The 57,671-nt window shown below is 46.6% G+C and carries 48 protein-coding genes, 2 tRNA genes and 1 riboswitch (1 of these 51 only partly in view); of the genes, 6 read left to right on the top strand and 44 right to left on the bottom strand.

Going from position 1 to position 57,671, the window contains the following annotated elements; translation table 11 throughout:
* Positions 1 to 33: 33 nt before the first annotated feature.
* From PWYN_RS15840 to PWYN_RS15795, 10 genes are all read right to left on the bottom strand, one after another.
* Entirely contained in the window at positions 34 to 768 is a 735-nt protein-coding gene (locus tag PWYN_RS15840; RefSeq protein WP_338049238.1) for a helix-turn-helix domain-containing protein, read from the bottom strand.
* 261 nt (positions 769 to 1,029) lie between these two features.
* Positions 1,030 to 2,319: an FRG domain-containing protein gene (locus tag PWYN_RS28185; RefSeq protein WP_052088027.1), complete on the bottom strand. Its 1,290-nt coding sequence runs from the start codon at positions 2,317 to 2,319 to the stop codon at positions 1,030 to 1,032.
* A gap of 143 nt (positions 2,320 to 2,462) precedes the next feature.
* Positions 2,463 to 5,213, bottom strand: a complete 2,751-nt coding sequence (locus PWYN_RS15830; RefSeq protein WP_036654034.1) for an alpha-mannosidase — start codon at positions 5,211 to 5,213, stop codon at positions 2,463 to 2,465.
* Positions 5,214 to 5,232: 19 nt separating this feature from the next.
* The gene (locus tag PWYN_RS15825) at positions 5,233 to 6,228 is read right to left on the bottom strand and encodes a glycoside hydrolase family 130 protein (protein ID WP_036654031.1); all 996 of its coding nucleotides are present in this window, start codon (positions 6,226 to 6,228) and stop codon (positions 5,233 to 5,235) included.
* A gap of 69 nt (positions 6,229 to 6,297) precedes the next feature.
* On the bottom strand, positions 6,298 to 7,617 hold the full coding sequence (locus tag PWYN_RS15820) for a glycoside hydrolase family 125 protein (protein WP_036654030.1): 1,320 nt from the start codon (positions 7,615 to 7,617) through the stop codon (positions 6,298 to 6,300).
* Positions 7,618 to 7,715: 98 nt separating this feature from the next.
* Entirely contained in the window at positions 7,716 to 9,248 is a 1,533-nt protein-coding gene (locus tag PWYN_RS15815) for an ABC transporter substrate-binding protein (protein WP_036654028.1), read from the bottom strand.
* Between the two features lie 66 nt (positions 9,249 to 9,314).
* Positions 9,315 to 10,265: a carbohydrate ABC transporter permease gene (locus tag PWYN_RS15810; RefSeq protein ID WP_052088026.1), complete on the bottom strand. Its 951-nt coding sequence runs from the start codon at positions 10,263 to 10,265 to the stop codon at positions 9,315 to 9,317.
* A 23-nt stretch (positions 10,266 to 10,288) separates the two neighbouring features.
* Complete coding sequence (locus PWYN_RS15805; RefSeq protein WP_420805812.1) at positions 10,289 to 11,194, bottom strand: ABC transporter permease; 906 nt, start codon at positions 11,192 to 11,194, stop codon at positions 10,289 to 10,291.
* A gap of 276 nt (positions 11,195 to 11,470) precedes the next feature.
* Entirely contained in the window at positions 11,471 to 13,036 is a 1,566-nt protein-coding gene (locus PWYN_RS15800; protein ID WP_036654024.1) for a response regulator transcription factor, read from the bottom strand.
* 4 nt (positions 13,037 to 13,040) lie between these two features.
* Positions 13,041 to 14,867, bottom strand: coding sequence for a cache domain-containing sensor histidine kinase (locus tag PWYN_RS15795; protein WP_036654022.1), 1,827 nt, complete (start codon positions 14,865 to 14,867; stop codon positions 13,041 to 13,043).
* A 221-nt stretch (positions 14,868 to 15,088) separates the two neighbouring features.
* Here PWYN_RS15795 and PWYN_RS15790 point away from each other — a divergent pair, with 221 nt between their 5' ends.
* Positions 15,089 to 18,232 (top strand): alpha-mannosidase, encoded by a 3,144-nt coding sequence (locus PWYN_RS15790; protein WP_036654020.1) that lies wholly within the window; start codon positions 15,089 to 15,091, stop codon positions 18,230 to 18,232.
* A gap of 84 nt (positions 18,233 to 18,316) precedes the next feature.
* Here the strand turns inward: PWYN_RS15790 and PWYN_RS15785 are convergent, their stop codons facing one another.
* The 4 genes from PWYN_RS15785 to nrdR all read right to left on the bottom strand — a co-directional run bounded on the left by PWYN_RS15785 (position 18,317) and on the right by nrdR (position 21,912).
* Positions 18,317 to 20,968 carry an endo-beta-N-acetylglucosaminidase gene (locus PWYN_RS15785; RefSeq protein ID WP_036654018.1) on the bottom strand — a complete coding sequence of 884 codons (2,652 nt, stop codon included), beginning with the start codon at positions 20,966 to 20,968 and terminating at the stop codon, positions 18,317 to 18,319.
* A 164-nt stretch (positions 20,969 to 21,132) separates the two neighbouring features.
* A tRNA-Lys gene (locus PWYN_RS15780) sits at positions 21,133 to 21,205 on the bottom strand.
* 13 nt (positions 21,206 to 21,218) lie between these two features.
* Positions 21,219 to 21,294 (bottom strand) — tRNA-Ala (locus tag PWYN_RS15775).
* A gap of 141 nt (positions 21,295 to 21,435) precedes the next feature.
* A complete protein-coding gene (nrdR, locus tag PWYN_RS15770) occupies positions 21,436 to 21,912 on the bottom strand; it encodes a transcriptional regulator NrdR (RefSeq protein ID WP_036654016.1) in 477 nt (158 codons plus the stop codon).
* A 166-nt stretch (positions 21,913 to 22,078) separates the two neighbouring features.
* Here nrdR and PWYN_RS15765 point away from each other — a divergent pair, with 166 nt between their 5' ends.
* Positions 22,079 to 22,297, top strand: coding sequence for an alpha/beta-type small acid-soluble spore protein (locus PWYN_RS15765; protein ID WP_036654012.1), 219 nt, complete (start codon positions 22,079 to 22,081; stop codon positions 22,295 to 22,297).
* Positions 22,298 to 22,376: 79 nt separating this feature from the next.
* Here the strand turns inward: PWYN_RS15765 and PWYN_RS15760 are convergent, their stop codons facing one another.
* From PWYN_RS15760 to PWYN_RS15710, 11 genes are all read right to left on the bottom strand, one after another.
* Positions 22,377 to 22,940, bottom strand: a complete 564-nt coding sequence (locus PWYN_RS15760) for a lytic transglycosylase domain-containing protein (RefSeq protein WP_036654010.1) — start codon at positions 22,938 to 22,940, stop codon at positions 22,377 to 22,379.
* The gene (gene coaE, locus PWYN_RS15755; RefSeq protein WP_036654008.1) at positions 22,937 to 23,533 is read right to left on the bottom strand and encodes a dephospho-CoA kinase; all 597 of its coding nucleotides are present in this window, start codon (positions 23,531 to 23,533) and stop codon (positions 22,937 to 22,939) included. Before coaE ends, PWYN_RS15760 begins: the two co-directional genes overlap by 4 nt.
* Positions 23,534 to 23,542: 9 nt before the next feature.
* Complete coding sequence (gene ytaF, locus PWYN_RS15750) at positions 23,543 to 24,217, bottom strand: sporulation membrane protein YtaF (protein WP_036654007.1); 675 nt, start codon at positions 24,215 to 24,217, stop codon at positions 23,543 to 23,545.
* Between the two features lie 165 nt (positions 24,218 to 24,382).
* On the bottom strand, positions 24,383 to 25,219 hold the full coding sequence (mutM, locus tag PWYN_RS15745; protein ID WP_036654006.1) for a DNA-formamidopyrimidine glycosylase: 837 nt from the start codon (positions 25,217 to 25,219) through the stop codon (positions 24,383 to 24,385).
* Positions 25,220 to 25,270: 51 nt separating this feature from the next.
* Positions 25,271 to 27,937 carry a DNA polymerase I gene (gene polA, locus PWYN_RS15740; RefSeq protein WP_036654004.1) on the bottom strand — a complete coding sequence of 889 codons (2,667 nt, stop codon included), beginning with the start codon at positions 27,935 to 27,937 and terminating at the stop codon, positions 25,271 to 25,273.
* A 170-nt stretch (positions 27,938 to 28,107) separates the two neighbouring features.
* Positions 28,108 to 28,767 carry a phosphate signaling complex protein PhoU gene (gene phoU / locus PWYN_RS15735; protein WP_036654002.1) on the bottom strand — a complete coding sequence of 220 codons (660 nt, stop codon included), beginning with the start codon at positions 28,765 to 28,767 and terminating at the stop codon, positions 28,108 to 28,110.
* A gap of 42 nt (positions 28,768 to 28,809) precedes the next feature.
* On the bottom strand, positions 28,810 to 29,565 hold the full coding sequence (gene pstB / locus PWYN_RS15730) for a phosphate ABC transporter ATP-binding protein PstB (RefSeq protein ID WP_036654001.1): 756 nt from the start codon (positions 29,563 to 29,565) through the stop codon (positions 28,810 to 28,812).
* Positions 29,566 to 30,010: 445 nt separating this feature from the next.
* Positions 30,011 to 30,739 (bottom strand): response regulator transcription factor, encoded by a 729-nt coding sequence (locus tag PWYN_RS15725; protein ID WP_036654000.1) that lies wholly within the window; start codon positions 30,737 to 30,739, stop codon positions 30,011 to 30,013.
* A 108-nt stretch (positions 30,740 to 30,847) separates the two neighbouring features.
* Positions 30,848 to 32,644, bottom strand: coding sequence for a two-component system histidine kinase PnpS (pnpS, locus tag PWYN_RS15720; protein ID WP_036653998.1), 1,797 nt, complete (start codon positions 32,642 to 32,644; stop codon positions 30,848 to 30,850).
* 154 nt (positions 32,645 to 32,798) lie between these two features.
* Positions 32,799 to 33,188 (bottom strand): VOC family protein, encoded by a 390-nt coding sequence (locus tag PWYN_RS15715; protein ID WP_036653996.1) that lies wholly within the window; start codon positions 33,186 to 33,188, stop codon positions 32,799 to 32,801.
* Between the two features lie 32 nt (positions 33,189 to 33,220).
* Entirely contained in the window at positions 33,221 to 34,765 is a 1,545-nt protein-coding gene (locus PWYN_RS15710) for a fumarate hydratase (RefSeq protein ID WP_036653994.1), read from the bottom strand.
* Between the two features lie 99 nt (positions 34,766 to 34,864).
* Here PWYN_RS15710 and yfbR point away from each other — a divergent pair, with 99 nt between their 5' ends.
* Positions 34,865 to 35,470: a 5'-deoxynucleotidase gene (yfbR, locus tag PWYN_RS15705; RefSeq protein WP_036653991.1), complete on the top strand. Its 606-nt coding sequence runs from the start codon at positions 34,865 to 34,867 to the stop codon at positions 35,468 to 35,470.
* Here the strand turns inward: yfbR and PWYN_RS15700 are convergent.
* On the bottom strand, positions 35,467 to 36,759 hold the full coding sequence (locus PWYN_RS15700) for an amidohydrolase (RefSeq protein WP_036653990.1): 1,293 nt from the start codon (positions 36,757 to 36,759) through the stop codon (positions 35,467 to 35,469). The two genes, yfbR and PWYN_RS15700, sit on opposite strands and share 4 nt — an antisense overlap.
* Positions 36,760 to 36,861: 102 nt before the next feature.
* Between PWYN_RS15700 and PWYN_RS15695 the strand changes: the two genes are divergently transcribed.
* Positions 36,862 to 37,839, top strand: a complete 978-nt coding sequence (locus PWYN_RS15695) for a MerR family transcriptional regulator (protein ID WP_036653986.1) — start codon at positions 36,862 to 36,864, stop codon at positions 37,837 to 37,839.
* Positions 37,840 to 37,930: 91 nt separating this feature from the next.
* Here PWYN_RS15695 and thiH read toward each other — a convergent pair whose 3' ends face one another.
* From thiH to PWYN_RS15670, 5 genes are all read right to left on the bottom strand, one after another.
* Positions 37,931 to 39,055: a 2-iminoacetate synthase ThiH gene (gene thiH, locus PWYN_RS15690; RefSeq protein ID WP_036653985.1), complete on the bottom strand. Its 1,125-nt coding sequence runs from the start codon at positions 39,053 to 39,055 to the stop codon at positions 37,931 to 37,933.
* 31 nt (positions 39,056 to 39,086) lie between these two features.
* Complete coding sequence (locus PWYN_RS15685; RefSeq protein WP_036653983.1) at positions 39,087 to 39,854, bottom strand: thiazole synthase; 768 nt, start codon at positions 39,852 to 39,854, stop codon at positions 39,087 to 39,089.
* A gap of 45 nt (positions 39,855 to 39,899) precedes the next feature.
* Positions 39,900 to 40,103: a sulfur carrier protein ThiS gene (gene thiS / locus PWYN_RS15680; protein ID WP_036653982.1), complete on the bottom strand. Its 204-nt coding sequence runs from the start codon at positions 40,101 to 40,103 to the stop codon at positions 39,900 to 39,902.
* A complete protein-coding gene (locus PWYN_RS15675) occupies positions 40,087 to 40,743 on the bottom strand; it encodes a thiamine phosphate synthase (RefSeq protein WP_036653978.1) in 657 nt (218 codons plus the stop codon). Before PWYN_RS15675 ends, thiS begins: the two co-directional genes overlap by 17 nt.
* Before the next feature lie 123 nt (positions 40,744 to 40,866).
* Positions 40,867 to 40,972, bottom strand: a riboswitch (TPP riboswitch).
* Between the two features lie 158 nt (positions 40,973 to 41,130).
* Positions 41,131 to 42,000 (bottom strand): SDR family oxidoreductase, encoded by an 870-nt coding sequence (locus PWYN_RS15670; RefSeq protein ID WP_420805767.1) that lies wholly within the window; start codon positions 41,998 to 42,000, stop codon positions 41,131 to 41,133.
* Positions 42,001 to 42,214: 214 nt separating this feature from the next.
* On the opposite strand from PWYN_RS15670, the gene PWYN_RS15665 reads away from it, so the two are divergent.
* Positions 42,215 to 42,640, top strand: a complete 426-nt coding sequence (locus PWYN_RS15665; protein WP_036653972.1) for an NUDIX hydrolase — start codon at positions 42,215 to 42,217, stop codon at positions 42,638 to 42,640.
* A gap of 89 nt (positions 42,641 to 42,729) precedes the next feature.
* On the opposite strand, the gene PWYN_RS15660 is transcribed toward PWYN_RS15665, so the two are convergent.
* From PWYN_RS15660 to PWYN_RS15645, 4 genes are all read right to left on the bottom strand, one after another.
* Positions 42,730 to 43,155 carry a hypothetical protein gene (locus PWYN_RS15660; RefSeq protein ID WP_036653969.1) on the bottom strand — a complete coding sequence of 142 codons (426 nt, stop codon included), beginning with the start codon at positions 43,153 to 43,155 and terminating at the stop codon, positions 42,730 to 42,732.
* Positions 43,156 to 43,302: 147 nt separating this feature from the next.
* Positions 43,303 to 44,244, bottom strand: a complete 942-nt coding sequence (mdh, locus tag PWYN_RS15655; protein WP_036653967.1) for a malate dehydrogenase — start codon at positions 44,242 to 44,244, stop codon at positions 43,303 to 43,305.
* Between the two features lie 191 nt (positions 44,245 to 44,435).
* Positions 44,436 to 45,731, bottom strand: coding sequence for an NADP-dependent isocitrate dehydrogenase (icd, locus tag PWYN_RS15650; protein ID WP_036653965.1), 1,296 nt, complete (start codon positions 45,729 to 45,731; stop codon positions 44,436 to 44,438).
* Positions 45,732 to 45,780: 49 nt separating this feature from the next.
* Positions 45,781 to 46,893: a citrate/2-methylcitrate synthase gene (locus tag PWYN_RS15645; RefSeq protein ID WP_036653964.1), complete on the bottom strand. Its 1,113-nt coding sequence runs from the start codon at positions 46,891 to 46,893 to the stop codon at positions 45,781 to 45,783.
* A gap of 414 nt (positions 46,894 to 47,307) precedes the next feature.
* On the opposite strand from PWYN_RS15645, the gene ytvI reads away from it, so the two are divergent.
* Entirely contained in the window at positions 47,308 to 48,423 is a 1,116-nt protein-coding gene (gene ytvI / locus PWYN_RS15640; protein WP_036653960.1) for a sporulation integral membrane protein YtvI, read from the top strand.
* Between the two features lie 310 nt (positions 48,424 to 48,733).
* Here ytvI and PWYN_RS15635 read toward each other — a convergent pair whose 3' ends face one another.
* The 9 genes from PWYN_RS15635 to PWYN_RS15595 form a co-directional block, all read right to left on the bottom strand.
* The gene (locus tag PWYN_RS15635; RefSeq protein ID WP_036653959.1) at positions 48,734 to 49,132 is read right to left on the bottom strand and encodes an FxsA family protein; all 399 of its coding nucleotides are present in this window, start codon (positions 49,130 to 49,132) and stop codon (positions 48,734 to 48,736) included.
* Positions 49,129 to 49,665, bottom strand: a complete 537-nt coding sequence (locus tag PWYN_RS15630; protein WP_036653958.1) for an acyl-CoA thioesterase — start codon at positions 49,663 to 49,665, stop codon at positions 49,129 to 49,131. The genes PWYN_RS15635 and PWYN_RS15630 overlap by 4 nt, the downstream gene beginning before the upstream one ends.
* 46 nt (positions 49,666 to 49,711) lie before the next feature.
* Positions 49,712 to 50,887, bottom strand: a complete 1,176-nt coding sequence (locus tag PWYN_RS15625; RefSeq protein ID WP_036653957.1) for an MFS transporter — start codon at positions 50,885 to 50,887, stop codon at positions 49,712 to 49,714.
* A gap of 173 nt (positions 50,888 to 51,060) precedes the next feature.
* Positions 51,061 to 52,485, bottom strand: a complete 1,425-nt coding sequence (gene pyk, locus PWYN_RS15620) for a pyruvate kinase (protein WP_036653956.1) — start codon at positions 52,483 to 52,485, stop codon at positions 51,061 to 51,063.
* A gap of 332 nt (positions 52,486 to 52,817) precedes the next feature.
* Complete coding sequence (locus PWYN_RS15615; protein WP_036653955.1) at positions 52,818 to 53,819, bottom strand: acetyl-CoA carboxylase carboxyltransferase subunit alpha; 1,002 nt, start codon at positions 53,817 to 53,819, stop codon at positions 52,818 to 52,820.
* A gap of 1 nt (position 53,820) precedes the next feature.
* The gene (accD, locus tag PWYN_RS15610) at positions 53,821 to 54,714 is read right to left on the bottom strand and encodes an acetyl-CoA carboxylase, carboxyltransferase subunit beta (RefSeq protein ID WP_036653953.1); all 894 of its coding nucleotides are present in this window, start codon (positions 54,712 to 54,714) and stop codon (positions 53,821 to 53,823) included.
* A 76-nt stretch (positions 54,715 to 54,790) separates the two neighbouring features.
* The gene (locus PWYN_RS15605; protein WP_036653950.1) at positions 54,791 to 54,979 is read right to left on the bottom strand and encodes a hypothetical protein; all 189 of its coding nucleotides are present in this window, start codon (positions 54,977 to 54,979) and stop codon (positions 54,791 to 54,793) included.
* A 162-nt stretch (positions 54,980 to 55,141) separates the two neighbouring features.
* Positions 55,142 to 55,630 (bottom strand): phosphatidylglycerophosphatase A family protein, encoded by a 489-nt coding sequence (locus PWYN_RS15600; protein WP_036653947.1) that lies wholly within the window; start codon positions 55,628 to 55,630, stop codon positions 55,142 to 55,144.
* 68 nt (positions 55,631 to 55,698) lie between these two features.
* Positions 55,699 to 57,671, bottom strand: partial view of a DNA polymerase III subunit alpha gene (locus tag PWYN_RS15595; RefSeq protein WP_036653945.1) — the 3' portion only. Its footprint extends 1,702 nt past the window's final position; the window shows 1,973 of its 3,675 coding nt (coding positions 1,703-3,675); the start codon falls outside the window, past its right edge; it ends in the stop codon at positions 55,699 to 55,701.

Here is a 57,671-nt window from a genome sequence, read left to right as displayed (position 1 = left end):
AGAAAAACACCAAAGGGAGTATTGGCTTCCTTTCTACAAGTATGAGGACCCAGCTAGATCAGAATGAAATTCTCTAACCCTCATCGCAATATGTTTCGGGCTTACCCAGGAAAACGACTTCATTTCGCGTATAAAATGAGATTGATCGTAATAGTTCAGTGCGTAGGCGACATCAGACAATCGTTCATACTGTCCTGAATGCATCAGCTTCAATGCTTCATTTACTCTCCTCACTCTTATGAATAAATTGGGTGTCATGCCTACAACTCGGACGAAGCGCTTCTGAAATTGTCGCTCAGAAATATGAAAAGCAGCAACCAGCTCCCTTACTGATATACAAGAGATATGATCGCGAATGTAAAGCTGTTCCTCCATTAAGTTCACCGACTGGAGCTGTTTCTCTAGATCCACCGCGCCAAACTGATCAGGAAAAAGGAGACCTTGTTTAAATTCAGACGTATCCCAGCCAAACAAGCTATACCATGCATGAGGCTTAAACACCACCTGAATCGTCGTATAGGGAATGTCTCTAAACCGCATGATACTTGGTTCTGATCCCTGTCCATGAAGAAAGAGAATTGGTATAGCAGCTGTTTTCCCGGAGCGGATTGCTATACTTTCTATGGCAGCGGTTTTATCAGTAGCATACTGAAAAACGATACCAGGGTAACCGCTCGGACATACCTTAACCTCCAGCGGTTTATTTCCTGTATGTGTAGCGATTCGCAAACATTCGATATCCCGACTTAAACCTTCAGGTGGGGGCATTACAGTAAAGTTTATTGTAGTCATTATTCTATATTACATTAGTCAATTACAATACAAAAACACGACCAACATTCACCAAATCAAAAAAACTACCTAAGGTAGCGTTGATTAGCCTACTTATAGTTATTCATAACTTATGAATATAAATAATCACGTAACACGTAAATCAAAATGCAAAAAAACGGCATTTCTGCCGTTTCTTTTAGCAATATCAATAGCCCTAGTGAAAACTCAATCTGCCAGTTACAGCTGTATATAGAGCTAATATTTATTTTTAATATAATCTGCGACATCATCTATTTCTGGAAATAACGATGCTTTATTGATAGAGAACGTATCCAACTGTTTCAAGATTTCTTTCTTTTTGGTTACTATATATATTTGAGTTTTGCCGGACTTCTCTTCATACCTCAGCTTGTTGATAGTAGTAGAATTGTTGTCAGATAATCCGCATAATATAAACGCGCCATCTTGCTTCAGGATTCGGCTATTGTTCTTAGTAGGCAGTACAACGAAACAATTCAACAGATCAGCCTTGTCAATTTCATCCCTGAAGGCGGGTTTTTCAAGTTTAACCTCATGGAGCAGTCGGTCAATCTTTTTGTTAAAATCTGCTTTGTTTAATTCAGGGTTGGAGGCGTGTTTATAGAATCCCTGCTGATCCTGATAGCTAAAAAGCGGCAGACTGGCTAGTATAGACACGGTATCACTTTGCGGGTACTTAATGCTGGTGCTGTTCTCTTCAAAAACAATGATTTCTCCAAAAGTATTGTCATCCCGTTCACAGGCAAAATACAACGCAACCAACGGATTATGGGTAATATCAAGCAATCGGGTCGGCAGACCGTAATGTTGCATTTGTACCAGACAATCTAAATGAGATTTGACCTTTTCAAAATTCTGGGGACACTGAATCAGCAATTCATTATACATATCTCGTTCATGCTCTCTCCAGTGCTTTCCCCTCATAATGGAAGGAACAAGTACATGATTAACATTCGTATGCCCGCGATAAAACAGTTCTTTTCCCGCAGATTTTATATGGCTGACAGCCTTATAAAAATCATCAACTGAGGATATCAATTGTAGATCAATTTCTGAACTCACATATATAATCCCCTGTGAAAATGTTAACCTGCCTTTGATATCAAAGGCTTTTTCTAATTTCATCGTTAATTCTTTGGCAGCATCCAGTCTGTCGTTGATATTACTATAAGATCGAAACATCCAATTAATTACCGCCTGTGCTTCTATATACTGCATATTTTCAGAAGATGATTTTAGCAGGTACTGCTGATGATAACTTGACCATGTGTTTCCGATGGCATTCTCTTTAGGGTACGGCCTAGTATATAAATCTGTAAATGGTGAGTCTATCATTTTTAATCCGCTATTTATATCATCTTTTTTGATCCGCCCGTAGATATATTCCCCAATATCGCAATATCCATCCAACATAAGCTTTTTTCCGAAAATCATCTGAAAAGCTCTTTGTACAAATGGATCCGTATACATTTCATCAAAGAAAGAGAAGAAAAAGAAGGTAATCATCCCCTTTTATCGCTGTAATTGTTCTACTATATCATAGAAAAAAATACAGGGACATCGATTGCTCAAGTAGAAAGTATTTTTGTAAGAATGGATATACGATCAGAATTGAAAAGAATTACCATCTGCCTAGGCATCTTTTTTTTTCACAACTTAATACCAAACGTAGCAATCTCGCATGGGCCAATCTGCAGATTGTGTATACTAACCTCCCGCTCAACAATAGAGGGCTTACTCTCTTCGAGAATGGTGGTTTTATACAGATGAACATGCGGAATGTGCAAATTCAGAGTAAGGGTAGACGCTTCAAGGCTCATGTTATACCAACGCAAAAGAAGGTCACCTGTTTCAGCATTCATTTTCATGGAGGAAAATGCCACATTCTGGCTCTCCCATTCCAGTGGTGCATAGCTTGTTGCAAGAGTTCCCTTATGGACACCCGTCTGGCATACGGTCCACGGAATCTGGAATTGATAAGCTTCTACGTAAGCACCAGAGGTGACTCCATCTCCATTATGGGGTATAAGCATTAAACGAAGGGTATGCTCCCCAAGACATTGGGCCTCCGCAGTTGGGAACCAGCCCCAATCGCCAAGTTCACCTACACTGCGCAGTAGTGTGACTGCTATGGTATTGCGTCCATCACGCAGCATCTCGTACTCATTCAGTCCAAGATTGGCAACGGTAAGACCTTGATAGTCATTGTTGACATCGACGAACGATTGCTGATGCTGCGTATTGCTTGGATTTAGCCACTCGGGTGATGGTTCATTATCTCTTTTGGCTATTTCGAACATCGAATCCACTTGATGTACAGCCGTTTGCACGTCGGTCGGGAACAATATCCGAACTCGGTGATCCTTAGCCTGATTGTCTATGGTCGAAGCAATTTGCAGCCCCTTGCCTTCGCGCTCCAACGTAATCACAGTACGGAGCTTAAGGATCACAGTATCTCGGCTCCGCTGAGCCTTGCGTTCCGGATAATAAACCAAAGCACGCTGCTCCGCATCTAATCTCTCATCAGCTGAAGCAGGAATTTCCCAATTATGTTTGATCTCTATAGCAGTACGGTAAGCTGTATCTTCCAGTATACGGATATCTGCAGCGTGACCTTTAGTGGTCAAGGCACTCTCACCTTCAGGCTGTTTATACATGTATTCATTACCGATGTCTCCGGTGTTTTCATAAACCCCAAGATCACGGTATGCAATCCCCCTCAGCTTATCCATCAGGGTAAAGGAACCGTCCTCCGCGATTTCTACCCGAAGGCTGTCATTCTCCATCACTCGGTTACCGGATAGCAGAGTAACTTGTTCAAGGATGGGCAGCGATGATTGTACCCAAGCATAACTGCGAAGTCCCAGCGCTGGAACTTGTACAGCTTCGAACGTCACTCTTACCCTGCGGCACATATAGGACTGCCTGAACTTATCATCTGGCAGATCATAGCCAAATTGCAGCCCCAGATCTTCCACGGTACAGGGCACAGCTTCTCCGTGTTGATCCACTAGCATACGTCCACTGAGATTAATCTCCTGCATTCTACGGGAGGTCTCTTCTAATGTAAAACCTTCACGGAGATATAGGCGAGCTGCATCCAAGTCAATACTTACTGTTCCTGTACGTCTCCAACCCGAAGTATTCATCACTACAAAAGGCAATGCATCGGCTCCATATTCCGCAAAAATAGATGTAGCTACAGCATCAGCGATATACTTCGCAGAATCTTCAACGATGCTTTCAGCAACGTGGCGGCTTTTATCAAATCGAGTGACCATCTCACGGTGCACTTCATCTACACTGCACCCGCAGATACTGTCATGCGGATGATTCTGCATTAAGGTCTTCCAAGCATAGGTGAATAGATGGTGAGGATAGGCTTTACCTGCAAGATTCGCGATGGAAGCTAGCGGCTCAGCTACCTTTTCCAGAATGGACTGTCCCATCTGGTTCATCTGTTTCAAATAAATGCGGGCTGAGGCCGTGTTCACAAGTGTACCCCATCCGTCCGTACGCTGACTGCGAAGTTCACCCATTACCGTAGATAGTCCGCGATTTACAGACGACTGCTGATTGTAAAGCTTCGTATCCAATGAACTTAAGTAATCAGGGAAGTTCGAATGAACGAAATCCACATTCGGGTATAAAGCCTGGGCTGTACGGATCGCCTCTGGCAAATCCAACTGCAAGGGCTGATGGTCACAGCCATTCATGAACAGCAACTCACCCGTTGAGGCATATTTCTCCGCATCTGTCAGCTTCTTATCCCAGAATTCTTTTGCAGCGCTTTCGTCTACTGGAATCTCATTGCCATTGGAATACCAGTTGGCAAATAGAATACCGAGTATCTTGGAGCCGTCAGGCCCTTCCCAAATCAGCTCTGAGAATGAAGATTCGTAGCCGCCGTCAGAGACAGTGTTATTAAAGCCTGTTGGCTTCACTCCCCGGCCGAAGAACGCATTAGTGATACCCGACTGAACCATAAGCTGCGGCGTCTGTCCAACTAGTCCGAAGGTGTCAGGAAAATAACCGATTTTGGACGGCTCACCATATTTTAAAGCATCCTGATGGCCGATCTGCATATTGCGCACATTGGCTTCTCCACTTGTAAGAAAGGCATCCTGCAAAATATACCAAGGACCTATTAGAATCCGCCCTTCACGGATATACTGCTCAATCTCCTCTTTTTTCTCGGGCCGAACCTGAAGATAATCCTCCAGAATGATCGTCTGTCCATCCAGATAAAAGCTCTTGAAGGCCGTATCGCTTTCCAATTTGTCCAGCAGTGCATCTACAAGCTGAACTAGACGGACATGATGCTTCTCGTATGGCAGATACCATTCCCGGTCCCAATGGGTGTGGGAAACGATATGCGCGGTGGTCTTTTTCTTAGTCATATTCCATCCCCCTCTTTTCTTAAACTTCTTCTAACGGATACAACTCCATGTAATTGAGGAGCTCATCCACTGTAGTAAAGGCCAGGCCTGTTACCGTATCGGCGCAGCCATAATAGATAGCAATCCGTCCTGTGGCTGAATCCGTCAATGCGGCACAAGGGAAAGTCACATTAGGGACATCTCCCACACATTCGTACAAGGTTTCAGGGCCGAGAATATAGTTGCGCGCGCGTGCCTTAACCTTCCATGGCTCATCAATATCGAGCAGGGCGCAGCCCATACGGTAAACAAAGCCGTTGCAGGTATTAATTACGCCATGATAAATCAGCAGCCAGCCCTTGTCCGTTTCGATTGGCGTAGGACCTGGTCCGATTTTCTTGGACTGCCAGGCAGAGGCATCTCCATTGATCGTACCCATCAAATAGCGGTGTTGTCCCCAGAAGGTGAGATCGGGACTCGCGCTGTAAAAAATATCGCCGAAAGGCGTATGTCCCGTATCGCTGGGACGGCTGAGCATGGCATAATAGTCGCCAATCTTTCTCGGAAATAGTACACCGTTGCGGTTATAAGGCAAAAAGGCATTTTCCAGTTGATGAAAGGTTTGAAAATCGAATGTATATGCAATGCCGATGGTAGGTCCATGATAGCCGTTGCACCAGGTGATATAATAGCGGTCATCCATCTTGCAGACCCGCGGATCATAACGGTATTCCCGCTTAATGACTTCCTCGTTCCCCTGAAACACGATCGGTTCATGATTGATCTTCCAGTTCACTCCATCCTTACTAAATCCCGCAAAGATATCCATGCTGACCGATTTGGAATCACAGCGGAATACGCCGGCGAACCCACCTTCAAAGGCAACGACCGCTGAGTTGAATACACTGTTCGAATTGGGAATGGCATCCCGGTTAATAATCGGGTTGGCGTTATACCGCCAGACCGGTGCATGGATGCCCGCAGGCTTCTCCTGCCAAGGGATATTTTCCAGGGTTTCTCCAATAATTTTGCTCATTTCCATTCTCCTTTTTCATAAAAACATTATATTTTAAGATCAAATTCGTCCGATTTTCCATTCATCTGATCACAGAATTCCATCCTTCATCGCCCGATAGACGAGCTGTGAGAATAAACTGTTCGACCAGGCAAACCAGCTGCGGGTAAAGATATTTGGATTATCCGCATGGAAACCCTCGTGCATATACCCCGTGCCGGCATCTGTATTCTCCAGCAGAGCAATTAGCTCCAGCTTCTCTTCCGGGGTCTGAGCCGTAATTCCCTGCATGGACAACGCCATGTGCCAGATGTAGTTCGCGGGTGTATGCGGACTGCCAATGCCTTTGGCAGCTTTCCCTTCATAATAGAACGGATTCTCCTTGCTGAGCGCAAAACGTCTTGTGTTCTGATAGATAGGGTCATCCGCTGTCGCATAGCCCAGATACGGGATGGAGATAAGTCCAGGTGTACCTGCATCATCCATCAAGCAGTGATTGCCGAATCCGTCCGTCTCGTAGGCATAGATAGGACCGAACTCAGGATGACGGTAAATACCGTAAAGCTTGATCCCGTGATTCACCTCAAATTCCAGTTCTTTAAGCTCGGTTAGAAAATCCAGATCACGGAATACCCACTCGGCGAATTCCTGCATCTGACGCAGGGCTACGACAGCGAACATATTGCCGGGGATATTATAGTGGAAATCGCAGGCATCATCGCTTGAGCGAAAGCCTGACCAGATCATGCCGGTATAGTTCACAGGCATGCCATAGCCGCTATTACGCAGCGAATCCTCGGGAATACCATTGTTCCGGCTGAAGCGGTAAGGAGATTGCTCGAAGTGGCGCTGCTCTCTTTTGAATAAATCAATGATTACACGCAGTGCAGATTTGAAGCCGGCATCAAAAAAGTCGGTTAGCCCCGTTTCCTTCCAATAGGTATAAGCTAATCGCACAACAAAGCACAGAGAATCAATCTCAAACTTCCGCTCCCACACCCAAGGCGACATTTCAGTTACATCTGTTGTGTTCCAGTGCCAATCATTGGCCGATTCGTTAAAAGCATTCGCATAAGGATCAGTATGGATATATTGGATGTGGCGTTTGATTAATCCTCCGATGATCCGCTGCAAATCAGGGTCGTTTTTAGCCAGTGGTACATACTGAATCACCTGCTCTACAGAATCACGGAGCCAGGAAGCTGGAATATCCCCCGTAATCACAAAGGTTGTTCCGTCAGGAAGTAGCTTTGTAGTCGTCTCAAGCGTGTTTGGAAAACAGTTCTTGAAAAGCTGCAGCAACTTCGGACGATGAGCCAACCTCTCCTCGGCTTCTATCAGAACTTCTTGTATGGCTTGTGGGAGTTCAAGCTTCGGTATAACTATTTTAGGTAATTTGAATTGTTCCAAGAGAGTATCACTCCTTTATTCATATTCGTCTAAAGAGAAACAGCGGCAGCCCAAAGCGGCTACCGCTACTCCTGCATAAACTTTATTTAGTTTCTTACTTATTGATTGGTAGCTTTCCACTCGTCGAATTGCTTCTGTGCTTCGGCAATGACTTTATCCAGACCAGCAGACTTCATTTTAGCTATTGCCTTCGGCAGATGTTCATCCGGATCAACCGCACCCGTCATAATTGGTGGGTAGAATTCCTTCACGATCGCCGAGATGGACGCCACTTCCGTCTTCACCGGACCCGGGTTGAAGTTAAAGCCAAAACTTGGAGCAACCTTAGCGGAATCGTTAAATTTCTTGAAAGCTTCCCATTTATCTGTCGGGTCATCCTTGTGACTATAGGTCAGGAAAAGATTGCCAAGTGCGAATCCTGGCATCTGATACCCGTCTTTCATAGCCGGAAGATCTTCAATAACATCCTCAGATATCTTCTTGTAATGCGTGCCTTCGATACCATAGTTGATCAGGTTGCGCAAATATTTGTCCGTGTTGAGCAGGTTCAAGAACATCATAGCGCGCTCCGGATTTTTGGAATTTGCTGAAATTGCGTGCATCGAACCGGTAGCAGAGCCTGTGAATATAACCGGATCCTGCATCGGTGAAGACACGATGTCGTAGCCCGCACTTCTGGACCAGCCCAATTCTGCATAAGGCTGCGTTTGCTCACGGTCAGCGAACCATTTACCTGTCTTGATGTTATCAATACCTTCCAGAGTTGCAACATCTTTGCGCAGATAGCCAGCTTGATAGTAATTGCGAATGGTTTTAAGCGAGCTTTTTAGTTCTTCTGATTCAAGGATATTGACGTATTTGCCATCTGATGAATTCATGTTGATGCCAACAGGGAACTCGTCGCCAAGAAGGAAGTCGAATGGCATATAAGGCTTAAAGCCTTTAGGTACAGCAAGTGGAGTAATATCAGCCGGTTCGCCTTCTTTGATTTGCTTCAGATAAGGTTCGAGATCCTCAAGCGTGCGGATTTTTGTAATATCCATTTTATACTTGTCAACATACTGCTTGTTGAAACGCCATACCCACTGCGAAGCTAATTCCTTATTCACCGGCACAGCGTAATTCTTGCCGTTTACCTGCGATCCTATTAGGAAGCGCGGGTCAAGCTCTTTTTTGATATCCTGGCCGTATTTTTCAAGCAAATCATTGATCGGTAAAAACGCTCCTCTATTTGCGTTTGGCAGGTAGTCAAAAGCCCAGGATGAAGTGAAAGCGATATCGTAATTCTCCCCGGAGGCAGTGATAACCGGTAACCGCTTAGAATAGTCACCCCAGTCGATCATCGTAATATCAACAGTTGCGTTGATTTTTTCCGTCAAATATTTATTCATTTCTTCCTGAACGGAGGGCAGGTCACGTTGCGGACCACCGATCAGGTATACCTTGAGCTTCACCGGGTCCAGCTTATCCCCTGTTTTGTCACCGGTTTCGTTTGGACTGGACGATTGGGTCCCGGATGGCTTATTTCCGTTACTGTTCTCCTTCGAGTTATTGTCGCCACAGCCAGCCATAATAGTAGCAAATGCAAGAAGCAACACAACCATCAGTAAAGCAATTTTCTTGATCTTCATATGTCTCCCCCTAAATAAATTAAATATCTATTGTTACTGCCCTTTATCGGACAGACACAACCCACTTTATTCTTTAACCGAACCAATCGTAAGTCCTTGAATAAAATACTTCTGAAAAAAAGGATACGCAAGCGCGATCGGCAGCGTGGCCAGCACAACCATTGCCATACGAACTGTCTCCGTCGGCAATGTTGCAGCAATATCGTAAGATACTACCTTGCTGCTATTTTGCACGATGAAATCCATATTGTTCTGAATCCGGATGAGCAGCGTTTGCAGCGGAATCAAATTCGGATTGTCAATATAAAGAAGTGCATTGAACCAGTCATTCCAAAAGCCGAGTGTACTGAAAAGCCCAATAGTAGCGATGCCCGGCAACGAGATTGGTAACACAATACGTGTGTAGATGCCAAATTCGGTAGCTCCGTCAATCTTGGCCGATTCGATGATGGCATCCGGCACAGTTGTCGTAAAGAAGGTGCGCATGACGATAATATAGAAAGCATTCAGAATTGAAGGTAATATGAGCGCCCATAACGTATCCCGTAAATGCAGCACTTGCGTTACGACGATATAACTTGGGACCAGACCGCCTGAGAACAGCATGGTGAAAAAGGCAAGAAAGCTAAAGAATCCGCGCTGATCAAAATTTTTACGTGAAATTGCATACGCATACGTAGAGACGAGATATAACGTTAGAACTGTTCCAATGACCGTTACGAGCAAGGTCACGCCCAAGGATTGGGCCATCTGCTCACCGGACCGCATTAGGAACCGATAGGCATCTAGGCTGAGCACTTTGGGCAGGATGCTGAAACCGTTGATAGCCAAGGATTTCTCGTCCGTAAAGGAAATTATAATGATAAATATAAACGGGAAGATACAGGACAGGGCAAACAAGCATATACCCACATTAAATATAAAATTCCATAATGGAGAAATCGCATTAATGTCCCTTGATTTCTTCCCGGGAGAATGAATCAATGTTCTTTCCATCGATTCGCTTAAGTTATTCATTGCTGGCACCCCCTTGCCGATTCCTAGAATACGGCATAATCCTTTTCAATTTTACGTACAGCGTAATTCGCGAGCAGCACGAGAATCAAACCCACAACGGATTGATAAAGGCCCGTAGCCGTACTCATACCCGTGTCGCCCATGATCGTCAAGCCCCTATACACGAATGTGTCGATGACGTTGGTGACCGGATACAGTGCACCGGAATCTCGCGGGACCTGGTAGAATAACCCGAAATCCGAGCGGAAGATGCCGCCGAGCGCCAGAACCGTCAAGATGATCATAAGCGGCTTGAGCATCGGTAATGTAATGTACTTGATCTGGTTCCACTTAGTAGCCCCGTCGATCATAGCAGCCTCATAATAAGAGCGGTCGATACCTGCGATGGCTGCAAGATAGACAACACTGCCATATCCGGCATTTTTCCAAAGACCCAGAAAGATAAGAAAATACGGCCAAAATTTCGTCTCACTATACCAGCTGACCGGATCTTCGCCAAAGAGGACGAGGATCTGATTAAACACGCCCTTCTCTACATTCAGGAATGAGAATACAAAATAGCTAATAATAACCCATGAGAGGAAATAGGGCATAAACATAGCGGTCTGGTAGAATTTCGCCAGACGTTTATTTAACAACTCATTCATAATGATGGCAAGCGTAACCGCGAGAATCAGTCCTAGAAAAATTAATCCGACATTATAAAGAATGGTGTTGCGCGTTATGATGTAAGCGTCATCGGTCGAGAACAGAAACTCAAAGTTTTTGAAACCGACCCATTCGCTTTTAAAAACGCTTTCAAAAAATCCTCCCGGATGAATCCGGAAATCCTTAAAGGCAATTATCGTCCCAAACATCGGTAAATAAGCAAAAATAATAAACCACGCTGCTCCCGGCAGTACCAGCAGAAGAAACGCCCTATTCTTCATTAAACTCTTAAAGATGCCCAACACGGCTGTCCCTCCCTTGAATACATGTAGCTGAGTCCATCCATTGTTCATCCCCTATAATCAACACTGGTAGACTTCAGCTCATTTGGTGCTTTGGATTTTCCCCTTTCACCCCTGTCTTTATTATGCAATCCGGATAGCCGCTGTGATAGTTGAAAAATACTATAACTTGATGGATTAATTAAAGATAGCGCATTCATTTCACTAAAAAACACACCTTAAAAAGGTGTGTTCTTAGAAACAATATGTCTCATCTTACTTTTTCATATACATCGCTCGAAGCTCTGTTGGGGAAACGCCAGCATATTTCTTGAACTGCCTATAAAAGTAAGATGTATCCCAATAGCCTACCTCCGCTCCCACCTCCGCCGTCTTTTTGTCCGAGTACAGCAGAAGATGGGTGGCACGTTCAATTCGGTATTGATTCACATAATCGGAAAAGCTGGTGCCTTCCTCCTGTTGAAACAATTGTCCTAGATAGTTGGGGTGAAGGTCCAGTTTCTGGCTGAGCGTCTTCAGTGAAAGCTCTTCTTTGTAGTGGTTCTTAACGAAATCCAGCATAACCATCACATGCGGACTATATTCTTTTTCGATCGCATGGTACGTATCATGTGTTTGATGGATCACCCTTTTCACCAGCTGTTTTAGCCCGCTTAGCGTATGGATTCTGGATAAGGGACCGAATACTCCTCCGTAATCCGGATTCTTTTCCAAATCCTTGGCTGCCAACATAAGCTGGATGGCGGAGTTGAAGAACGGCGTTCTGGCCAAGCAGCTATCCTCTGTTTGAACATTAAAGGAGACGTCGATAAAGTGGTCGATCTGAAGGCTCTCTCCGTCCCGAAGCAGCTTATGAAATTGATCCAACGCGAGTTCACGCTGCTGCTCATGGAACGTGCCCGACTCTGCATCGCTGTTTGTATTCACAATAAAAGTCTCCGAATCGACAAACAAATGGTTCTGGAGCCACAGTTTCACTTCGTTACAGCTTTGCGGAAACCCAAGATAGGTCTGCACGGGCCGCCCTATCACGCCCCATACACAAGCGCCTGTATCCGTGGCAATCCACTGCTTCATACTGCGAAGCGCATTATATTGCCATTCCTCTCCTCCCATGCCGGATGATGTGAACAGCACCATGATATCCCCTTCCTGATCAGGAAAGCAGAGGATCTCGCAGCCGTCCGGTATTTGGTTGCTCCCTATAATTTCACACTGCTCAGCAATTTTGGGTTCGTAGAACTCCAGATCATTCACATCGTGATCAAGATCAGATACAATCCGAAGCGCGGCAGCACAGTAACTGGACTTGGTCATGGGTATTTCCAGTAACTGCGCCCGCTCACGGAACTCCTTGGCATCGATTGTTTCGTTTGCCCACCGTTGCAAAACATTATTTCTCAATATTCTCCAACTCTGATCCATTTGAATTTGCCTGACTTCCTCACGCTCCCAATCAAGCTGCATATGCTTTATAGTCGCTTCCAATTCGTCGATATTGACCGGTTTAAGCAAATAGTTCTCGACACCAAGCGTGATGCCTTCCCGGACGTAATTGAATTCTTCGTAGCCGCTCAGAATAATGAACTTGGTAAAGGGATTACGTGCTTTAACCTCCCTAATCAGCTCAAGCCCCGTCATGTGGGGCATCATAATGTCCGTAATGACAAGATCGACGGGTGAACCATCCAGCTTTGCTAGTGCGTCCACACCATTGTGCGCTGTGTCTGCAATGTACATATTATTCGCGTTCCAATCGATGATGGACTTCATTCCTTCGACAATGAGTGGCTCATCATCCACCAGTAAAATACTCCTCATTCGGTTAGTCCTCCCTCGTGTACGGAATTTTCATGATTACCTCACAGCCTTTGCCCTGCTCACTTACCACACTTATTCCATACTCGCTGCCATAATTCAAACGGATGCGTTCATGAACATTCTTCAGGCCTAAAGAATCACTTGAAAGCGAATCGGACCCCACATCCGTTTGCAACGCCTTGCGAAGCTCAATCAATTTCTCTAGCTCAATCCCTTGGCCGTTATCCTTAACACGAATAATGATGTATCCCTCCTGTTCTGCAGCCGTTATGGAAATCCGGTTATCCTCCTCATCCGTCCGAAAGCCATGGACGATGTAATTTTCAATTATCGGCTGGATCAGCAGTTTAACGACGATGCTTCCGGCGATCGACATGTCGATGTTCGTCTCCACCTGCAGCTTGTTCTCGTACCTGTATTGGGTCAAGGCCAGATACATTCCACATAGCTCTATTTCTTCGGCCAAAGTGACATGCGTCTGCTTTTTTATCAAATTCCTGAACATTGTCGCGAGAATATAGATCATTTGACCGACGTCCCTAGCCCCTGAACTGATTGCTTTCATGCGTATGCTCTCGAGTGTATTGTAAAGGAAATGCGGATTGATTTGCGCTTGCAGTGCCACGAGTTGCGCGTTCTTCTGCTTGATCTCCGATACGTAGACGGTCTGGATATAAGACTCCAGCCGGTCACACATATAGTTAAAGCTTTGCGAGATTTGCTGGAGTTCGTCCTCACCCTCCATTTTGATTCGCTTGCTTAAATCGCCTTCCTGCCAGCGCCGCATATAGACGACGATCCTGTGGATTTTTTTGGAGTAGCGGCGAATAATAGTGAACGTCACAGTAATACTTATGATGATGCATACGTTCACGATCCCTATGAGACTATATCGTAACGTTCGCAGGCTTAGATCAATTTGAGATTCCGGAATGATGGCGGCTGCGACCATTCCTGTATTCCCGATATTCAGCAATTGTACTTTGGACTTTTCCTCCAGATCAACCCAATCTCCCTGATTTGACATCTGTTTCCAATACGGATAAATCGTATTCTCATAACGCCCCAGCGAGTCAAAAATCACTTGACCCTGCGAAGTTATCAGCATGATCCTGCTCATCGAATTGTTCAATTTATCCCGCATTAGCTCTTTGATGCGATCCGTATTGAGCTCGAATAAGATGGCGCCATATTTTTTCAGCGTCAAAGGGTCCTTGAGTACATTCGCATAGCTGTAAGGCGTAGATCCATCAGCAGCTTTTCCCACAAACAGAGGCTCATTGCCCATATACTGCCATGGCTCATTCAGGGAGTGTTCGAACCATTCCCGATGTGCAGGCGATAACTTGGGTTGATCGTAAAAATGCTGTGTTTCCCTGTTCAAAACATAATAAAAACGTTGTTCCGAGCTGTACAGTACGATGTTAGAGATAGATGCCTCGTCCTTTAGAAGCAGACGCAAATGATAGTCAAAACTGTTGCGCTCCGTCCGGTTGCTGTATGCGTATTGATTCAATCGCCAGTTGAGAAAATCCTCATATTCAAGAGTCAGAAAGTACTTCAGATCGTCTCTGATCATCGCATCCGTATAAATCTGCTGCACTGCATTATACATTCGTTCGTTCTGTTGATTTAAACTAATGCTGAGAATATCCAGCTCTTGAAGACTCGCATCCATCTGCTCCCGCACAACCCGCTGTTCATAGTAGCGATAGGCCAAAATTGAGATACTTATAAACAAAAGAACCATAACCATGGAGTAGAACAGGAGGATCTTGTTAAACATTTTTTTCTTGAGATGATTTTGATAAAAGGTTTTAATCTTGGACATTCGCGCATGACCTCCCCCTTCGGTGCAATTTTCAACTCAGTGTATCACCATTCGTTAAACTTACACAATGAATAGAACATATCGAACCTCTCATCAATTTACCAATTGTCAAAATGAAAAGAACCCGCTATAATGAGCGCATTCCCCTATTTATATCACCCACTTTGGATCTTCCCTATAAATCAATCACCCCCCAATAAAATGTACTGGGGGTCCACAAGATGTTTCTTATCGAAAACAAGCTACAGGCACGTATTCACGAATTATCCACACTTCGTTACCGGGATCGGCAGTCTCTGAGCGTATTTTCCGCCTGCGAAGATCGCCGTGAAGACATTAATCCGACTTTGCCAGGTGCCGACGCTAATTGGCAGCCTATGCATGTACACGAGTCCTGGACAGGCCGGGATCTCTATTTATGGCTGCGCACAGAAGCCGAAATCCCTCTAGAATGGGACAACAAGCGAATCGTCGGCTTGTTTGATTTCGGTGATACCGGGGGAGGCAACAATTCCGGTTTTGAATCCCTTTTCTATTGGGAAGGCAAACCCTTTCAAGGCGTTGATTCCAATCATAAGGAGGTATTCCTTCCGGCATCGGCGGCAGGCAGCCGTAGTGAGCTAGTCTTCCGTCTATGGTCCGGCCTCGAAGGCGGCGGGCAGCCCCGCAACCAGACCCATACCTTTAAGCAGGCAGAACTCTGCTGGCTGGATGAGAAAATAGACGATCTTGTATTTACCGGATCGGCAATTCTTGAAACCTTAAAAGTCCTAGACCAAAATGCACCGGAGCGGACGAAGCTGCTTCATGCACTACAGCAATCCTTGCGGCTGATCGACTGGGCGGATCCGCAATCAGAAGACTTCTTCGTCTCCGTCTACGAAGCCAGGGACGATCTTAGTGCTCGCCTGGAAACCATGGATAAACTATCTGATGTTACCGTCACCTGTATCGGCCATACCCACATTGACGTTGCCTGGCTTTGGCGGCTTAAGCATACACGCGAGAAATGCGCGCGTTCTTTCTCCACCGTGATGCGTTTGATGGAGATGTTCCCTGAGTACGTTTTCCTTCAGACGCAACCCCAGCTTTATGAATATGTGAAAGAAGACTATCCAGAGCTCTATGAATCCATCAAGGAACGCATAGCAGAAGGCCGCTGGGAAGCCGGCGGCGGCATGTGGCTTGAAGCGGACTGTAACCTGACCTCGGGCGAATCGCTAGTTCGTCAATTGTTGATCGGCACACGTTTCCTGAAGGAAGAGTTCGGGACGGAATGCCGGTATTTGTGGCTGCCGGATGTGTTCGGTTACAGTTGGTCCCTGCCGCAAATTTTGAAGAAATCCGGAATCCACACTTTTATGACCACCAAAATCAGTTGGAATCAATATAATCGGATGCCATTCGACACGTTCCAATGGCGCGGCATTGACGGCTCAGAGGTGCTGACCCATTTCATTACAACACCTGAGCCTTGGTCCGAGCCAGGTTCATGGTTCTACACTTATAACGGCAAGATCATCCCCAAGACGGTCAAAGGAATATGGGATGCCTACCGAGACAAAGAAATGAATCAGGATCTGCTTCTGTCGTACGGCTATGGTGACGGCGGTGGTGGCGTAAACCGCGAAATGCTCGAGATGCGGCGGCGGCTGGATTTGTTGCCCGGGCTTCCGAAGGTGACTACCGGACGCGCAGATGATTATTTTGAGAAGTTGCAGCAGACAGTGTCGAACACTGATTCGTACATCCATACTTGGGACGGCGAACTTTATCTCGAATATCACCGTGGGACTTATACCAGCCAAGCGTACAACAAACGGATGAACCGGAAGCTCGAACTGGCCTACCGCGAAGCAGAGTGGCTGAATGCGCTGCAAAGCATTTTGCAGGAAGACTGGAGTTTATATCAAGCTAAACCGCTGACGGCTGGATGGAAAATCATTCTGCGCAACCAGTTCCATGACATCATTCCAGGCTCCTCTATTCGCGAGGTGTACGAAGACAGTGCAGTTGAGTATGAGGAAGCAGAGCAGATAGGCAACCAAGTTGACACACAAGCACGGGCAGCAATCGCAGCAGAAGAATCGGCAGGTAGCTTTTCGATTTGGAATTCCTCACCCTGGACAATCACGGAGCTTGTCGCCATTCCAGCTTCTAGCGGGATGGCGCAGGGATGCTGGTTGAACGATTCAGGCGTACGCTTAAATGCACAGCTAGAAGCAGGGATTTGGTCCATTGAAGTAAGAGATATTCCTTCGCTCGGTTATACTACCATTCACTTCCAAGGTAATGAGGAATATATCAGCTCTGGGAAGTCTCCATTCAGCCACTCGGAGAGTGGGATCGAAACGCCGTATTATCAGCTGAAATGGAACGAAGCCGGGCAGTTAACCCGCATTTACGATAAAGAAGCACAGCGTGAAGTATTGGCCAAGGGTGCACGCGGCAATATATTACAGGTGTTTGAGGATAAGCCGCTGGCGCATGAAGCTTGGGATATTGACATCTTTTATCAGGAAAACATGCGTGAGATACACCATTGTTCAGCGATTGAAGTAGTTGAATTCGGATCGATTCGGGCCGTGATCCGGTTCAATTGGCAGTACCGCAATTCTACAATTTCGCAGAACCTGATTGTCTATTCCGCGAATCGGCGCATCGATTATGTGACCGAAGTGGACTGGCACGAGAAGCAGCAACTGCTGAAGGTTGCTTTCCCGGTTGGTATTCGAACTACAGAGGCAACCTATGACATTCAATTCGGCAACGTGAAACGGCCGACGCATTGGAATACGAGTTGGGATTGGGCGCGCTTCGAATCTGTCGGGCATCAATGGGCAGATCTGTCCGATAAGGGCTACGGCGTCAGTCTGTTGAACGACTCCAAATACGGCTATGACATTAAAAGCAATGTCCTGCGACTGACGCTGATCAAAAGCGCAACGCATCCTGATCCACATGCCGATCAAGGACTTCACCGCTTTACGTATGCCCTACTGCCGCATCAAGGCGATTGGCTGGCCGGGCAGACCGTTAAGCAAGCCTGGATGCTGAACGCCCCGATTCGCTATACGAAGGGGCGAGCAGACCAGACAAGCCGGTCCATGTTCGCCTTATCATCCGATACAGCCATGATCTCGGCCGTCAAAAAAGCGGAGGATTCAGACTGCGTTATTGTGCGTATTCACGATTACTCCGGCAGCGTCAATACACTGGAACTGACGAGTGGCCTGCAGATTCATGGATGGAGAGAAACAAATCTGATGGAGAAACCGCAAGGTGAGCTGATTAAAGACACCCCGATCTCCTTCGTCCTTGAGCCCTATGAGATCAAAACTTTTGAAATCGACCTGCGACTCTAATCTATAAAGAAGCAAATAAACCGAACTCCTTAATAAGGGGCTACGGTTTATTTGCTTTATTACTGAAGTAATATTTGTGTTATATTACAACCCTTTAACTTCAAACTCATAGATTCGCGCTGCAGTATCAGCTCCCTGAGTGGGTTTAGTAATCATTAATTTTACATAACGGGCTTTAATCAGCGCGATCGCGTCTGTCGTCTCGGCTGCCGAGTTTCCTTGGACATTGGCAACATCGGTCCAAGTTGTACCGTCGCTGCTCACCTGAATGATATAATCGCTGGTATTAAACCCAGACCATTCTCCTCCGCTCTCAGCATGCTTGATGACAAAAGCGCTGATTTGATGCTCGGCGCCCAGATCGACCTGGAGCCAATGCGGCAGATTGCCAAGCGCGCACCATTTGCTGTTGTCCGTCACTTTGCCGTCTACGGCATAAGGCGCACCTTCCGCTGCCCCGCATGCATGGTCGGCTGTTGCGGTTTTGCCAAGCGCCAGATTCTTTACCTCTCCAGCTTGCTTGCTCACAGTGATGAGCGCCTTCTTCATAATCGTGTCTTGACCAGAGCTGTTAGTTGCAGTCAGTGTCACACTATACGTGCCTTCCTGATTGAATGTCACGACCGGGTACTTCGATGTGCTGACAGCCGGGCTGCCGCTTTCGAAGGTCCATGACCATCCTTCCGTCACTTCGGTCGACAGATCGGTGAAGGTTACGCTCTCACCTGGAGCCACCAGCGTCCGATCGGCCTTGAACTCCGCAATTGGCTTCGGATAAGCCGGCCACTTGATCGTCACGCTGGAGGCCTGGCCTTGCTCATATCTTCCATTGACCGGAACGACCTTCAATACGGTGGCTGCTTCCTTGTCTATTCTTCTCATCTCAGGGACGTAGAAAACATGATTTGGCGTTGCGCCAACCAGCACATCACTGCCATCCGGCAGCACACGGTAAATCTCGTAATGCTTAGTCTGCTGATCAAGCTGTATCCACTGCAATCTGGCATTTCCATAGATTCCGTCGCGGAAATCGGATTGAGTGGCTTTAAGCTCGCGAACCGCCGGCAGCGGTTTAGTTGGTTCATTCGAATTCTGAATGGAGAGCTGGCCAATTTGAATGGCATAATCATTAATCGTATCTTTGGTGTCAAAATAAAGTGACAACGCCACGATCCGCTTGCCTTTGTAAGGGGTCAAATTCAATGTTTCCGTAGTCCAGCCTTCCGATTTCTTATCCTTGATGTCAAGGAAGACAAATTGGTCCGGACGGTCTGCGAAAGCAAGGCCAACCTTCAGGCTAGGTTTGTTCTGCGTTTTAAACGTAACCGACAGCTTCGTACTTGCTTCGATCTTAAGGTCTGTCTTGTAGAGCTTCAGATGTGTAGCATTGTCATGGCTCAGTATGCCTGATACCTTCAACGAGCTGCCGCCGTAGTACGCATCGGACCAATCGAGCACCGGCGTAAGTGGTGTTCCTTTGCTGTCTGCGATCCAGCGCCATGTCGGCAGGATATCCTGCAGGCTCCGGTTGTTCCATCCCTTATCCCGCACTTGCTTCCCTTGAACATAATATTTCTGTCCGCTTCCTGTGTTGAAGTTGGTGATGAAAGGCAGGTCATTTATCGGGGACGATTCGACCACGTTGTTCGCGATTCCTTTCCAAGCCTGATCCGTTGCAGTGTTGCCCGGATTTCCGTTTGGTCCCACCCAGAATTTGTTCTCGCGGATGAAGAAATCCTCCATGCTCTCCGCGCTGTTGAACGCCCAATCCGGGCGGTAAATACCCAGGGAAGTGACTGCCGGTTCTCCATCCGGGAACAGCAGATTCCACTTCACCTTCGTATCATAACCCTTGGCTTCGACATCAATGCCCGCGTACAGGTCAAACGGACTTCTGCCCAAGCTTTTGGCCTTCTCAGCCGAGCTTTTCAGCTCCTTCCACCAGAAATTCAGAAACATGCTACCTGTTATTTGCTTTCCATTATCCTGGAGGAACATCGCATTCTTGTCATTTAGTGCATTCTGCCAACTGATACTGCCTTCCTTAGTCATGGAATCATACCATACGATGTGCATGGAGGAAGACTTATGCGATTCTAGATAACTTAGGAAGGCTTTCATTTGCTGCGCGTCAGCCACCGTTCCTCCCTCAGTCTCCTGATTAATGAACCACCCGTCAAATCCATAATAGTTCGCAACTTGGATCAGCTTATCAGCGGCGGGAAAAGAGCCATCGCTGTTTTGCTGAAGCATCTGCTTCACCCATTCATATTTCCCACCATAAACAGTTGGTGGAAAGAACACCGTTCCGATGATCGGCACGCCGTTCTTGTGTGCCGCATCGATGGTATCGGCGCTTGGAGGTACGATGATGCCTTCGCCGGCCGAGCCGGCCCAATATACCAGCTTGTCAACATACTGCCAATAGGTGAACGTGTTTGCTCCGAATTTGCCCGATCCCTGCGATGGAACTCCACTTGTTCCCGGATTCAGCGCGGATAAAGCCATAACCTTCGGTCCCTTAGTCGCATGCGGATTAACACCTTCTCCCACAATGCGGTCCTGTAGCGGGACTGTACTCCGGTTGAATACCGCATCCGGGTCGGATGCTGGATTCCATTGAATCAATTGCTCTGGAAACCAAAAGGATGAATAAGGCTGCTTTGCGAACGCAGATGTGGATAATACTACGCACACTACAAATAAAAATATAAAACTTGTACCCATCTTTTTCATTCCATATTCCTCCCATCGAATGTATGATTGCGCTTACATAATAACAAGTTGCGCAACACTATTGATAGTGGATTAATGGCAAGTCCAGGTGCAATAATTACAGATCGTATTCGTTTCCAGTATAAAACAGCAAAAAAACGGCATTTCTGCCGTTTCTTCTAGGATGGACTCTCAGGGATTCGAACCCTGGACCAATTGATTAAGAGTCAACTGCTCTACCAGCTGAGCTAAGAGTCCATAATATGAAATTTGGTGGAGCCTAGGGGGATCGAACCCCTGACCTCATCGCTGCCAGCGATGCGCTCTCCCAGCTGAGCTAAGGCCCCTAATGCGGGTTAAAAACGTTCCGTTTGAGCGGTAAGCCCAGCCACTCTGCTAAGACCAAGCTCCGTAGGCGACTTCTATATAATATAAAAAATCCGCGTCGGTGTCAACACTTTTTTTTATAAATTAGAAATCGCCGCGTTTTATAACCCGTCCATTTCAGAGGTACTCTTAGATAGCAGTCCCTTCAATTCCTTCATAAACATGTTGATGTCTTTGAACTGACGGTATACGGATGCGAAGCGGACGTAAGCAACTTCATCCACCGGGTAGAGCTGTTCCATCACTAATTCACCAATCTGTTGGCTGTCCACTTCTGCTACAGCGATACCGCGAAGGGACTTCTCAACCTCAGATACGATCATCTCCAGCTGTTCTACCGATACAGGACGCTTCTCACAAGCGCGAATGAGACCTCGCAGTATTTTATCGCGGCTAAATTCCTCACGGCTACCGTCCTTCTTAATGACGATCAGCGGGGTCTCCTCAATCATCTCGAACGTTGTAAAGCGCTTGCTGCACCCTTCACATTCACGCCTACGGCGGATGGACTTATTCTCGTTAGCTGGTCTAGAGTCCAATACTTTTGTATTTGTATGATCACAGTATGGGCATTTCATAAGTTAACTCACTTCCTTTTTGCAAAATGATTAGCTGTCCGCTCCGCTGATAACCGGCTTTTAGACATGCATATTCTTTTTTCCATAAATCACCGTTTCATTATAGTTATGAATATAACAAGTCCAGCACATAATACAGTTACCAACCGATAGGAGGTGAACAGCAATGAGCCAAAACAGAAGCTCCAACAACCTGGTAGCGCCAAGAGCAAGCGCAGCTTTGGAACAACTTAAATTTGAAGTTGCCCAAGAACTAGGTATCACACTTTCCCCTGATGGTTACCAAGGCAATAAAACATCTTATGAAAACGGTTCGATCGGTGGTTACATCACTAAACGTCTTGTAACCCTGGCTGAACAACAACTGGCAGGTCAATTCCAATAAACCTGTCTCCATAGCTTGCCTAAAGAAGTATTGAACAGCTTCCGGGCTGTTTAATGCTTCTTTTCACTAATGCTTAAGCTTAAAAATGACTGTAAATCTCCGTGTATTGCTCATAATAATAGATAACCCGCTGTACATAATGACGCGTCTCACCGATAGGTATGCTCTTAACAGCTTCCTCAGTTCCGTCCCAGGCTCCCTGCTTCAGCCAACGCTGTACATTGCCAGGGCCGGCATTATAGGCGGCTATAACAGCTATACGGTTACCGTCAAACTGTCGGGATAGAGATCGGAGATACCATGTCCCTAGCTCAATATTGGCAGAAGGCTCCTGCTTCAGGCGCTCTAGTGACACATCAGGTAGCTTGGCCTTTTCAAGTGCCCAGTTAGCGGTATCCGGCATGAGCTGCATTAGACCCAAGGCTCCTTTTTTGGATTCCCGTCCGGTCTTATAATTAGTCTCAACACGAATAATGGCAGCAACTAGAAAGGGATCTATGTTATAGGTTTGACTGTGTTTGCGAATTTCATCCTTATAATAAATCGGATAAAACCAAGACATCCAGTTCGTGCTTAGGAATAGAATTGCCGTAAAGCCAATGAACAAGAGCAGCAGTACTCTCTTTTTACGTAGATATTTCATAATAAGCCCAGCCTGTCCCAAAGTTTGGCAACCTGCATTTCAGTATGGACCAGATCCCCGCTGTTGTCGATGACATAACTTGCTTTACTTCGTTTTAGCTCAATGTCCATTTGGGCATTTAAGCGATCCTCTGCCTGCTCTTTTGACCAATTATTACGCTCCATTAAACGGGCTAACTGTACCTCACGCGGTACATACACAACCACAATCTCCTCAAACATCCCCTGCAGATTTGACTCAAACAGCAAAGGAATATCCACAATAATTAATCGTTCCGGCTCCAGTGTATCCATTTCCTGCATACGACTGCGGATTTCCTGCCGAATAGCCGGGTGCGTCAGATCGTTAAGGGTTTGTATAGCCTCCGGGTCACGAAAGACTATTTCACCCAGTTTCGCTCGATTCAGCGTTCCATCTGGAAAAAGGATATCTTGTCCAAAATGACGCACAGTGGCCGCCAACACTTGATGCCCGGGGAGCATAACCTCTCTGGCAATGACATCTGCGTCAACCAGCTTTGCCCCCTTGTTCACAAATAGCGCGGATACTGTGCTTTTTCCGGAGGCAATGCCTCCAGTTAAGCCCATAATCATGTTTTCACCTCATAACAGCTTCATTATTCCCATTAAAATTAACATTAAAGCAGGTAATACCGCCGCACGTTTCATCCAATAGCTTCCTGAGAATCGAAACCCCGTCTTCATTCCCATGACCAGAAAGATTCCGCTGAACATGGCGATGACCAGTGATGTCCATACCGGCTGAAAACCGAGCAATGCTGCCCCAAGACCCGCACCAAAGGCATCCAGAGAGAGTGCAATACCGAGTATCATTGCTTCTACGGATGAAATACTACCGGAATCGTCCATATCCGCTGAGGATGGGGTACGTAAGATTTGGATCACGATCCCTAAATGGCGAAGCTCGAGTGAAAAAACTTCAGGCTTATCTATCTTCTCTATAAGATCCAGTGGTTTAGTGCGGATAACTCCTTGATCTTCTTCCTTCTGCATCAGCATTTGCACCAGCGACCAACAACCCATGAGGACAAGAATAACAGCTCCGATCACCGAAGCTGCATTTGGAGAAACTACCCGTGCCAAGAGGACGCCGACCTGCATGGAGACACAAATAACCACGCCCGAACAAAGCGAGATGATGAGAATTGAGAGCAGCGGGATTTTCATTTTGCGCAAACCATATGTAATCCCGACACCAAAACCATCTAAACTCAAAGCAAAAGCCAGCAGCAGTAGTGAAAAAAGTGGGCTGAGCACCCGCAATCCCTCCCGTGAAGAAACGGAAACTGGCGGAAGATCCGTTAGCAACCGTTCGCTTATTCAGCATTCTTCACCCAGTATATGGGCGGGACAGGCAGAGGGTGCCACCCTTTTGCAGCTGCATGGACACTTACTTGTAAGGACACTTGTATGGAATTAAATCTAAGTTACACTAGGACGCTGACAGTTCGGGCAATAATGCGTGCCGCGCCCTCCCACTACGGTCTTCTCGATCATGGTACCACAAGAGGAACAGGGCTCGTTCTTGCGCCCATAGATTATCAGCTGCTGCTGATACGTTCCGCTCTCTCCTTGACCGTTCACATACGACTTGATGGAGGAACCTCCGGCATTAACGGCTTCTGTTAAAGTAGCAACAATCGCTTGATACAGCTTATCCAATTGCTTGTCGTTTAGAGATTTGGCACTATCCTCCGGATGGATACCTGCCCGGTGTAGCGACTCATCTACATAGATATTACCAATGCCAACCACATATTCCTGATTGAGCAGCAGCGATTTTATTTTTGTACTTTTATCCGCAACAATCTCCTTGAATCTTTCCAATGTAAAAGAGGGTTCCAACGGTTCTTGACCGAGCTTGTTCAGTGGCGCAAGCAAAAGATCTTCATCCTGCTGGAACAAGTGCATCGTACCAAACTGGCGCACATCATTGTAACGCAGTTCACTGCCGTCCGTAAAATGAAAGATCACATGCGTATGCTTATCCAAAGGATCATTACTGCTATATAAGCCGTAGCGCCCCTCCATCCGTAGATGGGATACAAGCACCAGCCCGTCCAACACAATGCGTAAGAACTTACCTCTCCGCTGTACATCTATAATGCTATGACCTGCCAATAGGTGGGCAAAGGCCTGAATATCATCCGGTCGCTGAATAATCCGCGCCAACCTGACGGTTACATGTTCGATCTGCTTGCCTTTAATGAGTGCATTTAAGGTTCTTCTTACAGTCTCTACTTCCGGTAATTCCGGCATGATGTCATCACCTCTATTCCATTATAACGGATATAGATAATACGCGGGAGTCTATTTCGCTTCATACCAGTTGCTGCCATAACTTACCTCTGCCTTAAGGGGAACTGAAAGTTTTAGGGCACCCTCCATAACCTCCGGCAATAGAGTCTTCATAAGTTCCAGTTCATCCGCAGGGACTTCGAAGACCAATTCATCGTGAACCTGCAGCAGCATCCGCGACTTAAGCTGTCGATCGAAAAGTGCTTTATCCATATGCACCATGGCCAGCTTGATAATATCCGCGGCCGTACCTTGGATCGGCGTGTTCATCGCTGTGCGTTCAGCAAAGGAGCGCAGATTGAAGTTACTAGCGTTAATCTCAGGGAGATAACGGCGGCGTTCCAGCAATGTAGTTACATAGCCCTTCTTCTTCGCCTCAACAACAATATCATCCATATACCGGCGCACACCCTGGAACACTTCAAAATACTGTTCTATAAAATGGGAAGCTTCCTTCCGTGTAATATTCAAATTCTGCGACAATCCATAATCACTAATTCCATAGACAATTCCGAAGTTAACCGCCTTGGCAGAACGGCGCATGTTACTGTCTACTTGATCTGCTGTCACACCAAAAACATCCATAGCTGTCTTTGTGTGAATATCCATATCCTGCAGAAAGGCTTCTTTCAGACGTTCATCATCCGAAATATGAGCCAGCACACGCAGTTCAATTTGTGAATAATCGGCGGCCAGAATCGACCAGCCGGGTTCGGAAGGAACAAATACCTTACGGATTTTGCGACCTTCCTCCAGCCGAATCGGAATATTCTGCAGGTTGGGGAATTGACTGCTAAGCCGTCCCGTAGCTGCAATGGTCTGCCGATAGAAAGTATGCACTTTTCCGGTCACCGGAGAAATTTCTTTAAGCAATCCTTCCACATACGTGGATTGAAGCTTGGCAATCGTACGGTATTGCAATATCAGGCGTACGACATCATGGTAAGGCGCTAGTTTTTCAAGCACCTCAGCATCTGTGGAATAACCTGTTTTTGTTTTCTTAACAACAGGCAAGCCCAGCTTCACAAACAAAATTTCTCCAAGCTGCTTCGGAGAGTTCAAATTAAACTCGGTTCCGCAAATCTCATAAATTTCAGTGACTAGCTTGGAGATTTGCCATTCGAACTCTTTGCCGAGCTCCATCAGATCTTCTTTATGGGCAGCGATTCCTTGCTTCTCCATATCTGCAAGTATACGCGATAACGGCATTTCTAAATCCTCGAACAGGCCCTTCATAGCGGTATCTATGAGTTCCTGCTGCTGTTTTTGAACAATTCCGAGTACGGTCGCACTCTTGCGGGCTACGTGAGTCCCAAGCACCTCTAATTCAGGTATCTTGTACTTGGCCCCCTTGCCAAAGACATCCTCATCAGCCGATAGATGGGGTAACCCGTATTTTGCCGTAAGGTCATTCAGATTCTGATTAGCCTCCGTAGGATCCAGCAGATAAGCAGCTAGCTGAACATCATGGGCCGCTCCGGCAAAAGGAATTCCCTGCCAATGAAGAGCCAGGTCGGCACGATGCAGATCATAACCGCTCTTCGGTGTAGTCTCGTCACTGAGCCAAGCCCGCAGTTGATCTGCAGCCGGACTTTTCAGCAATGAAATCGGCACAAAGTAATGCCTCTCCTCAGAAGACAAGGCCAGTCCAATGACTTCAGACCGGTGCGGATTGTCTCCGTTCGTCTCTACATGCAGCGCAGAGATCCCCGGCAGCTTCGTTAGGAGCTCGTCCAGGTTTGCTTCATCTATTATTGTAATGTCCAGTTCCGCTTCTGGCGTAGAGTCGCCTTCTGCACCTGTCCCAGCCGGTCCATTAGCACTTAAGGAAAGGCGTTCCAACAGAGATTTGAATTCAAGCTTTGCCAGCGCAGGGCCAGCTGTATCCTTGTTCAATCCTGTAAAGACCATGTCCTCCCAAGTGTGCTCCAGTGGAACTTCACGGTGAATCGTTGCCAGCTTCTTGCTCATTACGGCGTCTTCCGCATGGGCTTCCAGCTTCTCTTTCATCTTCCCCTTAAGTTCGCTAGTTCCGGCAAGAACACCCTCAACAGATCCGAATTGGTGAAGCAGCTTCAATGCCGTCTTTTCCCCAACACCGGGAACACCCGGTATATTATCACTCGCATCCCCCATAAGGCCCTTGAGATCAATAATTTGTTCAGGTGTCAGGTTATACTTCTCGCGAATTTGCTCAGGACCGTAGATCTCCACTTCAGTTACACCTTTGCGGATTAAAGCAATGGTTGTATGCTCGGAGGCCAGCTGCAGCATATCCTTGTCCCCTGAGACGATCAAGACTTGGCGACCTTGCTCATCCGCTTCCCGAGAAATCGTACCGATAATATCGTCCGCTTCATAGCTGCCGATCTCAAACTGAGGCACACCCAGATCACGCAGCAGCTCCTTCAGCATCGGGAATTGCTCCGACAATTCCGGCGGAGTTTTTTCCCTTCCCCCTTTATATTCCTGGTAGCCTTCATGACGGAAAGTTACCTTGCCCGCATCAAAAGCAACGATCATATGCGTAGGCTTCTGCTCCTCAATCAAACGAAGCAGCATCGTAGTAAATCCATATACCGCATTGGTCGGTTTCCCTGCAGTATTGGTTAACGGCGGCATCGCGAAGAAAGCCCTGTAAATAATATTATTGCCATCTATGAGTATCAACTTGTCCATGTTAGCACCTCGCCTTTATCTTGCTTACTCCTTACATCTTAACATATGCTCCCGTTAAAATAGAACCTGACGGTTTAGCCTTCCCCTTATATCAGGTGTATGCAGCCCAGTACACAAAAAAACGCCGGCATCGCGTCGGCGTTTGGTATCTTTCTTCTATTATATCCCTGTTACTGATTCAAATCCGGACGTTTCCCTGTTACGAGGTAAACTACACTCTCTCCAATGTTGGTCGCATGATCGGCAATACGCTCAATATATCGACCAACGAGTGTAAGCAGCATCGCCTGAGATACGGATTCCGGCTTCGCCACCATGTAAGTATACAGTTCATTGATCATCGCACTGTACAAATGGTCCACCTGATCATCATCCTGCGCCATTTTGTAAGCCAGATCGGTATTCTCATCCAAATAGGATTGAATAGCTTCTGTAGTCATCCCTTTAACGATTTCAGCCATCCGCGGAATATCAACAAGCGGTTTAATCAATTCCTGACCTTGGATGCGCATCGTTACTTTTGCTACATCAAGTGCCAGATCCCCCATACGTTCCAGATCGCTCGATATTTTGAAAGCTACTAGAATCCGGCGCAAATCCTTCGCAACCGGCTGCTGAGTTACGATTAATCGCGAACCAATTTCCATAATTCTCTCTTCCATCGCATTTAGATGGATGTCTGCTTTTACAATTTCCTGTGCACGTGTAGTATCAAGACTTTGCAGGGACAGCACAGCGCCTTCCAAGGCATCTGTTACATGTTCACCCATCTGCTGCAAAAGAGAGCGCAGCTCTTCGAGATCTTTATCGAATTCTTTTCTGCGAATCATAAATAGAGCGATCCTCCTCAAATCATTTGGTTGGTTCTCACTTTACCCGAAACGTCCTGAAATATAATCCTCGGTACGTGAATCCTTGGGGTTGGAGAACAACACTTCTGTATCTGCCGCTTCCACAATTACACCATTTAGGAAAAATACCGTACGGCCCGATACTCGTGCAGCCTGGTGCATGTTATGCGTGACCATAACAATAGTATATTTACTTTTCAATTCTTGAACCAATTCTTCAATTTTAAGTGTGGATACCGGGTCAAGCGCAGAGGTAGCCTCATCCATAAGCAAAATGTCAGGCTGAACAGCGAGTGCTCTGGCGATACAAAGGCGCTGCTGCTGTCCACCGGATAAGCTAAGTGCAGACTTTTTCAAGAAGTCCTTAACTTCCTCCCACAGCGCGGATTGCCGTAAGCTTTGCTCGACCAGTTCGTCAAGCTCGCTTTTGGAACGAACCCCGTGCAGGCGTGGACCATAGGCTACATTGTCATAGATGGATTTTGGAAAAGGATTGGGCTGTTGAAATACCATGCCCACTTGCTTACGCAGGCTTTCTACCTCAACCTCATCCCCGTAAATATTTTTACCGCTAATGTTGACTGTTCCTTCGATACGCGTTCCCGGAATCATATCATTCATCCGATTTAGTGTGCGCAGCAAGGTGGATTTCCCACATCCGGAAGGTCCGATAAAAGCGGTAACCGCCTTCTCCGGAATTTGCAGATCAACACCCTTCAATGCGTGGAACGACTCATAGTAGAGATCAAGTTTCTCTATGTCAATGATGGGTTTCATTTATGATTCGCGTCTCCTTCTCATCATCTTCGTTCCCAATGATAAGCTTTTAGTGTAAATACAGTTGGCGAGAAATGTAAACGCATTGTAAAATCATTCACACACTCCAAAAGAAGAACATTCTCACCGTGACCACAAATACATCAATTCCTGCACAACGTACAACAATTCAGCTACTGTGGCACCATTTAAGCGCCAATTCCTGTAAAACGTACAACAATTCAGCTACCGTGGCACCATTTACCCATCAATTCCTGCACAACGTACATCAATTCAGCTACTGTGGCACCATTTAAGCGCCAATTCCTGTAAAACGTACAACAATTCAGCTACATTGGCACCATTTACCCACCAATTCCTGCACAACGTACATCAATCCAGCTGCCGAGGGGCCTTTAACGCACCAATCCTCGTAATTAGAGTATAGACAAAAACTCCAGTCAGATTAAATGACCGGAGCTCTTTTCTTGTTAACAACCAACTTATAACCCACACCGCGTATCGAATCAATGTGAACGTATTCGGGATCAAGCTCCAGCTTCTTGCGGAGTGAGCTGACATGCACATCCACGGTTCGCTGACCTCCGATATAATCAAAACCCCATACAGCATTCATGAGATCGTCACGTGTTAATACGACACCTGGCTTACGGGCCAAATAGAGTAAAACTTCAAATTCCTTAGGGCGAAGGTTAATGCTTTGTCCTCCCAAAGAAACCTCATAACGCTCAGGGTAAATTTCCAACTGCCCTAAAATAATCGTGGATGCTGACACTGCCTGATCTGCAGGGGCCTCTTCAGCCAGACCCGAGATACGCCGAAGCACAGCACTCACACGGGCGAGCAGCTCTGAAACACCAAAAGGTTTGGTTATGTAATCATCAGCGCCGGACTTCAGCCCTCGGACTACATCCTCCTCCGCGTTTTTGGCGGTAAGCACAATTACTGGCGTTCGAATACCTTGTCCACGCAGTTTATCAAGAATATCAATACCATTCATGCCTGGAAGCATCAGATCCAGCACAATTAAATCAAAGGGTTCTCTGGTAGCGCGGTCATATCCTGCCGTACCATGATCTTCTACCGTGACCTCATAACCTTCCTGCGTTAAATTATAAGACAGCAGTCGGGCCAGCGTCGGTTCGTCTTCAATGACAAGCAATCGTTGTGCCATAGGTTCCCCCGTCATCTAATGTTTTAATAGTATCATCATTTAAAAATAACAATAAGCCAATCATATCATCGGATTGTTAACGCGGTGTAAAATTCAAAAGATTTAGTTTCAATACTCTTCATCTTCCTGCAGCAGCGGCAATTCCAATAGGAAGGAGGTTCCAATACCTAGATTGCTTTCTACCGAAATAACCCCCCGATGGAGTTCTACCAAGTGTTTCACAATGGATAGACCGAGCCCTGTCCCTCCGGAGCTTCTGGATCGTGCCTTATCCACCCGATAAAAGCGTTCAAAAATTCGCGGCAGATCCTTGCGCGGAATCCCCATTCCAGTGTCCCGGACTGTAAAAACGACGCTTTCTGATCCATCTTCCTTTTGTTTGTTAACAGCTATGACTCTAACATTTCCCCCATCATGCGTATAATTGATCGCATTCGATAATAAGTTCATAAAGATCTGCCGCAGCTTGTCCTCATCACCCTCAATAAACAGTTCCTCAGGAACCTCTGCACTGAGACTGATCTTCTTTTTCTCAGCCACCTTGCTCATCGTCTCCAATACGGAGTCAAAGAAAGTGGATAGATGAATCGGTGAACAAACCAAATGTGCACGTTTGGATTCAATCTTTGATAATTCCAGGATATCGCCAATCAGACGGTTCAAACGTTCATTCTCATCGTAAATAATCTGCAAAAAGGAGCGTGCCGTTTTCTCATCGGTAACTCCTCCGCCCAGCAGTGTTTCGGCAAATCCTTTAACAGCAGCTACCGGGGTCTTCAATTCATGGGAGACGTTAGCGACGAACTCACTGCGCATTTTTTCAAGACGGCGAATATCCGTTACCTCCTGCAGTAGAAACAACATCCCGCGATAAGAACCATCCTGTGTCATCGGCACACCATCGAGTCTTATTATGCGTTCACCTGGATTATAGATACTTCTCTCCTCATGGATAGGCTCCTTGCGGGAAATTCCGTCCTCAACCAGCCGGGTAAGCTCGTAGTGACGCTTAAGCTCAAGGAAGGAACGGCCGGACATCTCGTTGTTGTCCACATCCAGCATTCTTTCTGCCGCGCGGTTCAACAGAGCCACCTGCCCCGTTTCGTTAACCATTAGAATCCCGCCGGTCATATTATCAAGCACACTCTGCAAAAGATCCTCATTATCCCGAATCGTCTTTAACTGGGTCTGCAAACTGTCTGCCATCGCATTAATAGCCGTCGCCAGTTGCCCGATTTCATCCTTACGCTTCATTGTCACACGCGCATCATAGTCAAGATCTGTAATCCGGCGGGCTACCCGGGTAATCTGCTCCAATGGAGAAGTCATACTGGACGCCACTTTGTAGCTCACAAGGGTAGCCGCAATGAATAGCAGTATTAAACCACCAGCCATAATCATCCATGCCCGGTTGATACCTTCATCCACGTCATCCAGCCCCATGGAGAGCCTAATATACCCATCATAGGTCTGTTCGGAGGTAACTTTCCCGGCTACATACAGCATTTCACGTTCCAAAGTGTCACTATATCGAATGGCTCTACCGATTCCTTCTTTGGCTGCAATAATTTCCTCCTCCCGATTGGAGTGATTATCCATAAGCAGCGGGTCCTTTTCAGAATCCCCTATTACACGGCCGTCTTTAGTAATAAATGTCACGCGTGAATCCGTCAGCTTTGCTATTTTTCTGGATTGGTTAGTATAGTAGGAATAGGCATCAGGAGCATTCATATCCTGAAACTTAAACGTGCCCTCGAGGATATTTATTTCCCGGGACATGTTCTCTTCCAATGCAGATATATGGGAATCCTTGAATAAATGGGCCATTGTAAACCCGGCGCCGATCATAGAAATGCCTATCAAAGACATCAATATGAAGGTAAGACGAACACGAAACGGTCTCATTTGACTTCTGCCTCTTTCTGTTTTCGATAGTTGCACAATTTTCTTATCACTATCCTATTTTCTTGTCACTATCCTAACTCCATCCTGTCCAAAATACCAGTGCAAAAAAAGAGAAGCCCTAACGGACCTCCCTCTATGTTCACACTGAAGTTATTTAATTACTTGTACGGGTGGCAATAAACCACTGATTCCCGTGGCTATCCTTTATCCCTGCGCCCCGTTCCCCGTAGGCATGATCCTGCGGTTCCTCCATACTCTCCGCTCCAGCGTTAAGACACTTTTCATAAACCTCATCCACGTTATTGATATATAGATGTATAGCGAATTGTACTGGCGGATATTTTTCATTGGCTTCAGATATTTCAATAATTGAATCCCCGATCCGTATCTCGGCATGTTTGACCACACCGTCCTCTTTTCGGGCAATATCTATGATTCTGGCATCAAAGCAGCTCACTACAAAGTCAATGAGCCGGTCTGCATGGCTGACAATAAAATACGGTGTGACACTATGATAGCCGTTCCGAATATGATGTGGTGCCACTACTGTTCCCTCCTAGGGCATGACTTACCAGCTTATTTAAAAACAGGCTCCTTGAACTGGGTCAACTTAGCAGCAGAGTCTTTTTCTACGTCGGCATGCAGGCTGTTCCCATGAGCATCCATGGTAACAATAGCGGCGAACCCGTCAACCTCCAGATGCCACATGGCCTCAGGTATGCCAAATTCCATGAAATCAACCGCATTCACCTTTTTAATACATTCGGCATAATATTGCGCTGCACCGCCTATGGCGTTGAGATATACTCCTCCGTGCTCCTGGAGAGCTTGAAGTGTCTTAGGTCCCATTCCACCTTTGCCGATCACGGCTCGAATGCCGAATTTCTTGAGTATATCTCCTTGATAAGGCTCTTCCCGAATACTTGTTGTAGGTCCAGCTGCCTTCACATGCCAGCCCTCTTCGTCCTTCAGCATAACAGGACCGCAATGGTAGATTACCGCACCATTCAGATCAACCGGGGAATCATGGTCCATTAAATATTTATGCAAGGCATCTCGTCCCGTATGCATCTCACCGGACAAAATAACAACATCCCCAACCCGCAGTGAACGAATGTCCTCCTCGCTGATCGGCGTGGTGAGCCTAACCTCACGTGATTCGCTCTTTGATTCAGGGGAATCACCTACTTCCGGTACCTTAGAACCTTCAACAGAAATACCCGTTCCGCTCTCATACAGCCAATCCTGTATAGTACCTGTAGAAGGATCGATCAATACCCCCTGACGGCGGAAGGCCCAGCAATTATAAGCAACCGAGACGAAAAAACTTGCCGGAAGACGGTTCATAACACCAACCTTGCAGCCCAGCAGCGTAACTTCACCTCCGAAGCCCATCGTGCCGATTCCCAGCTTGTTGGCATTCTCCATTACGTAATCTTCCAGTTTGTTCAAATCTTCAATTGGATTCACATCGTCCACTTTGCGGAACAACTGCTTCTTGGCTAACTCATAGCCGGTCGTGCGATCTCCGCCGATCCCGACACCAATAAAGCCTGCACTACAACCTTGACCCTGTGCCTGATATACAGAATGAAGGATACATTTACGTATGCCGTCCAAATCGCGGCCCGCTTTTCCCAAGCCTTCCAGCTCTGCCGGAAGACTGTACTGAATATTTTTATTTTCACAGCCGCCGCCTTTAAGAATAAGCCGAACGTCTATCCCCTGTTCTTCCCACTGTTCAAAGTGAATCACCGGCGTACCTTCACCCAGATTATTGCCGCTGTTCTCACCCGTTAGCGAATCCACAGAATTGGGACGCAGCTTGCCGTCTTTAGTCGCACGAGTTATCGCATTATAGATATCTTTTTTCATCTCAATCTGATTGACTCCAACAGGAGTATGAATGATAAATGTCAGCATACCGGTATCCTGACATATCGGCGATACCTGAAGCTCTGCCATACCGATATTCTGTGCAATCGTAGTTAGAGCCAGTCCAGAACGGGTTGCTATATCTTCCAGTGCGCGCCCTTTAGCCACTGCTCGGCGTACATCGCCAGGTAAATTAGTAGAGGTCTCCACGATCAGATTATAAATACTGTCTTCAAAATGCTGCATCTTCCATTCAGCTCCTCTTCGTCCCAGGTTGTATCCATGCCCTGCATATAGTTATTATAATAGCATACTGAGCCATTCCTGAAAGGGGTTACTTTAAAAATGAATTACCACTTTTCTGCATATCTATACCGGCTTCAATATATTCAACGCTGGAGCCTGATGCGCAGTACGGCACCCGATAATGTAGCCCAGCACTCTTTTCACGTTGCCTTACTAGCTCACATGCTCTGTAGTATTGGAAATGTTCACTTCGGGCGTGAGCTGAATGCAGACAGAGCTTCTGCTATGGCCCTATTTCATGATGCGGCTGAAGTATTCACCGGGGATATTCCTACGCCGGTCAAGCACAACAATCAACGTCTGCTGTCCAACTTCCGGGAGATGGAAGCCATTGCCGCAGAACGGCTGACCGCTATGATTCCTGCTGAACTGCAATCCATCTACACCCCCCTAATGGGCACGGATAATAGCCATGCAGAACCGACAGATATCCTGCTGCACACCTATGTGAAGGCAGCGGATAGTCTGGATGCCTATTTGAAATGTGTCTGGGAGGTGGCTGCAGGTAACCGCGAATTTGCCATCGCCAAAGCTCAGACGGAGGCCAAGCTGCAGGGATTGCTGCTTCCGGAGGTGGATTATTTTCTAACCCATATGGCACCGAGCTTTGAAATGTCCCTGGATGAGCTTTCAGCCGGGAACTAAATACCGTGGACGATCCGTTTGGAGCGCTCGGTGACCTCACGGAACAGTTCTTCCTCATCTATAGTTAAAAGCTGGCGGTTCCTCATGAGAATTTTACCATTCACGATGGTTGTATCTACATCGCCTCCATTTGCACTAAAAGCCAACAGAGATATTAAGTTATGAATGGGCTGCAGATGGGGTTTGTTCAAGTCTATCAGGATAACATCCGCCTTTTTCCCGACCTCTAAAGTTCCTGTTTCATGGCTGATATTCAGCAGCTTTGCGCTCTCCACAGTTGCCATGCGGAGGGCCTGGTGAGCAGGAAGCCGAGCAGGGTCGCCGTAATCTACCTTTTGCAACCAAGCAGCGGCTTTGATCTCTTCGTACATATCAACAGTCGCAGCACTCCCTGCACCATCTGTTCCTAGCCCTACGGTAATTCCCAGCTCCAGCATCTCGGTCACCGGTGCAATACCACAACCTAACTTCAGATTGCTTACGGGATTATGGGAGACTCCTCCGCGCATACCTTGCAGCAACATCACATCCCGACGATTCAAGTGTACAGCGTGCGCGAGCAGTACATGATTCCTTTCGAACATTCCGTTGTGAACCAAATATTCTGTTGGCGTCATATTATAGTTATTCCTAATTTGCACAACCTCTTCTACAGTCTCCGCCAGGTGCATATGAACGGAGATGGCTCTCTTTTCGGCAAGCTCGATGACCTCTCTTAAGGGCTCTGGAGGACACAGGTAAGGAGAGTGGGGTCCCAACATGGTTGTAATCCTGCTTTCCGCACCTCCGCTCCACCGATCAATCAGATCCAGAGCCTCGGATATCCGCCGCCCCCCGTCTGCTTCCATGAAGACAAGTCCCCTCGTCAGAGAGGCTCTAAGTCCTGTCTCTTGTACAGCGTTAGCGATCTCATTCATATGAATATACATGTCGGCAAAAGCGGTTGTACCCGACCGGATCATCTCAGCCATCGACAGCTTAGCACCCCAATAAATATCCTCAGGAGTCATCCTTTCCTCTGCAGGCAGCATTTTTGTCTCCAGCCAGTTCATGAGTTTCAAATCGTCCGAGAAACCGCGCAGCAAGCTCATGGGCGTATGTTGATGGGCATTGATTAACCCCGGCATCGCAGCCATTCCCTTTCCCTCAATAATCTCATCCGCCGGACTAATAATTCCCTCAGCAATTTCCTTAATTTGATCTCCGTCAATCAGAATATCTCCAACAAAAGGTATTTGGTCTTGCTCTTTCATGGTCAGAATCCACACGTTTTTAATCAGAATTTTCATTGTAGGGCCTCCTAGGTATATGATATACACTAGGGTAAACCTTCCCGTTAGGAGAAGGTCAAGGGGTTGCTTTTACATTAATTTAATGGATAGGATGATGGCATGAAGATCAAAGAAGTAGCAGATAGGCTCAAAATTTCGGCAAGAGCGATACGTTTTTATGAAGAAAAGGGCTTGATTTCCCCTACCAAGGGAGAGAATTCATACCGGTACTTTAGCGAAAAAGAAATTTGGAGGCTGCAGACCATCATCGCTCTCCGTGAAGCAGGTATGCCCGTGGATGATATCCGCAAAGCACTGCAAAACATCGAGGGTCAGGATAATGAAGAACTGCAATACTATCTGGAGCTTCAGCGCTCCGTCCTGTTCACGAAATGGGTGGAAATCAAGCATATTATTGATACCACCGACTACATGATCGATATGATAAAAAAACAGCAGGCCCTACCGCTTGATGATATCTATGCACTCGCCGAAGGTTCACGAAGATTACGGGAGCACCGCAGCAGTTGGGAGGATAAATGGGATTTTGATGCAAGGGCCAGAATTCATGATGAAATTGTCCTGAACGAAACTTCGGAGTATAAAGATTACGGGGCTGCTCTTGCATTAACTGTCCAGTGGCTGGCACCGATTACCGGGGAGAAGGGGCTTGATATCGGGATCGGAACCGGAAATTTAGCCAAAAAGCTGATCGCCCACGGCGCTGTAATGGCGGGTGTTGATCAATCCAAAGAAATGTTGAAGCAATGTCGCCAGAAGCTCCCTACATTGGAGACGAAGCTCGGGAACTTTCTGGCGATTCCCTATATGGATCGGAAATTTGATTTTGTTGTTTCCAGCTTTGCTTTTCATCATCTCACGGAGAGTCAGCAAGCCCTTGCTATTGAGGAAATGCGCAGGGTTCTGAAGCCCCACGGCAGGATCTGTATTACCGATTATATGATGATCGATGATAACCCCTCTAGTGATATCAGTGAGACCGGATTAATTAAGTTATTTGAAACCAAGGGATATCTTACGAAGCATCAACGAATGAATGAACGGCTTCATATTGTATACGCAGTGCCCATCAGGTGATAAGCCCATAACAAAACCTTGCCCGTTACGCAAAGGTATCTAAAGAAACACCACCCCTGTATCGTGCAGAGGTGGCGTTTATGACACTTTTTTAAGTAGGAGTCGGGGCAGGCTCCACCAGTATATCCCAGTCTTTAAATACCGGTTGGAAGCTGTTTACATACAGCATTTCTGTAATCTCTTGCACACTCCGGCTGTCCGAAATTTCAAATTGGGGAGTTCCGCCTTCTAGCGTATGTCCCCCTACTTCAGTGGATACTCCGGCGGACATCTTAGTGATACCCAGATGAATTAAATGATCGCGGAGAGCTGCTGGTTCCCGGGTAGAGAGAGTTATGCCCGAACGCGGCAGAAATAGCCGATACGCCAAAATAATCTGTACTAACGAACGATCCGACACATCGCACTCCGGGTTAAACTCTCCTAGGTAAGGCCGAAATCTTGGAGTGGAAAGACTGATCTCACAATCCGGATAACGGTCTTGCAGATATCGGGCATGCATCGCGCTAAGGAATGCTTCCTGCCTCCAATCATGCATACCCAGCAAAGCGCCTATGTTAACGGAACGAAATCCAGCCTGGCAGCCGCGTTCAGGGGCATCTAGACGGTTACGATAATTTCTCTTGGGACCCTTTACATGTAGCTCTTTGTAGGTTTCCTGATGATAGACTTCCTGGTAAAGAGTCAATCCGTCCACGCCTGCCTCCAGAAGCTCTTGATATTCTGCGGTAGCCAACGGGTTAATCTCAATGCTGATGGAGGAAAAATACTCACGCAGCACCTCTACACAGTCCTTGATATAAGAAACAGGATTATCCTTTCGGGATTCCCCGGTCAAAATCAGGATATGGCGCAAGCCTGTGGCAGCAATGTTCTCCGCCTCCCGTCTCACTTCATCCAACGACAGCTTCTTGCGCGGAAAGTCGTAGATCGAGCTGAAGCTGCAATAGGTACAGTGATTCACACAAAAGTCAGCCAAGTACATGGGTGTGAATAGCTGCATCGCGTGGCCAAAATGTGCTCGGGTAAGTTGTTGTGCTTTTTGAGCTATATTCTCTAGCAGCGGATCTGCAGCCGGAGAAAGTAGTGCCAATAAATCCGCTTCGTCCAACCTATCCTTGCTTAATGCACGCCGAACATCATCTGAAGTATATTCCTTCCATAGCTGTACGTACGGATACTGTTCCAATCTTCCCAGTGTTTCGTAAAAGCTCACACCCATCCCTCATTTCAAAATATCTATGAACCTAGCTAAGAAAGCCGGTCAACGGTGAAGAAGCTGCCGCTACTTCTTCAACAGGACCCAGACCGGCCAAATAAGCTTTACGGCCTGCGCTTATAGCATCACGGAAAGCTTCAGCCATTCCCAGCGGATCACGGGCTGTAGCGATAGCCGTATTCAGAAGCACGGCCGCAGCACCCATCTCCATCGCTTCGGCGGCTTCAGAGGGTCTGCCAATTCCGGCGTCTACAATGATAGGAAGGTTCACCTCTTCGATGAGGATGCGGATCAGTTCTTTGGTTCTGAGGCCGCGGTTCGTACCAATCGGAGCCCCGAGCGGCATCACGGCCGCAGCGCCTGCATCCCTTAGACGAATAGCCGCAGACAAATCCGGGCTCATATATGGTAGGACTACAAAACCTTCCGCCGCCAAAATTTCAGTAGCCCGGATCGTCTCCAGATTATCCGGGAGCAAGTATTTCTGATCGTTAATGACTTCTATTTTCACCCAATTCCCCAACCCCGCAGCTCTTGCAAGTCTGGCGATACGTACCGCCTCTTCTGCTGTACGCGCTCCAGAAGTATTTGGAAGGAGTGTCATATGTGAAGGAATGTGTTTCATGATATTTTCTTCTCCACCTGTCAGATCCACCCGGCGGAGCGCGACTGTAATAACCTGAGAACCGGATCGGTTGATCACCTCAGGAATTAGGGTATTTCGGCTATATTTGCCGGTTCCAATGAATAGTCTACTGGATAAAGTGGTACCACCAATTACTAATGGGTCATGCATAAAAAAAACAACCTCCCTGATATGAATTGAAGTACGATTAGAAAATCAGCCTCCACCGACAAAATGAACCACCTCTATGCGGTCTCCATCGGCAAGGGGGGTGATCTCATAGTTTTCTCTGCTGACAATTTCTCCGTTAAGTTCCACTATGATTAGGCGTCCGGACCATTCAGGACGGTTCATCAAATCCGATACCGTCCTACAGCTATCGGAATAATCCTTAGCGGTACCGTTAATGAGCAGATTCATGCATACTCACCTCCTCTGCCAGCTTGGATTCTAATGTAACTTGAAGTGATGTACGATAAGCCTTTGCGGCTGATAAGGGATCATTCGAACCGCAAATACCGGACATCACTGCAATGCCTGCCGCTCCCTGCTTCATGATCTGGGATACATGATCAGGGGTGATTCCTCCTATGGCAATTACAGGTATGCGACTGATTCGCACAGTCTGAGCAAGCTGGGCTAACCCCCTTTCAGGCTGTCCCGGTTTACTGTCCGAGAGAAATACATGCCCAAACAAGCAGAAGTTGGCTCCCTGAGAGCTTCCCTTCTCGGCCTCTTGTGGAGAGTGGATCGACCTTCCCAGACGTAAATGGGGAGCAACCGCCCGAGCTTCAGCGGGAGTTAGGCTATGCCAGGGCAGCTGTACACCCCGAGCCCCAACAGCCAAGGCCACATCTATCCGGTCGTTAATGATTAACTTAGCCGGAGGGAGGCCGACTCTAAGCAATTCTTCTGCCGCCGCGATTAGTTCACGGGCCGAGCGATGCTTCTCACGCAGATGGATATAATCCAGCAGCGGATGTGTTGCTTCTACTATTTCAATAAATTGCGATAAAGGAAGTTTCCCATCCGAAATCAGATGGATTTCAGCTTGTGCCATACTTAACCCCCAGTCTTTGATTCGTCACCCTTGCAATTCCGTTCAGAAACGCAAAAAAACTGCCCCCCGGATGGAAGGCAGTCGGAATCTGTATAGAAATAGGGCTAATAAAAGCCTGTTACAGTTATTCGTTCTCCACTTCCCTACGCTGGTATAATCCAGATCAGGTTCAAAGGGTCCGAACATGAATAACGTCCGTCTCAGCCTTGCGGCACCCCTAGTGACCATACAATATGTAATTACTAACGAACTTAATATTAACATAATCTACCTCTATATAATACCTTCTCTTTTGTGCTCATAGTTAGAGACACAAGAAGACCCTGATCCGATTGCATCAGGATCAGGGTCTTCTTGTAAGACAAGTTACCAAATAACAGGTGATCTCTATCCGTTAACGACCTCGCCGCCGTTAACATGAATAACCTGTCCACTTACATAAGTGGAGTCATCGGATGCCAGATATACATAAGCTGGAGCAAGCTCCTCTGGTTGACCCGGACGCTTCATCGGCTGTGATGCACCAAATTCACTGACCTGTTTTGCGTCAAAGGTAGAGGGGATAAGCGGTGTCCAGATCGGTCCTGGAGCAACGGCGTTTACCCGGATGCCTTTTTCCACCAGATTGGCGGACAGTGAACGAGTGAAGCTCAGTATAGCACCCTTGGTAGATGAATAATCCAGTAACATAGGGTTGCCTTTATAAGCTGTAATTGATGTGGTGTTGATGATCGTAGAACCTGATTTTAAATGCGGCATTGCTGCTTTCGTCAAATAAAACATCGAGAAAATGTTCGTACGGAACGTACGCTCTAATTGCTCGGATGTAATATCTTCAATATTTTTTTGCGGATGCTGTTCAGCAGCATTATTTATAAGAATATCCAGCTTGCCAAGGCCTTCTACTGTCTTGTTGATAAGATCCTGACAGAACGCTTCAACCCCGATATCACCGGAGATCAGAACGCATTTGCGGCCTTCCTGTTCTACCTGACGTTTGGTTTCCTCTGCATCCCCGTGTTCATCCAAGTAGGAGATGACTACATCAGCTCCTTCTTTGGCAAAAAGAACGGCTACCGCACGGCCAATCCCGCTATCGCCGCCTGTTATAAGTGCTGCTTTGCCCAACAACTTGCCTGCTGCCTTATAATTCGCCGGTTCATATTTAGGGTGCGGGTTCATTTCACTTTCCAATCCTGGCTGACGGTCCTGCTCCTGGGGTGGTAAAGTTTTCTTTGTTTGATTACTGCTCATCATCTCGTTCTCCTCTCGCTGTGCAATTGGATAGACACTAATTGTCTTAGCATGGCTCTAGTGTCTCGATTTATACGTTTCGTTACGATATGTTAATTACCACGCTGAGCGAAAACTAAACAACATGGAGAAAGAGGTTATACGAATCTGATTATCCATTATAATGAATATATATAGTTCTGGAATTAATGCTTGCTTAGGAGGGGAATCACTCAAGATGGTGTCAAATGGTCGAAGCCTGATTGTTGCTGTGAAAGGAGTAATCCTGAAGGAAGGTAAGATCCTGCTTGTACAACGTGCTGATGATGATTATATCGGTGCTGGAACCTGGGAGTGCGCAGGTGGCAAGATTGAATTCGGGGAAGGGTTGGAAGCTGCTCTGGTTCGAGAGATTAAAGAGGAGACTGGATTAACCGTTTCCGTCGGGAATATTTTATATGCAGCTACATTTATGACTGACTCTACTAGACAGGTTGTTATTCTTACATATTTATGCAGAACGAATGAAACCACCGTCCAACTATCCAAAGAGCACTTGGATTACCGATGGTGCACCAAAGATCAAATTAAAACGCTATTATTACCCCAGATCATTAGTGATTTCGAGAAAAATAAGGTTTTCGAACTCGAGGAACTACTATAATCTTGTTCGTAACAGATTAAAATGCGCTAGATGCAAAAACCCGCACTCCAAATTAGGAGGCGGGTTTTTGTTGATAACTCACAAGAGTTTTAGACAATCTGGTTATACACCATGAAGAACACCATTAACAGCAGGGTAACAGACAACACTGCACTCAAGGTGCGAATCTTGCCGGTTTCCGCGGATACATCCCGGTTCTCACGGATTCCTGCCGCCGCCAGACGCAGCGGTTTACTCATAATGCCGCCAATAGCAAACAAAGCCAACAGAAGCACAACCACGATAATCATCCATACCACGGAATACTCACCCTGTGACATCAAATAACCACCGGTAATCAGTTGGATTACAAGACCGTACTGAGCAAAACGGTTAAGCCCGCCTATCGCGCTTAGCGTCCCTTCCTTAGCAGGCGCAGAGAGTTTCTCTACTCGACCTAGAATGAAAGGCAGTACCAGATAAAATCCCAGTGCCAGCATCCCGATCATATGTAAGAAAAAGAAAACATGACTCATAACATACCTCCTCAACTTATACTATGATATAAATTACAACTTCACTTAATTATACCCATAAAGTAGTGAGAAGAAAAGAAGTCCCCACTTTAAGTTGAAAAGTTGGGGATTTCTCGATATTCCTATCATTTTTTCGTGAAATTCATTCTACACGGATACTACCGATGTAACGGCACGTACAGAATCTGCGGATTTATCCAATGCCGCTTTCTCCTCAGCCGTCAGTTCAAGCTCAAAAATTTTCTCGATACCGTTTGCTCCCAGAAGCGTAGGAACACCCATAAACAAACCGTCGTAGCCATATTCACCTTCCAAGAAGGCAATGACCGGGATAATACGCTTTTTATCTTTCAATATTGCTTCCGTCATCTGTACCAGAGAAGCTGCAGGAGCATAATAAGCACTGCCGTTACCCAACAGGTTCACAATTTCTCCGCCGCCAACACGTGTACGTTGAACAATCTCAGCTATGCGCTCCGCCGGAATCAAAGTGTCAATAGGAATACCGCCTACGCTGGAATAACGTACTAACGGCACCATATCATCACCATGGCCGCCAAGTACAAATCCACGGATATCCTCAACAGATACATTAAGTTCCTGGGCAATAAAGGTACAATAACGGGCCGTATCCAGGACACCCGATTGTCCGATCACGCGATTCTTCGGAAAGCCCAATGTATTGTAGGCAACGTAAGTCATAGCATCTACCGGATTACTTAAAATAATAACAATAGATTCTGGTGCCACGCGCTTAATGTTCTCACAAACAGACTTAACAATTCCAGCATTGGTGTTGACCAAATCATCGCGGCTCATACCCGGCTTGCGGGCTACGCCCGCTGTGATAATCACGATATCAGAGTCTGCAGCATCATCATAGTTCGATGTTCCAGTAATCGTGCTGTCAAACTTTTGTACCGGACTTGCTTCCATCATATCCAGAGCCTTGCCTTTGGTTGGATTCTCCAGTTGCGGGATATCAATCAGTACTACGTTACCAAGTTCCTTTTGAGCCAGCATAAGCGCCGTGGTAGCGCCGGTAAAACCGGCACCCACGACTGTGATTTTATTACGTTTGATTGCCACGAGTCGTCCTCCTAAAAGTTTTGTTATGCGTAATCTTCTTCGAATTTACTTCGTACAAAACTAGCTTCGTAAGCATAACCTTAAGTTTTGTTATGCGTAATCTTCTTCGAATTTACTTCGTACAAAACTAGCTTCGTAAACATAACCTTAAGTTTTGTATCAGCATTGCTTCCCTCGAAATCACTTCGATCCTACAGATGGTTGATAACTTCGTCTGCGAATGCCGAGCATTTCAACTCCGTTGCGCCTTCCATCTGACGGGCGAAGTCATAAGTTACGGTCTTATTGTTAATGGCTGTGCTCATCCCTTTGTAGATGAGGTCAGCCGCTTCCTGCCAGCCCAAATGTTCAAGCAGCATTACACCGGATAATATAACCGAACCAGGGTTCACCACATCTTTATCTGCGTATTTAGGAGCTGTACCATGAGTCGCCTCGAAAATGGCATGTCCGGTTAAGTAATTAATGTTCGCTCCCGGAGCAATACCGATACCGCCGATTTGAGCTGCAAGCGCATCAGACAGATAATCACCGTTAAGGTTCAGCGTTGCGATCACATCAAAATCCGTTGGACGAGTTAATACCTGTTGTAAAGCTATATCGGCAATAGCATCCTTGATGAGGATTTTGCCGGAGTCCAGGGCTTCCTTCTGAGCCGCATTTGCTGCAGCTTCACCCTCTTTTTCCTTAATAACATCGTATTGGTTCCATGTGAATACTTTGTCACCGAACTCCTGCTCAGCAACTTCATAGCCCCAATTCTTGAAGGCTCCTTCGGTATATTTCATGATATTGCCTTTATGAACAAGCGTTACGCTCTTGCGTCCATGTTTGATTGCATATTCTACAGCAGAACGAACAAGTCGCTTAGAACCTTCTTTGGAAACTGGCTTAATACCGATACCTGAGGTTTCCGGGAAACGGATTTTGTTAACGCCCATTTCATTCTGCAGGAACTCGATAACCTTCTTCACCTCAGCTGAACCTTCCTGATATTCGATTCCGGCATAAATATCTTCAGTGTTTTCACGGAAAATTACCATATCAACAAGCTCAGGATGTTTTACCGGGGAAGGAACCCCGTCGAAGTAACGTACTGGCCGCAAACAAACGTACAAATCCAACTCTTGGCGCAGCGCCACATTCAGAGAACGAATACCGCCACCGATTGGTGTAGTCAACGGTCCTTTTATAGCTACGAAATACTCACGAATTGCCTCCAAAGTATCATTTGGCAGCCATTCACCATATGTATTGAAGGCTTTCTCGCCGGCAAACACTTCGTACCAGGCAATTTGTTTAGTACCGCCGTATGCTTTGGCAACCGCCGCATCCAGCACCCGTTTGGAGGCTTTCCAAATGTCACGGCCCGTGCCGTCACCCTCTATAAAAGGAATAATCGGATGATTAGGAACCTGTAGCTTACCGTCCTCGATCGTAATTTGTTCGCCTTCTGTTGGCAGATCGTATTTTTCCAATTTCAACATTTGTGTGTGTTCCTCCTTCAAAATTTGATAGCTATGTGGTTAGACTGTACTACCTTTGCTCAATCGGTACGTATTTTTGTTCTACAAGACCGGTGTATTCTGCGCGTGGACGAATAATCCGATTGTCTCCATACTGCTCCAAAATATGCGCTGTCCATCCTGAAACCCGGCTAATCGCAAAGATCGGTGTGAACAATTCACGTTCAATTCCAAGCTGTGTATACACCGAAGCCGAGTAGAAATCCACATTTGGCTTAAGACCTTTTTGCCCGGTGATTAGGTCTTCAATCTTAACAGACATATCATACAGAGTAGTATCGCCTTTCATTGTACCAAGTTCCAGCGACATCTTCATCAAGTGCTTCGCACGGGGATCGCCATTCTTATACACACGGTGACCAAAGCCCATAATTTTCTCGCGGCGCTCCAGCTTCCCACGGACGAAAGGCTCCACGGCATCAAGAGTTCCAATCTCCTCCAGCATCTTCATTACAGCTTCATTAGCACCACCGTGCAGAGGACCCTTCAGAGCGCCAATAGCAGACGTAACACCAGAATAAATATCTGACAAAGTTGCAACTGTCACCCGTCCGGCAAAGGTGGACGCATTAAGCTCATGGTCAGCATGCAGTACAAGTGCAGCATCCAGTGCCTTCACCGATACGATGTCAGGCTGCTTCCCCCATAACATATATAAGAAGTTCTCAGCGATGGAAGCGCCTTCTTTTGGAGCCACCGGTTCTAGACTCTTACGAATACGTGCAAGTGCAGCCACCACAGTAGGAAGCTGAGCCTGCAGTTTTACGGCTTTGATCTCATTAGCCTCACGACTCATATCATCAGCAGCATCATCATACAAAGCTAAGCTGGATATAGCAGTCCGCAGCGCTGCCATCGTATTTGTATCTTTGGGATACAGCTTCATTTGTTCAATCACCTGCTCCGGAATTGGAGCAAACGCGCTAAGATCCCGACTTAGAGTTCCAAGCTCAGCTGAAGTCGGTAGGCTGCCAAACCACAGCAAATAAGCAGTTTCCTCAAAGCTGGCATTTTCCGCAAGATCATCAATATCATAACCGCGATAAGTCAATACGCCATCAACAATAGAGCTGATGGAGGAAGTAGTTGCTACAATGCCTTCCAGACCTTTAGTAACTGTCATAGTATACTCTCTCCTTTGCTTGCAGGGGTATTTGAAAGCCCTTCGGTACTTCATGAAAACATTTACAATTTGAAATATTGCCATTATAAAAAAGTGACTATCACATTTTCTCTTGGGGTACAACCCAACTTGCGCTTTAAGTCTTTAATCATCATAACGGATTTTGACGGTTATGTGAACAACGTGGAAGCTTTACCACGCATCAAATGATTTTATCGGACAGATAGAAAAAAACTTCTGAAAAATTGTTTCATGTTTGCGCTTTCAGTGTATAAGTTAACCCCATCTTTTCCCCCTCCATCCGCAATCGCTAGTCTTAATATCCCTGGAGTGAATATACATAAGACGAGCATATCTAGTCCAAAAGTCCAAGAACTTTATACTTCCTGATCGTATACGAAAGGAGCACTCGGCATGGATTCTTTGATGCTGAAAAGACTGCTGCGCGGCCTTTGGGTTGTTGTGGCCACCATCACCCTTCTGCTGGCACTCTATATATTGATGCCATTGCTATATCCCTTACTGCTCGCCTGGTTGCTAGCGTACATTATGCACCCTCTTATCCAGATTCTGCGGCAGTTTAAGCTTCCAGGGTGGCTGGCAGTGATCATGTCACTGCTCTTTTATATCGGAGGAACGGCGCTGGTACTGACCGCCTTGATTACCCGTCTGGTGAAGGAATTGGTCGTGTTAACTCAAACACTTCATCTTCATACGGACGAATGGAGGGAGTTGCTTCTATCTTGGAGCCGGAATGCAAGTATCCAAAATATACTGAATCAAATCAATCAATTCTACCATGACAACCCGGATTATCATGCCACCATAGACAGCAATATCAGCCGTACCACAGAGACTGTGGGTTATGCAGTAACACAGTTAGTCACTGGTTTTTTCAACATACTACTTAACTTAATCTCCTCCCTCCCAAGCCTGGGTACGATTATGATAGTGGTTGTTCTGGCAGCCTTTTTCATCAGTATGAGTTGGGAGAAGCATAATGATAAGCTATCCGGCTGGCTTCCGGAACCTGTAAAAAGACCCCTATCCGACATTTGGCAGGACCTGCGCAAGGCCCTTGTAGGGTACCTGCGTGCCCAGCTGATTCTCATCTCGATTACAGCTATGATTGTCATTATCGGACTCCTGCTATTGGGTGTTAAGTCTGCCTTAGCGATAGGTCTGATGATCGGTTTTGTGGACCTGCTGCCTTACTTGGGCGTAGGTATCGTAATGCTTCCTTGGGCAGTTTATTCTTACGTGACAGGGAACTTGGCGCTGGGTGTGGGGCTGTCTATTCTCTTTGCGATTATTCTGATCGTACGGCAAGTCCTTGAGCCTAAGGTTCTGGCCAGCAGCATCGGGCTGGATCCATTGGCTATGCTGATCGGCATGTTCGCCGGACTCCAAGTTTTCGGGGTGCTGGGGCTTATTATAGGACCTGTAATTCTGGTCATCCTAGATGCCTTCAATCGGGCTGGTGTCTTCCGGGGGCTGCGCAACTACATTGTCAGCGGGAGATTGCATTGAGGGCGGGATTTATGCAAACACTTCAAAGGTTAGTTGCACAATATACAGCTATTTGACTTAAAAGAAGGCTGTAACAGACTTTAGTTGCACTCAATACACTTAAAACGTAGGTGAACCTACTTACCAGCCGTTTATCGCGAATATAGCTGTATAAAGTGCACTTAAACAATGGTTCTGTGCTCCATAAGCGACTTTAGCTGTATGAAATACAATTAAATCTGAATCAGGTATATAGGCAACACCAAAAAAAAGAGCGGGCCTGTCATCAATGACAGTTCCCGCCCTTTGGCATTTCTAGAATGTGTACATTCTATCTGCGATATAAGGTAAAAGTTCCATTCTTCATCTTTTTTTCAATCCACTTCAGTAAAAATCCCCGGTAAAGAGGACGGGTCAATGGAAAAACTAAAGTAAAACCAATAATGTCGGTTACGAATCCTGGCAGAATTAATAGAAAACCTCCGAAAAAAATACATAATCCATCCAACATGGTCCGTCCCGGCACCTGGCCCTCTTGCATTTGCTGCCTGCTGTCCTGTAAAACTTTTTTGCCTTCAAAACGCATCATCAGCAATCCGATGATTGAAGTGAACACTAGAAGCAGTAATGTTTTGGGTGCTCCGAGGTAACTGGAAACAAGGACAAAACCGAATAACTCCACAGCCGGGACCACAAATAAAGCCGGCCACAACCATTTGTTTCTTATCATACTGCTCCTCCTTCTTCCCGAAGCGCCCCTATAATACCCTGAAACAGCTCAGGAAGAGCTCTGTCCAACCGGGTAGGCTTCCAATCCTTATTCAGCCATACATGGCTCGTAGATCCGCTCACAAGCAATTCGCCTGAAGAACTGTTGGGATTGAGAGGTTCGACCTGCTCCGCATTTCCCGCTAATTCTCCCGGAATAAGGCTCCCTTCCTTCGGAAGGCGCCGGATCTCATATTCAAAAACGACTCTAAGTGCTGCAAAGTTGGTTAAGCGTGCAAAGACTACGACAAGATCATCATATCTCGCCGGACTTTTAAATTGCAAATCTGCCGAGGTAACGGGGAGAAAAACTCCACCGTTCTCCATCTCACGATATGTGAAACCCAACTCACGCAGCATTTCTGTGCGTCCGATTTCAAACCAGTTCAAATAATTGGCATGATACACAACACCCATTTGGTCAGTTTCCTGATAACGAACCCGAAAGGATGTGGGATACCAGCGGCTGGTGTGATTTATATTACGTGAGCTCATTGAGCAAAATACCCCCTTTTTGTAAATCGAAGCCGGCAAGGGATGTCTAGAAGCCGACATCGTTGGATATAATCGGTAGTTTACGGCTGGTGTTTCGGGCCACATAGACTAACAGAACCGCACCCGCAGCAGAACTAATCACGCAGGAAAGATTCATGGCATTTACTCCGCCCTGGTCGAGCAAAAAACCGTTTAGCACATTTCCTAGAATTCCTGCAAATCCCGAAAACACCATGTTAAAAATACTTTGGCCCGTAGCCTGCATGTCCGATGAGGTTATCTGGGAAACATACTCCACCGCTGATATATAGAAAAGTCCGAAGGAAAAACCATGTAACACCTGGACTCCGATCATAACAGAGGGGTACGGGAAGGCAACCTGAATCCCCCACCGAAGAACATAGATTAAGGCTCCGATCAGTAAGGTACGTTCTCTACCCAGTTTCTTAATGACCTTCGAAGCCAACAACATAGACGGAACGTTTGTAACGGATGCAATGAACAAGGCAATCCCTGCATACTGCATGGATCCACCGACAGACTGAAAGGCTACTACAAAGTACGTGCCAAACGCCGTCATAGTCTGATTCACAAGTAAACTCCCGCCAAGGAAGGCCAAAAACACACGATTCCTAATGAGCTGCCGAACTCCCTGGGAAAAGGATTGACTCATCATATGATTCTCTTCCGCCTGCTTCGGCAAGCTCAGTGCAATGAGGACGGCTAGCGTATTAAATAGCAAGAAAGGTATCCATATAGTTGATAAAGAGAACGTTGATACATATTTAGCCCCGATAAGACTCCCCATAGCCGCTCCAATACTTAGCATAAGCCGAATACTCCCATATGTAGAACCCGCCCGCTTGGCTGCTGCAATCGCGTAAGAATCAGCGATAGGGGCCTGTGTGGATGAGAAAATTGTCGACAGTGTGAAAACCAACATGAGTACAAAGAAATATTCAGACCGATAAAATACAGCTAACAGAGCGGGAACAGCAACACTTAAAATAAGCACCAAACGGGTCTGATTATACCGATCGGAAATAATGCCCCACATCGGCTGAATGGTGATTGCGATGAATGTTCCGGTCGCCATTAGCATTCCGATTTGCCCGCTATCTAATCCATTATGAACAAGAAGTGATGTCAGATAAGGACCGAACGAACCGCCGGCTAATCCCAGAAACAGATAAAATCCGCGCAGTTTCAATAATTTTTTCATTTAAGCTCTAAGTCCTCTCCATCCTTAATTGACTAAACATCCATTCCTCATATTCCCCATAGAATAGCATAACCCGATCTTCTTAAAGGATCAATCATCAAAAAAAAGCAATGGTGAGTTACACACCATTGCTTTTTGGATAAAACATAAGTAGGGATATACTCCCGAAAAATTTAAGCGTTAGGAATTTGAGTTACCTTAACCAAGTTTGTGGAACCGGAACGTCCCAACGGGATACCCGCTGTAATAACAACTAGATCTCCAGCTGTTACCAGACCGGAATCAATTCCGCCTTTAACAGCTGTTTCAAGAAGCTCGTCCGTAGAAGAAGCTTCCAGACCATGAACCGGAGTTACGCCCCATACCAAGGCCAATTGACGCATAGTTCTTTCTTGAGTCGTTACCGCGATGATCGGCGATTTAGGACGGTATTTAGAAACTACACGAGCTGTGTGACCTGTTACAGTCGAAGAAATGATAGCCTTAGCATTCAGATCCAGTGCGGAAATAGCAACGGATTGGCTGATTGCTTCAGTAACTGTTGTTTCTTGTGCGATTTGTTGCTTCATGAAGATTTCGCGGTGGTTAAGAGCAGACTCCGCTTTCTCAGCAATGCGGGACATTGTAAGAACGGATTCAACTGGGTACTTACCAGCAGCTGTTTCGCCGGAAAGCATGATTGCATCTGTTCCGTCAAAAATAGCGTTCGCTACGTCACTCGCTTCAGCGCGTGTAGGACGCGGGTTACGTTGCATGGAATCCAGCATTTGAGTTGCAGTGATAACTGGTTTACCGGCAATGTTACATTTTTGAATCATCAATTTTTGAGCCAAAGGTACATCTTCAGCTGGAATTTCCACACCGAGGTCGCCACGTGCAACCATCAGGCCATCGGAAACCGCTAATATCTCGTCAAGGTTGTCAACACCTTGTTGGTTTTCGATTTTGGAAATAATTTGAATGTGAGCAGCATTGTGTTTCTCCAGCAACGCACGAATTTCGAGAACGTCGCTAGCTTTACGAACGAAGGAAGCGGCGATAAAATCGATGTCTTGTTCGATCCCGAAAAGAATGTCGTTGGTGTCTTTTTCCGTAATACCTGGCAAGGAGATGTGTACTCCTGGTACGTTAACACCTTTTTTGCTCTTAATCGTACCGCCGTTAACAATACGGGTTTTGATTTCTGTGCCTTGAACGTCAACAACCGTCAAACCAATCAGGCCGTCATCGATCAGGATTGTGGATCCTACTTGAACGTCTTTAGGAAGGTTGCTGTAAGTAATCGAGATACGGTTTTGATCTCCAAGGATTTCTTCCGTAGTCAATGTCAGGTACTCATCCTGAACCAATTCAATAGGTTCTACTGCAAGTTTACCTGTGCGAATTTCAGGTCCTTTGGTATCAAGCAGGATAGCAACTGTTTTGTTCAGCTCTTTGCAAGCTTGACGGATCGTAGTGATCCGGGCACCGTGCTCCTCGAAATCACCATGAGAGAAGTTCAGACGAGCTACATTCATACCAGCCAAAATCAATTTTTTTGTGTTTTCCAACGATTCACTTGCAGGACCAATCGTACATACAATTTTACTTTTACGCATTAAGTTTTCCTCCGTTTTTTCGTTCTCTCTGTCTCACTTTTTCCAACTACAAAATCTACTATAACATTAAGCATTCTCATAGGAAGTTTGTCACATACATCCTTGATTGCACCCTAATGAATATTACTGCAAGTGGGACACAAAATCAATGTTTTCGCGACCTTTTCGTGTGAATATATGTCGAATTTTCGGTAAACCCAGAAAAAATAAAAATAACCCCAACGTATATCCGGGGTTATTCGTCGAAAAAAAATGACAATATGGTCAATACCCTAAAAACAGGTTGGACAAGTATAGATTTATGTCTTAAAGTGCAAATGATTACGCCATTCTTATTCTTCGATCAGCATAGCTAATTCTGTGGAGATGATCTCCTGCTGACCTTCAGAAAAGGTTCCAATCTTACGGAATTTGAGGTACCTGTCCTCTTTTAGAGCAGCGCTATCCAGACCAGAAAGTTCCTGAAGATGACGCCATATGGCATCCTTAATAGCTGCCGCCGTCGCTTCATAATCACGATGCGCCCCGCCCTTAGGCTCTGGAACAATCTCCTCGATGACTTCCATGCCCAACAAATCAGCCGCTGTAATCTTCATCGCCTCTGCCGCCTGATCCGCTTTGCTTGCATCCTTCCAAAGAATGGATGCTGCTCCGTTAGGTGAAATTACTGAATAAATAGCATGCTCCAGCATCAGGACGCGGTTACCTACAGCCAATGCCAAAGCTCCACCGCTGCCGCCTTCACCAATGACTACACAAATAACAGGAACACCAAGCTGGGACATCTCCCGTAAATTACGGGCGATTGCCTCGGATTGACCTCTCTCCTCGGCTGTATTGCCTGGATAAGCGCCTTTCGTATCAATAAGTGTAATTATAGGCCGTTTGAACTTGTCCGCCTGATGCATCAAACGAAGCGCCTTACGGAAGCCCTCAGGGTGAGCACTGCCGAAGAAACGCAGAATGTTTTCTTTCGTATCCTTACCCCGTTGCTGGCCGATAATCGTAACCGGTAAACCGTTCAGCTTACCGATACCGCCTACTATGGCAAGATCGTCGCCAAACATGCGGTCACCGTGCAGTTCAATAAAATCAGTGAAGATTAACCCTATAAGATCCAAGGAAGTAGGACGTCCCTGATGGCGGGCAAGGTGCATTTTCTGTGAAGGAGAAATATTGGAATAGACCTCCTCCTCTAACACACTGTACCGCTCTTCCAGCCGGGCAACCTCATCACTGAAATCAATTTCCTTTTCAACCCCGAACTGCTTCAGTTCGGCTATCTTTTTACGCAATTCAACCAGAGGCATTTCAAAAGGCAACTCTCCTGCCAAGCTAAAATCCCCCTTTCACATCATGCATTTCCAAAATTTTAGTTAATGTCGCACGCATTTCTTTACGGTGAATAACCAGATCAAGCAGACCATGCTGCAGATTAAACTCCGCGGTTTGGAAATCATCCGGCAACTTTTGACGAATAGTCTGTTCGATTACGATTCGACCGGCAAAGCCAAATACTGCACCCGGTTCTGCAATAATAATATCTCCCAGACTAGCAAAGCTTGCAGAAACGCCACCTGTAGTCGGGTCTGTAATAACCGATATAAACAATCCACCCGCTTCATGGAACCGGGCAAGTGCTGCACTAGTTTTTGCCATCTGCATAAGACTTAAGATACTTTCCTGCATTCTGGCCCCGCCAGAAGTTGAGAAAATAAGCAGCGGCAACTGTTTCTCGGTCGCTTCTTCAACGGCACGGGTAATTTTCTCCCCAACAACCGATCCCATGCTGCCCGAGAAGAACTCAAAATTCATAACCGCTACAATAACCGAATGGCCACCAATACTACCCTGACCCGTAATCACGGCATCGGGCTGACCTGATTTAATAGACTGCTGCTCCAGTTTGGAAGCGTAGCCGGGAAATTGAAGCGGATCAACCGAGGACATCTCACTGTCGAACTCGATAAAACCCTCTCCATCTAGTGTTATTGCAATACGCTCTGAAGCGTTCAGACGCATATGATGGCCGCAGGACGGACATACCTTTAGGTTTTTTTCCAGCTCTTTGCTGTACTGGATCGTACTGCACTTGCTGCATTTACTCATTAGTCCTTCAGGAATTTCCCGTTTAGGGCGTTCTCCTTCAGACGGTTTACCGTTCCGCTCCACACGCTCTGAAGGAATAGTCGCGTACTTTCGTTTTTTCTGAAATAAATCTTTGAACACGGGGCACCTCTCCAGCCGTTTATTTGCGTTATGCAGCTTGCTGCTGTCATGAACTGCTCTTACGTGTTTGTATAAATCAGGGATGCAGAATTAGATTAAGGACTTCCTGCACTTCCTCAAGCTCTCCAGAAGGCACCAGTATTTCAAATTGCTGCTTGGACATATTAATCGGACGGCATTTCACCAAGAATCCTTCTTCAGTTAACTTGCTCTTAATCATATCCGCCACTCTGGCGGTCGGTGCGATATATATTACCGTCCACATGCCCTGCAAGGCCTCCCCAATCTTAATACCCAGCCGTATCCCGTATAATGGAATCATGATAACACAGTTTTCTTTTTTCCCGCAACAGGAGAGATCGCTAGATGAAAGACCAGGGCAAGCCTTAACTCAGAGAAGGTGCACCTCAACATTTCCTCTTTTTTCCTAGAGGTGTGGATATACCTTAGCTCCTTCATGCCGGTGCGCAATCCGGGCGGAAGCCGCAGCGGCCACCCCGGCAACGAGATCATCCAAAAAAACATGAATGCTGTTCTGATCGTCATTCAACCGGCCTATGATGCCAAGCTTAAGCTTATCTAGATATCCGAAACCTGTCAGACCAATCATCCCATAAACATTGGTAATGCCAAGCGCCAACGTCTCATCCGCTCCATAAAGGGATTCATCTGCCTCCATAACCGCCTGCAGAGGTTGCGGAAGCATCCCCTTCTCTGCCAGTTCATCGAGCGCTATACCCGTCATTAGCGTATACTGCACCTCTCTCTTGCACAGAACTGCCTTAACGCTGTTCACACATTCTTCTTCTCTCAAGTTAGGGTAGTAAGGTGACTGCAAGATATATACAATCTCAGCGATGGATGAGATTGATACTCCCCTGCGCTCCAGTAAATCTATCGCCATTTGATATGACATATAATTCTCCTTTCCGCTACTTGCTGCCGGTGGTTTCCTAATGTATGCGGAAAGAAGATGAAATGTTCTTATTTTATTCTCACTGAGCCTGCCCCTAGCATCTCTTCAATCTCGGCAAGCAAAGCCTCTGAAGGCTCAATCCGGTAGCTGTCACTGAGCGCGAGCAGCTTTTGCTCACGCTCATAGAACAGCAGGGTTGATACTGACCCGGGATGAGTCTGCAGCAGCTGCTTCAGCCTGGTTAATAGAACTGCATTCTCCGATTGCGGCGTAATCTTGATGAACGCCCGTTGGGCAGGCTCACTTCTGCCCTGAGGCTTCACGACCTGAGTGGCTGACTCCGTAGGCACTGTGGCTGTCCCCGACGCTCCGACTTCCCGTGGAGCTTCTGGAGCTGCATTACGGGACGCAGGAGTTCGTAGCGAGGTAGAATCTCCTGTACCCGTACGGGCAGCACTGCCAGCCGCGCCCACGGCTGCATAACGCGTCCCCCCGGCAGGTCGGGAGGCTGCTGCACTGCGCCGCTGAAGCAGGCCGCGCAGCGCATCCGTTGCGATCGGCGCCACTTCCTCAGCCAGCAGCTTGAAGCCTTCGTCCCCTTGCTGTACTTTGGCTCGCAGAGCCAGCAACGCCCCCTTCTCGATCAGACCTCGACTGCGTTTCCACACTTCTGGGAAAAGCACGACCTCACAGCGCTCTATCTGATCCTCCCATTCAACGAAAGCCATAGACTTTCCTGCCTTCGTCGTAATTTCCTTAATAGAAACTACCATACCCGCCGTTACCGTTTGGCTCTCATCAGGGACCTCACCAAGGTCCATCAGCCGCTGCAGCCCCATTTCCTCCAGGAGGTCTGCAGTATCATCCAAAGGATGTCCTGACAGATACAGCCCCAAGAGCTCACGCTCCATCTCAAGCTGCTGTGCTCCCGTAAACTTTGGGATATCCGGGTAGCGAATTTCCCAATTCGGTGTCTCAACCAGATCATCGAACAGCTGAATCTGCAGTTCGTCCCGCTCCTTGCGCCATTTCACCGCGGCATCAACCGTCTCGTCCAACATCGCCAGCAGCTGTGCCCGGTGCCCCGGGAGACGATCGAAAGCGCCCGACTGGAGCAGCGATTCAATGACCCGCTTATTACAGACTCGCAGGTCAACTCTGCGGCAGAAATCCAACAGACTGTCGAAGGGTCTTTCCTGCCGTACCTTCATAATATTTTCAACGGCCAATGTCCCTACATTCTTAACCGCTGCCAGTCCGAATCGGATATGACCCGCATCTTCACCTGTAACGGGAGTGAATAGCACTCGGCTATCGTTAACATCGGGCGGAAGTACAAGAATCCCCATTCGCCGGCACTCCAGCACATATTCAGCCACCTTGCGGTGGGTTCCCATTACAGCCGTCAGCATGGAAGACATAAACTGCACGGGATAATGCGCTTTGAGATATGCCGTCTGGAAGGACAGAATCCCGTAGGCCGCCGCATGGGCGCGTGGGAAACCATAATCAGCAAAGCGTACAATCATGTCATATACGGCATTTGCATCCCTTTCTCCATACCCTTGTTTCAAGCTGCCCTCAACAAAATGGCTTCGTTCCTTATCCAGAGTCTCCCGTTTCTTCTTAGATACAGCTCGTCGCAGCAAATCCGCTTCTCCGAGTGAGAAACCCGCCATCAAGGAGGCAATTTGCATAATCTGCTCCTGATAGACGATAATTCCATAGGTGTCTGAAAGGATCGGTTTGAGATCGGGATGTGGATATTCCACTTCGACCTGACCGTGTTTACCTTGAATATATTTAGGAATAAACTCCATTGGCCCCGGGCGGTACAACGCGAGTACTGAAATAATATCTTCAAAAACGTTAGGTTTCATATCCTTAAGAACCCGCCTTACCCCTGCGGATTCCAACTGGAACACACCTGTTGTTTCCCCGGCTCCAAGCATGTCATAAGTCTCAGTATCATTGTCCGGAATCTTGCGGAAATCAGGTGTTTCACCTGTCATTTCCCGAATCCAGTTCATGCACCTCTCAA

This window comes from Paenibacillus wynnii, assembly GCF_000757885.1.
GTDB classification, from domain to species: domain Bacteria; phylum Bacillota; class Bacilli; order Paenibacillales; family Paenibacillaceae; genus Paenibacillus_AQ; species Paenibacillus_AQ wynnii.
Note: the sequence above shows the minus strand (reverse complement) of the source record. Positions and strands in the feature narration are given on the sequence as shown.

What these genes read in the sequence shown, in the direction of transcription:
- PWYN_RS15840 (WP_338049238.1), bottom strand. Translation starts at nt 768, where the DNA reads ATGCCCCCACCTGAAGGTTTAAGTCGGGATATCGAATGTTTGCGAATC.
- PWYN_RS28185 (WP_052088027.1), bottom strand. Translation starts at nt 2,319, where the DNA reads ATGATTACCTTCTTTTTCTTCTCTTTCTTTGATGAAATGTATACGGAT.
- PWYN_RS15830 (WP_036654034.1), bottom strand. Translation starts at nt 5,213, where the DNA reads ATGACTAAGAAAAAGACCACCGCGCATATCGTTTCCCACACCCATTGG.
- PWYN_RS15825 (WP_036654031.1), bottom strand. Translation starts at nt 6,228, where the DNA reads ATGAGCAAAATTATTGGAGAAACCCTGGAAAATATCCCTTGGCAGGAG.
- PWYN_RS15815 (WP_036654028.1), bottom strand. Translation starts at nt 9,248, where the DNA reads ATGAAGATCAAGAAAATTGCTTTACTGATGGTTGTGTTGCTTCTTGCA.
- PWYN_RS15810 (WP_052088026.1), bottom strand. Translation starts at nt 10,265, where the DNA reads ATGAATAACTTAAGCGAATCGATGGAAAGAACATTGATTCATTCTCCC.
- PWYN_RS15805 (WP_420805812.1), bottom strand. Translation starts at nt 11,194, where the DNA reads ATGAAGAATAGGGCGTTTCTTCTGCTGGTACTGCCGGGAGCAGCGTGG.
- PWYN_RS15800 (WP_036654024.1), bottom strand. Translation starts at nt 13,036, where the DNA reads ATGAGGAGTATTTTACTGGTGGATGATGAGCCACTCATTGTCGAAGGA.
- PWYN_RS15795 (WP_036654022.1), bottom strand. Translation starts at nt 14,867, where the DNA reads ATGTCCAAGATTAAAACCTTTTATCAAAATCATCTCAAGAAAAAAATG.
- PWYN_RS15790 (WP_036654020.1), top strand. Translation starts at nt 15,089, where the DNA reads ATGTTTCTTATCGAAAACAAGCTACAGGCACGTATTCACGAATTATCC.
- PWYN_RS15785 (WP_036654018.1), bottom strand. Translation starts at nt 20,968, where the DNA reads ATGAAAAAGATGGGTACAAGTTTTATATTTTTATTTGTAGTGTGCGTA.
- nrdR (WP_036654016.1), bottom strand. Translation starts at nt 21,912, where the DNA reads ATGAAATGCCCATACTGTGATCATACAAATACAAAAGTATTGGACTCT.
- PWYN_RS15765 (WP_036654012.1), top strand. Translation starts at nt 22,079, where the DNA reads ATGAGCCAAAACAGAAGCTCCAACAACCTGGTAGCGCCAAGAGCAAGC.
- PWYN_RS15760 (WP_036654010.1), bottom strand. Translation starts at nt 22,940, where the DNA reads ATGAAATATCTACGTAAAAAGAGAGTACTGCTGCTCTTGTTCATTGGC.
- coaE (WP_036654008.1), bottom strand. Translation starts at nt 23,533, where the DNA reads ATGATTATGGGCTTAACTGGAGGCATTGCCTCCGGAAAAAGCACAGTA.
- mutM (WP_036654006.1), bottom strand. Translation starts at nt 25,219, where the DNA reads ATGCCGGAATTACCGGAAGTAGAGACTGTAAGAAGAACCTTAAATGCA.
- polA (WP_036654004.1), bottom strand. Translation starts at nt 27,937, where the DNA reads ATGGACAAGTTGATACTCATAGATGGCAATAATATTATTTACAGGGCT.
- phoU (WP_036654002.1), bottom strand. Translation starts at nt 28,767, where the DNA reads ATGATTCGCAGAAAAGAATTCGATAAAGATCTCGAAGAGCTGCGCTCT.
- pstB (WP_036654001.1), bottom strand. Translation starts at nt 29,565, where the DNA reads ATGAAACCCATCATTGACATAGAGAAACTTGATCTCTACTATGAGTCG.
- PWYN_RS15725 (WP_036654000.1), bottom strand. Translation starts at nt 30,739, where the DNA reads ATGGCACAACGATTGCTTGTCATTGAAGACGAACCGACGCTGGCCCGA.
- pnpS (WP_036653998.1), bottom strand. Translation starts at nt 32,644, where the DNA reads ATGAGACCGTTTCGTGTTCGTCTTACCTTCATATTGATGTCTTTGATA.
- PWYN_RS15710 (WP_036653994.1), bottom strand. Translation starts at nt 34,765, where the DNA reads ATGCAGCATTTTGAAGACAGTATTTATAATCTGATCGTGGAGACCTCT.
- yfbR (WP_036653991.1), top strand. Translation starts at nt 34,865, where the DNA reads ATGAATTACCACTTTTCTGCATATCTATACCGGCTTCAATATATTCAA.
- PWYN_RS15700 (WP_036653990.1), bottom strand. Translation starts at nt 36,759, where the DNA reads ATGAAAATTCTGATTAAAAACGTGTGGATTCTGACCATGAAAGAGCAA.
- PWYN_RS15695 (WP_036653986.1), top strand. Translation starts at nt 36,862, where the DNA reads ATGAAGATCAAAGAAGTAGCAGATAGGCTCAAAATTTCGGCAAGAGCG.
- PWYN_RS15685 (WP_036653983.1), bottom strand. Translation starts at nt 39,854, where the DNA reads ATGCATGACCCATTAGTAATTGGTGGTACCACTTTATCCAGTAGACTA.
- thiS (WP_036653982.1), bottom strand. Translation starts at nt 40,103, where the DNA reads ATGAATCTGCTCATTAACGGTACCGCTAAGGATTATTCCGATAGCTGT.
- PWYN_RS15675 (WP_036653978.1), bottom strand. Translation starts at nt 40,743, where the DNA reads ATGGCACAAGCTGAAATCCATCTGATTTCGGATGGGAAACTTCCTTTA.
- PWYN_RS15670 (WP_420805767.1), bottom strand. Translation starts at nt 42,000, where the DNA reads ATGATGAGCAGTAATCAAACAAAGAAAACTTTACCACCCCAGGAGCAG.
- PWYN_RS15665 (WP_036653972.1), top strand. Translation starts at nt 42,215, where the DNA reads ATGGTGTCAAATGGTCGAAGCCTGATTGTTGCTGTGAAAGGAGTAATC.
- PWYN_RS15660 (WP_036653969.1), bottom strand. Translation starts at nt 43,155, where the DNA reads ATGAGTCATGTTTTCTTTTTCTTACATATGATCGGGATGCTGGCACTG.
- icd (WP_036653965.1), bottom strand. Translation starts at nt 45,731, where the DNA reads ATGTTGAAATTGGAAAAATACGATCTGCCAACAGAAGGCGAACAAATT.
- PWYN_RS15645 (WP_036653964.1), bottom strand. Translation starts at nt 46,893, where the DNA reads ATGACAGTTACTAAAGGTCTGGAAGGCATTGTAGCAACTACTTCCTCC.
- ytvI (WP_036653960.1), top strand. Translation starts at nt 47,308, where the DNA reads ATGGATTCTTTGATGCTGAAAAGACTGCTGCGCGGCCTTTGGGTTGTT.
- PWYN_RS15635 (WP_036653959.1), bottom strand. Translation starts at nt 49,132, where the DNA reads ATGATAAGAAACAAATGGTTGTGGCCGGCTTTATTTGTGGTCCCGGCT.
- PWYN_RS15630 (WP_036653958.1), bottom strand. Translation starts at nt 49,665, where the DNA reads ATGAGCTCACGTAATATAAATCACACCAGCCGCTGGTATCCCACATCC.
- PWYN_RS15625 (WP_036653957.1), bottom strand. Translation starts at nt 50,887, where the DNA reads ATGAAAAAATTATTGAAACTGCGCGGATTTTATCTGTTTCTGGGATTA.
- pyk (WP_036653956.1), bottom strand. Translation starts at nt 52,485, where the DNA reads ATGCGTAAAAGTAAAATTGTATGTACGATTGGTCCTGCAAGTGAATCG.
- PWYN_RS15605 (WP_036653950.1), bottom strand. Translation starts at nt 54,979, where the DNA reads ATGTGGACGGTAATATATATCGCACCGACCGCCAGAGTGGCGGATATG.
- PWYN_RS15600 (WP_036653947.1), bottom strand. Translation starts at nt 55,630, where the DNA reads ATGTCATATCAAATGGCGATAGATTTACTGGAGCGCAGGGGAGTATCA.